A 57,671-nucleotide genomic window follows, 5' to 3' on the forward strand; every position below is an offset into this window, starting at 1 on the left:
GGTGGTTGAAATTAATAAAAGTCTTCTAAAAAATCCTGAACTTGTTAACTCTGACCCGTTTAGGACGGGCTGGATGATAAAAATTGAATTGAATGATATTGCAAAACTTCCAACTCTTCTTGTTTCCAAGGATTATGAAAAACTCTTAAAAGGAGATGTATAGATTCACTGTTTTTTGAAACCGTATTTCAAACAAAACAACACGCGCCCGCACGGCAAATGCAGCAGGGGTTTCCCCGATGCTGTTACCGTGCGGGCGCATCCGCTTTCAAACCGCAAAAAGGTGTTCCCGACCACAGGGAGGGATTGCCTTTTGCGCCGCCATCCGGGCTAATCAGCCAACCGCTAACGGTTGGCTGCGAAAATTCCCCAGGTTCAGAAAGAAACCCCTCTCAAGGGTCAGACCCTGCCTGAGCAGCTGCCATAACAGGCTGCATCCCATCTGCGATAAAACGGAGTTGATGAACAGATCCTGCTTTTCGAGTGCTTCGGCAAGGGAGCAGCTTGGTAGGTTTTCGGCATCGCCCTGCGTGAGCAATTCCGCAAATTCCTGCGTAACCTGTGGCAGGCTGCCCACAGGTATAAACTTCTCGGATGCAGGCTGTTTGATACTGCCGATGGTGGACAGCATAACCTGCCCTGTGTCCCTGCTGTTGCCAAAATCCATCCAATAGCGGGGCGTATCGGTACGGTGCGTACTCAAATCCAAATCATTTAATATTTCAGCTATCCCGAAACGTGCTGCTGCGGTGTCCACGCAGGAGATATAAATCGCATTCCTGCCTGTTGCTGTAGCAACGGTAAATGATTTTTCTATGGCTTTCCAAGCAGTGCCGAAAAATCGGTTGGTACGGGTAATGAGGGCGGTAGCTTTGGATAAGCGGACTTCACATTCCGCAAACAACTGCCTGCCACGGTTGGCATCGGTAATAATATCGTTATCCCACAGGCTGACCTGAAAGCCTGCGTGTCCTAACTGTTGCAGGCTGTGCGACATCCGTGCCAAGCCCGTCAGCACCTGCGAGCCTGTGCCCCTGCGCCAATAAGGCATACGCTTATAGGGTTGGTAGGGTTCAACAGTTCGGGTGCGGTAAAGTGTGCTTTTTTCGTTTCCATTATAGTAAATTTTTAAGGGTAAGCGGTGTGGCTCTCAGGGTATCGGTAGGGAATGGCTTTTTAGGGGCTGCCATCAGTTCTTTATAGAGGTTAAACAGGTTAACGCCAACGGGGTTGTGTTCGTTGATATGATGGGAAAAATAACTCCCGAAAAAATACCCCTGCCATGCAGTAATAAATTCCTCCAAGGTCGCAGCGGATTTAATGGCAACATTGACGTTACCCATACACACGTTGCCCTTTTGGTATAGGTTAAAAAAGGGGCGTGGAATAACGGGGTTTCTGCTTTCGGTTTGCTTTTGCCATTGAGCGCAAATAGTTGCAGTTCCTTTTTGTTGGCTTTCCATACGAGCGCAGGCAGCGCAACCGTGCCGTTTTGCAATCCTAGGCTTTCGGCAAAGTGTAACTTTTGGCGTTGGGGTTTGGTGTACCATACCACGCTGCCGTTGTCGGACGGGTCAAGGTGCAGCACGTTTGCAGGCAGTATGCCCTCGGGGCGCAGGAATGCCTTTCCTGCCTGCTCTCGGGTATCGAGTGCTTTGGCAAGGCTTTGCGCTTCCCGTACCGTTAACGGGTGCGGGTTTACGGGGCTTCCGCTTTCGTCCATATCGTAAAACTCAATATAGGGGGCGGTAAAACCACTTGCAGTAAATACCACAAGGGCTGCGTTAGGTTGGTATAGTGGGGCGTTTGGTGTCATAATCGTAATTGTTTAAGAGGTAACACAGTTCATTCAGTAGTGGGAACAATCGGCATTCAAAATCAAGGGTATCGCTGTCCTGCGGTTGCCCGTCAAAGAAGCGTTTTAACACAGGCTCCTGTTTTGAAAGGCTTTCGCTGAAAGAGCCGTTAACGGATTGTTGTACATTTTCATACAGCCACCCATCGGTGGAAGCCACAAAACCTACATATTTTTCCATTGTAATACATTCATCATCATCAAAATCGTCGTTCTCATAGTCGGGCAGGCAGCTTGTATCAGCGTGTTTGTAAATACTGTTTTCGGGGTAGTCCTGCCACAGACTGTAAAACTTTTGGGCTATGGCGTGGCATTGTCTGTCCAAATCATCACAGGGCGTAAAGGCTTTGAGCCATTCCTCAAAATGGTCAAAGTGTATTGTATTCCAAATCCTGCGTAACATTGTTTCTCCGTAATGCTGTGCAGCCCGTAACTGGCTTACATAATCGTAATAGTCTTTTTGTTCCCAATCATCAGGGTCATTGGTTACCCACTCGGTAACCATTTCATATTGCCAATACAAAAAACTGTCCTCGGTGTAGTACGGAATATTAACGGTATGGAAGAGGTAGCTGAAAACACAAAGCAAGAGCCGTGCGCCTTTGCGGTGCTTTTTGTCCTGCATCATATAATGTAGGGGTAGCACAGGGATATAAAATAGCGTGTTCCCTGTATAGCAGGTTTCTGTTGCTTCCACAGCAAAACTGCCGTTATCCCCCAATACTTCCAAACCAATGTGTTGGGAATACTTGTCGTTAAGTAGCCGTGCTGCTTCGTGCAGTGCAACCTCCCTGCCATAGGGATAGGCAAACGCTGTGGTATCTACAGGGATTATATTATAGTGTTCACACAGCAGTCGAAAACTGCGGTAAAAGTCCTCCTTTTCATTACCGACTGCCAATGCCTGCCCCGTGTGGTGTGGCAGGAAACGGGTTTTCAGAAAACCATAGGCAGCAGCCCCACAGGGGTTGAGGTCGGGCGGTCGGCAAGCACCTCGGCGGTGTCTTTCCTGCGTTGCAAGACCATCAGGAACTCGGCTGCGTTTTTGTGCAGCAGCTTTTGCCTTTTGTTTTGGGGCAGCCGTAACTGCCCCGATAGTATCTTTTGCATAGTCCATAACGTTAGGTTTTATACTTATCCTTTTGTTCCCATAGTCGTCTCAAAACGGTACTGCACGGTATCGCTCTTAATTTCAGGGCCGACGGTCTTGGCAGTCGTTAGTGTCGGGTAGGTGTTCGCATAGAAATTCATCACGGCTTCCACGCTCCATTTCGGGTCGGGGTCGGTCAGGGTAAACTCATTCCCCTTGTCTTTCATCAGGAACACCCTCGGCAGTAGTGTGGTCTGTAGCATCTTGTTCGGTTTTAGGTTCAACATTCGTTATATCGGTAGCAGGCTGTCCTGCGTCAAACAGGTCGGGGCTGAATTGAGCCGACAGGCTCGCCCTGCGGTTGCGCAGTTCCTCGGATTTGTCGGGGAACTCGGAAGTTTTGGGAACTTTTAACCACGCTTCCCTGAATTTGCCTGCGGCTTCAAGTTTGTCCACCTCCGCCATAATGCCTTTGTATTTCATTTCCTTGATTTCCTCGGGCGTGGTAGGCTTGTCTGATTTATCGGCTTTATCAACCTTTTCGGTTTTCTTCTTTTCCATCGCAGCATTTTTCTTAGCAGCTTCCTGCCCTTTAAGAAACTGCTCCATATTAACGAGCAGTTTAGAGGTTTCGGCAACAGGCGTGGTAATGGCATCTAAAAAGCCCTCACACAGTTCCTTTGCGCTACCCCTTAAAATTAAGGGCGGTATATGGTTTTTGGCAGCATCCCCACAGCCGTCGTTTTGCAGCAGTACGGAGGTGGTCAGTTGCTCCCCGTCTTTTTTGACGGTAATGTTCAGGCAGCCCTCGAACGGGATGGCTGCGATATGGGCGAAAAAATTTGTAACAGGCATGGCGTTTATTTTTTGGGTTTGCGTTTCGGTTCAGGGTTGCTTTCTATTATATGCCTGATAAGGTTCAGGGCGGTTGTGGTGTCAAAGGCATCGGCTGCGCTCATTGCCACGTGGTCAAGCCTTTCAAAAATGGGCAATACTTTTTTTAGTGTGGTTACTGCCTTGCGTTCTGTGGTGGGTGCTAATATGCTCATAACATTGTATTTTATGCTGCACCGCTTAGCGGTGCAGCGGTTAACTATCAGTTGAATTGCAGGGCAACCGCCCCGTTTTTAGAGAAATCTCCGCACAGGTCAAAGGCTTTCTGCACCCTTGCCTGTGCCGTACCGCCAAGGCAGATACTTTTAAGTTTATCCTCGCCCGTTTTAAAGCTGCGTACATTTTGGTAGTAGCCCGTAACAGCATTGTAAGCACCGAAAAGTGTGCCTTTGGTGGTTACAAGGCTTTGGGTATCGTCTGCCATAGCGTACTCGAATGCGGCATCACAGGCATTTTTATACATCGTTGAAAGTTCCTCGGTAGCCCCTTTCTTTAAAAGGTTGTAGGTTTCTTTGTTCGGGCAAAGTGCCAACTGTATCAACTGTTTTACTTGCTTATCGGCAATGCGCACGTTAGCCCACTCGTTAAAAATGCCCTCTAACTGTATTGACAGGTTATCGGCAACGCCCATAACTTTGTGCGCCTGCTCCAAACGTTCTTTAGCCCCTGCGGTGTGGCGTATGCGTACCACGTTGGTTGCGGTTTTCAAGGCTGCATTCAGGGTATTTTGGCAGACGATACGCACGGGTGTAAAGGCTGCGGTTATTGAACCACTGCCATCGTGGGAGGTGGTCAGGAAAATGTACTTTTCGGTTACATCGTCCCCATTGCCCACTCGGATGTAGCCGGGCAGTTTTGCGGTTATAAATATGCGTTCCCCGTTTCCGAGTGCGCCTGCGGTTTCATACAGTATGCCCTCGCCACCGCCTACAATGGCATCGAAAAAGGCGAACGCATCGGCATTCTGTACAATTTGGTAGTCTTTGCCGACCACGCCAAACACGGCTTTGGTATCGGTGCGCATGGTGGCATACTGGTCGGGTACGGGATAGGTATCGAATAGCCCTGCGCCCCTTGCGAAAATTGGGGCTTTGGCTACCTCATAGTCCAAGCCTGCAAACGCTATGGCTTCACGGCTTGTCGGGTAGTTCTCTACTACCTGCCCAAGCCCGTGCCATACGGTTTGTTTTACACTCATAAAGGCGTGTTGTCCTGTCTGCTCATTAAAACTTATATTATGTGCCATGATTTCAGAATTTAAGGTTAAGTATTAAAATGGCAGGTCATCGTTGGGTACTTCGCCATTGGGCAGCGTTTCGGCTTCGTACACGGTTGCTGCTGCTGCATTGGCAGGCTGTAGCGGTTCAGCATTTTGCAGAGGGGCTGTGTTCGCTGTTTGGTTTACAGGCTGCTGCGGTTGCTGTGCCTGTTGTTGGGATTGCTGCTGTCCTGCCTGCGGTTCGGTTTCGTTTTTACCGCCCCCGTGCAGTTTAATGTCGGTGGTTGTGAAGTTCAGCCCTGCTTTAGGCTCTCCATCGTTGCCCATCCACGCACGGGCAGACACACGCCCTGAGAGTTCTACAAGGCTGCCCTTGGTCAGGTACTGCGCCACCCCTGTAGAAAACCAATAGGCACAGTCAAAAAATTCTGTTTGGGTCACACGTTCCCCGTTTTTCGCTTTATAGTCGTGGTTTACGGCTACTGAAAAACTCACTACACTTTTGTTGTTTGACAGGTTGCGCACCTCGGCATCCCTTGTCACTCTTCCGATAATTGTCATAATCGTCCTTATTAAATGATACATTCGTTTTGTATCTTTCTCCAATCCTCATTCGTGGCAGTCCTGCCTCGCTTGCGCTCCGCATAACTTTTTCCCAAAAGAAAACCGGAAAAAGAAAGCAGGTAAACAGTGCGGGTAAAGCGGGAAAACAAAAGGAAACGGAATAAGTCCCAACGGGTGGGTTTGTGAGTGTGCGAGCAAAGCCATTATGCCGTAGTCTTTTGCTTTTTCCAACGTGCTTTACCCGCAATACATTAGCTGCCTTTTACCGGTTTATCTTGGGAAAAGTTTTCAAACTTGTTACTCGAAAATGAAGTTGAGTATTAAGACGTTGAATAGTACACTTCAGCTTAGGGTTAATATTAATTAGATAAAAATGATGTTACTGCTAAAGTTATCATAGGTTGCAGCCCTGGTATAAGCGTACGGGCTGCTCTTCATATTATTTTCGTTATGCGAACCCTTGTAAGGGGACTAAAGTATAAACCAATAATAATATAGGACGCTTGCAGATAATCGTCCAGTTACATTCGAATACGACTATATGGATCAGCAGGGGATTTAGTTAAGGGCATGCGGAGATTAGATTGTAAATTTGATGAAAGGTCCAACGCCGGATAACGCGCATGTGTCAATGATTTGCCCTTTAGAGAATACCGAGCGTATATTGAACTGATGTATTTTTTAAGTTAGTATATTGATTACCCTTTTGAGTTCTCAGCTTTCATGATCATAAAAAAAGTCACGAGTATTTGGGACTTTCATTTAAAAATACAAACGGCTGTACTGACGGGATGCGATTTTTAATTACAGCTTTTATAAAAGTATATACGTGTCCCCTCGATGGTAAACCATTTGCTGCTCAAAAAAATTACTAACTTTTTCACAATTGTTATCGTTGCAACACTTTATATGAAAGCTAAACAGTAATTTTAGTCAACACCACGCAAACGGGGAGATGCACATTTTGATCACAGTTGGCGTCACAGCAACACCGTTTGTAGTTAGTAGGATGGAGTCTTAAGCAAACAATTTTCTTGTCCCTCAGCAGATTACAATTTCCAGATTCATGGGGAGACCGTTACTCGTGAAGTTGATTATGTAATGGCAGTGCTCCGAATACGTGCTATAAACCTGATCGCTCCGAGCCGGATTGCACATGACCTTCCTAAAATTTCTGGTTGTATACCTATTAAAGATAAAATAAAACGAGAAACTCATCAACTTCATGAATACTTCATCTTGTCGGGAAAATCCCTTAAATTGCAATTAACTTATACCTGTCGTATTATGAAAATACTTCTTACCGGTGCAACAGGGTACATTGCCCAAAGGCTGCTTCCCGTACTTTTGGAGCAGGGCCATGAGGTGATATGTTCCGTACGCGATGCGTCGCGATTCAATACAAGGAAATACGGAAAAAAGAGCAACCTCAGGGTTATTGAAACTGATTTCCTGGATAAGGCTAGCCTGGATTCCTTTCCAAAGGATATTGATGCTGCATATTACCTGGTACACTCGATGAGCTCGGTCGGCGAGTTTAGCAGCAAGGAAGAAATGTCCGCACGTAACTTTATTGAAGCGATCGATGCGACAGCGGCAAGGCAGGTAATATACCTAAGCGGTATTGTGAATGACAGACAGCTATCCAAACACCTGGCTTCCCGCAAAAAGGTTGAAGAGGTGCTTAATTCGGGTAAAGTGCCTGTAACAACATTGCGGGCAGGTATCATAGTGGGTTCCGGTAGTGCATCTTTTGAAATTATCAGGGACCTGGTAGAAAAATTACCTGTAATGGTTGCACCCAAATGGATTAAAACCAAGTGCCAGCCGATATCCATACGTAATGTAATCGAATTTTTATATGGCGTGCTGGCTAAAGAGTTTGCATTCGGGAATCACTATGACATATATGGCCCGGACATTTTAACCTATAAGGAAATGCTTTTGGAATTTGCAGCAGAACGCAGGTTGAAAAGGCGTATTATCACCGTGCCCGTCATGACGCCAAAACTTTCTTCATACTGGTTGTATTTCGTGACCTCTACATCCTATGCATTGGCTAAAAACCTTGTAGACAGTATGAGTGTTGATGTGGTAGCTAAGCCAAACGATTTAAAAGATAAACTAGGTATACAACCCATATCCTACAGGGAAGCCATACGTATCGCTTTCGATAAGATAGAGCAAAACCTCGTACTTTCAAGCTGGAAGGATGCACTGGGTGGCACCTACTCAAAGCAGATGGTGAAGAAGCAGTTAAAAGTCCCCGAATTTGGGGTATTTACGGATAAGAAAGTGCGTAGAGCCGAGGATACTGAAAAGGCACTCAACCGTATATTCGCTATTGGTGGATCCTCCGGCTGGTATTACGGCAACTGGCTATGGGAGTTCCGTGGTTTTCTTGATAAGCTTTTCGGAGGGGTCGGGCTTAATCGCGGGCGCACTAATGCATCCTCTATCGTCACAGGAAACACTATTGACTTCTGGCGGGTAATTTATGCCAGCCGTGACGATAAAAGGCTTTTGCTGTATGCTGAAATGAAAATGCCTGGCGAAGCATGGCTCGAATTCCGGGTAAAAGGAGATAAAGTGTATCAAACGGCAACATTCCGTCCCTTAGGAATAGGCGGCAGATTGTACTGGTACGCAGTGCTGCCGTTCCATTATTTTATTTTCAACGGTATGATCAATAAAATTGCAGCAAACGACTGATGAAAGGTATAAAGAAGCAACACCTGCCCCAGAAGATATGCCCAGTTTGCAACAAGCCGTTTGCTTGGCGTAAGAAGTGGGAACGTAACTGGGAGCAGGTAGTGTATTGCAGTAAAAAATGCAGCGCAGCAAAAAGATGAAGAAAAAATATAAAACGTTACGGCTGATTTTAGGCGATCAGCTCAACAGTAAGCACTCCTGGTATGCATCTAAAGATGATGCAGTACTGTATGTACTTATGGAGGTACGTAGTGAAACAGATTATGTTTGGCACCACATACAAAAAGCCTGTGCCTTTTTTGTTGCCATGGAAGTTTTTGCGGAATACTTAAAATCAGAAGGGCATGAGGTACACTATATTAAGCTGGATGATGCTCATAATAAGCAAAGTTTTGAGAAGAACTGCGATGCACTTATACAATCCCACGGAATTGAGTGTTTTCAATACCAGCTGCCTGATGAATACCGGCTGGATAAAGCCTTGGCATCCTATTGCAAAAAGGTTTTTATAGATACAAAGGCGTTTGATACTGAGCATTTTTTTACACAAAGGGGAGAAGTAACAGCATTTTTTGAAGGTAAGAAGCTCCTTTTAATGGAGAATTTTTACAGGCACATGCGTAAAGAGCATAATATTTTAATGCAAGGTACTGAACCCGAAGGAGGACAGTGGAATTACGACCAGGATAACCGTAGGAAACTACCTAAAGATCATAAGCCTTTGCCTCCATTATTACTTCAAAATGATGTAACATCGCAGTATAAGAGAATCACAGAGGCTAAAATAAGGACAATAGGTTCTATAACTCCCAGTGATTTCCCGTGGCCTGTTGACCGCAAACAGTCACTTGAACTGTTGTATCACTTTATAAATAATTGCCTTCCGCTTTTTGGGACATTTCAGGACGCCATACATACTGAGGAGTGGTACCTGTACCATTCCCGTTTGTCGTTTTCCCTGAATACCAAGATGCTATCGCCACATGAGGTTATAGCGGCAGCAATTACTGCCTGGGAGAGTAATAAGAAGCATATCTATTTAAATCAGGTTGAGGGTTTTGTAAGGCAGATTTTAGGGTGGCGGGAGTACATGCGAGGTATTTACTGGATGAAAATGCCTGAGTTTGCTTCACTGAATTTCTTTAAACATACACGTAAACTGCCAAATTGGTATTGGACAGGCAAAACCAAAATGAACTGCCTGAGGCATGCGATTGAACAGTCACTTAAGGGTGCATATGCCCATCATATCCAAAGGCTTATGGTTACCGGTAATTTTGCGTTATTGGCAGGTATTGCACCTGATGAAGTCGATTTTTGGTACCTTGGCATCTACATTGATGCAATCCAATGGGTTGAAATAACCAACACGCGCGGTATGAGCCAGTACGCCGATAGTGGTATTACAGGCTCTAAACCTTACGCGGCAAGCGCCAACTACATTCATAAAATGAGTAACTATTGCGAGGGTTGCCATTACGACCGCAAGGAGCGCACAAGCGAAAATGCCTGTCCGTTTAACAGCCTGTACTGGGATTTCCATGACCGCAACATAAAAAAACTGGAAAATCACCCCAGGCTTCGCATGGTGTATAATTTATGGAATAAAATGCAGGCCGGCCAAAAGGAAGAGATACTAAATAGGGCAGCGTATTGCCTGGAAAATATTGAAATTCTGTAATGTAATATTAGTCACACTTCAAATGTACAAAGTTACGTTAATGTAATTTTTTCTGCTGTTGGGAAATCGTAGCTTTACTAAAAACCCGCACCTTATGGAGACGGCTAAACCGCATAAAACAGGTTGGTATAGACATTATTTTGCGCTGTTAATGATAATAGCGGAGCTAATCTTATTTATATCTCTGGTGGTGCCATTATCCATTGTAGCGCTGTCGCTACTGTTACGTAATAAAATAAGCACTCCCTCACCTCACTATGAACACTAAAGGACCGATTGTATTAATAGAGGACGATGCTGAAGAGGCCGAATTGCTTTGCGAGCTTTTCAACAGTATTAGTCCTGACAATGAACTTATTGTCATCGATGACAGCCGTAACGCTTTGACGGTACTTACAGGCTGCGAAAAGCCGTTTATTGTATTCAGCAGTATAAACCTAAATGCTCTTAACGGCCTACAGCTTCGCGAACGGATACTTGCAGACACCACACTCGCACGTAAATGTTTCCCTTACATCTTATACGCGGCGAGCAGTAATGATGAAATGCTCAAGCGTGTTTACGATGTGCAAGCCAGTGGTTACTTCCACGGTATTGCCGATTACAATGCATTAGGGGAACGGCTATTAAATATCGTAGAATACTGGGCCAGGTGCGCCGTATAGTCCCCGCGCTGCTATCATGAGGGTAAAAATGATAGTCCGTCCTGATTATTATTTCTAAAGTGATTCATTACTTGTCGCCTTACTGAGGCAACAACTGATATCAGCCCATAGCAATTCTTAACTTTAATGATTGTTGTATAAATTGGCTATTATCCTTAAAGGGTATCGGTTAGCGCACTACTCGTAGCATTAACCATGAACTTATATTTGCAAGGCAATAGCATACGTTGCAATTACAGCATTTTATTGAAGGCCAGCAGCAATTTTCCAAGGCCTTCTTCCAGTAACGGGCGTGGGCACGCAATATTTATTCGTAAAAAATTTTGGCCTTCATCCCCGTACATCGTCCCCGGATTAACCCAAAGCTTATGGTCCTGTAATAATTCTGAGGCAAGTGCTGAAACGGGCTTTGACACTGAGGAACAATCCAACCATACAAGATAGGTTGCCTGCAAGGGCGTGACATTTAATTGTGGTATATGCTTTTCTACAAATGTTTTCAGATATAAATAATTATCATAGAGGTAAAGCTTTAGTGCGTCCAGCCACTGTTGTCCACTATGGTATGCGGCAATGAGTGCTTCGATGGCAAATGGCTCAGTGGAACGATAGCATTGACATCGGAATACCTTTCCAAAGCCTTAAAGCATTTCGCCAACCCTCTCAATAGATTTACCAACCAACTTTTTTGACATATCTTCCGGGAAGCGGTCCCAATTTTTCCGGACATACGAACAAAGTTCATCTTTGGACCTGTAATTCTGAGGTGCTTTTTGAAGCAGCCATTCTATCCGCTCCACATTATGCAGGCTCATCAGCCCATGCTCTTTAAAGAACCAATTTATAAATGTAAGGACATCATGTCCATTTGATACATTTGTATTGTCATCGTTTCCCGGAATTGCTGTTGGCCTCCAATTATAATTATATTTAAGGGACTCTTTTTTTATCATAATCCAAAAAGCTAATTAAATTATTCAGTCGCAAATTAGCCTATTTCTAAACTGTAAAGACGTATTTATATTTTAATTAACAAAGACCACATGTCAGATATACTTTAAACGGCGCTTTGGAAAAAGTCATTCTTCAGCGGGGCACCCCGTCACTTTTGACAAGAGTTAAAAGGTAATTGATTTGAAAATCATCAGCAGACCGGCTGCGTTGCGTGGGTATGCCCTGCCATTAAAGAAATGAATGTATTTTTATTTAATTTTTAAAATGTTTTTTAAGATTTGTGGACAGCTATTGTAAGGGTATTTTTTCCGCGTATAGCATTGAACACCATTATATTCAAAAGCACCAGTACATACCCGTAGGCAAAGTCTTCCAATGGTATGGTGAGTATTCGGTATCCGGTAATTGCAGACGGGGTATAGTTTACCACAGGGCTGTCGAGACCGGTACCGGTCAATACCCCGTTTACTGTAATAAATCCCGGCATCAGCAGCAGGTAAGCCAGGGTCAGCTGCCCCAGGCCGTTGCACTTCACTATCCTGTTCATTATAATTAATGTAAGAAACAGCACTATTGCTGTAAATGCGGTATATAGTTCGTTGCTATACTTCAAAAGTGAGAGGATTGCCAGAAGGCATCCCGCCACTGTTATTCCGTTGTTATATCTTGCCGCCCAACCCCAATTGAAGAATTTGTTGAGGCAATAATGCGTGAACACACATGAGAATGGGATACAGACGAAAAATAAAATTTCCTCAATGGGCAGTCCCGCTATACGCAAGCCCATGATGTACTTATCATCAAACCACCAAACGCCTCTCGCCGTAAACCAAATATCCCATATTATGAACGGTACGCCCACAGTGACCGACGCTAACAGGAACGCCCCGAAATACCTGTAGAACCGTATTTTCGGGTGGAAGGAAAAGGAAAAGCAGATTATAATTGTAAGTATGTTGACAATCAGGTACGTGTATTGGGCCATTACTTTTGTTTTTTGAAGTACATTTTAAAATATTTTATAGGTACCCACAGAAAACCAAAACACTCGCCGTGCTGTTTACCGGTATGCTTGTGATGCTGCTTATGGGCCCTGCGAATGGCTAAAAGATATGGGTTTTTAGTGTTTCGCAGGAATTGCAAACGCTGGTGTATAAAAATATCGTGTACAAAAAAATACGCCATGCCATAGAGGCTCACACCCGCGCCAACATAAAATACCGGGCTGAACCCGTTACGTACACCAGTGTACATCATCAAAATGGCGGGCGTGGCGAATATCAGGAAGAAATAATCGTTTTTCTCAAGGTTGCCCTTGTTACTGTGGTCGTGATGGTCGCGGTGTAGCGCCCAAAGCAGTCCATGCATCACGTACTTGTGTATCACCCAGGTCAGGCCTTCCATTATAAAAAATGTTACCGCCACTATTATAAAATCAACTATGTCCATATCGGTTATTCGTATATTAGTTTATCAGCCATCCGTTGCAGCGCAGGAGAAGTAATCTTTGCCCTGTTAGCATTTATAAAATCGCGGTCTTCCTTTATGTTGCCGGTATATCCAAGTATCGAAGGTGCATTATTCTGCACCGAGAGCCGTATGCAGCGTACTTCTACATCGAATGGCTCCTTTTGAACAGCAGCCTCTATAGCTTGCCTGCCGTTGTTGAATGACTCAAGCTTTTTCAACGGGTTGAACGCATGCTTTGCCCATATGGCCTGAAATCCTCCCAGGTATGCCTGCTCAATGGCATTTTTAGTTTTTTTTTCGAAACGCTCGATCATTTCCCTGCATAACTCCTTATTTTCAACAGCCCTGGCATAATTCAGGCGTACTTCCTCCAGGCCATCGGTGGTATGGTCGGTCGTAAAAGTAAACCACGCTATCAACACGTACACCGCTTTCATACTGCAGCTATTTTGTATTGCACGTAACTGGACATCATTAACGAAAGCTTCCTGCTGTTAGGAATCCGTATCCTGGATTGCAGTATGTGGTCTGCCGGAGTTTTCTCAATTTTAAGGAAGAGTGATATGTAGTAGCGGTAGGCGAGATAGACGCCAAACCGTGAGGTGGGGGGCAACATCCGGATGCCTATCAGTGCCCGCTCAAAATCTTTACGGATATCGCGCTCAATTTCCTTTTTTATAGCGTTATCAAAATTACGGATGTCGACATTTGGAAAGTAAGTCCGTCCCAGTTCGAAGTGGTCGTCGCGCAGGTCTCTCAGGAAATTTACCTTTTGGAAGGCTGCGCCAAGGCTCATCGCATAAGGCTTAAGCCGTTCATAGGATTGCAGGTCGCCGTGAACGAAAACGTGCAGGCACATCAGCCCTACTACTTCAGCAGAGCCGAGTATGTATTCCTTATAAAGCCCTTCATCGTAATGTTGTGGTTCCAGGTCCATCTCCATACTCCTGAGAAATTGGTCTATAAGCGGTCTGCCAATGCTATAGGTGCTGACAGCTTGCTGGAATGCGTTTAGTATAGGGTTCAGCGATATTCCTTCTTCAAGGGCCTCATCGGTCTGTATGCGTAAACGCCGTAATAATTGCACCTTGTCGTACCCATGAAAGCTGTCCACAATTTCGTCGGCGAGACGTACGTACCCGTATATGGCATATATGGCGGGGCGTATGGAGGGGCTGAGCGCCAGGATTCCGAGTGAAAAACTGGTACTGTATTTTTGGGTGGTAAGCTTGCTTACCTGTTGCGATAATTCGTCAAACAGTTTTTTCATGGAATGTTTTTTTTGCTTTTAAAATTTCATTGGATACTATTTTTCCGGACAGGATGGACGGGGGGACACCGGGTCCCGGAACTGTCAGCTGTCCTGCGTAGAACAGGTTTTTAAGTTTTTTGTTTCGTAATGAAGGCTTTAGCACCGCGGTTTGCCTGAGCGTGTTGGCCAATCCGTATGCGTTCCCACCGAAGGCATTGTAGTCGCTTACAAAGTCGCTGACGCAGTAGCTTTGGCAAAAGTCCATCTTTTCTTTCAGCCCGGGAACGCCAATACGGGATTCAAGCCGCTCCAGCATTATATCCAGGTATTTTTCACGTTGTGTTGTGCTGTCTTCGATACCGGTTGCAAGGGGCATGAGCAAAAACACATTCTCATGTCCGGGTGGCGCTACCCCCTGATCGGTCTTTGATGGGCAACATACATAAAATAACGGCGCTGCGGGCCAGCCGGGGGTTTTGTATATAGCATCGATATGGGCATCCATATCCTTGTCGAAAAACAGGGTATGGTGCCCCAGCCCTGGCAACGTGGTGGTAAAGCCCAGGTAAAAGATAAGGCATGACGGGGCGAAAGTCCGGCTTTCCCAATATTTTGGCGAGTAATTACGATGGCCGGTTTGCAGCAGGCTTTCCGCATGGTGGTAATCGCAGGCCGCAATGACCGCATCGAAGGATAGTTCATGTCCTTTCAAAACAAGCGAACTAACCCTGGAACCTGATGCGTTAATCTTATCGACAGGGCTATTAAAATGAAACTGCACACCCTGTTCCAATGCAATTTTCACCATGGCATCCACCAGTTTGTAAAACCCGCCTATAGGGTAGTGGGTGCCCAAAGCATACCCGCCGTAATTCATGAGGCTGTATAGAGCCGGGATATCTTTTGGTGCTGCACCCAGGAATATCACGGGGAATTCCATAAGGGCGATTAGCCTGGGGTTACTAAAGTATTTGCGTACGTAGCTGCTGTAATTGGTAAGCAGGTCCATGCGCAGTGCGCTCATCGCAATATCCGGTGTGGCAAATTCCAGCCAGGAATGACAGGGTTTTTCGACGAACTTTCCCATCCCGATTTTGTATTTATACGCTGCGTCCTCCATAAAGCGTATAAATTTCGTACCGGCACCCGGCTCTATTGATTCAAATAGTATTTCCATTTCGTCCATACCTTCAGGCAAAGAAATGCTACTCTCGTCAAAGACCATTTCAAATTGTGGGTCCAGGCTGACGAGCCTGTAGAAATCAGAAGCAGTATGCCCGAAGTCATTAAAAAAGCGTTCAATGATGTCGGGCATCCAATACCAGCTTGGGCCCATATCAAAGGTATAGCCTTCGGGGGTTGTAAACTGTCGTGCCCTTCCGCCGGGGCTGCCGTTTTTTTCAAACACGTGCACTTCATGGCCCTGCCTGGCGCTGTAAGCAGCTGCCGACAAACCGGAAATACCGGAACCGATTATGGCTATCTTCATATTATTTTATCTAAATTTGATTGTCTGCTTTTGTATTTACCTTTTGGATATTCTATTACCTGTAATCTGTCGCTGCATGCTGCTTTTAAACCGGTTTGTGGTAACCGATATTTTAGCTGCGTGTTTTGTTCGCCGGCCCGCTACACGTTCGCGCCAACGGGTGTAACTGCCCGATTTTAATTCCTTTCGCATCAGTTGCCTTACCTGTGATTCATTCAGTCCAAACTGTAGGCGAATGGCTTCAAAAGGCGTCCGGTCTTCCCATGCCATTTCAATGATCCTGTCGGTTTGCGCCGGTGTGAAGTCTTTGCTCATAATGTATACTCTTGCTAATATATGGGTAAAAATGATAGGTTTTCGCACGTCCGGGCGACTTCCGCTTTACTTATCTCATTATGGAACCCAATCCGCCATTGATCCCTAATACCTGTCCTGACACCCACGACCCGTCCAATAGCAAGTAGCAGGCGAGCTTTGCTATATTTCGGGCATTTCCAATGGATTGCAAGGGGTGCCGCAGTGCCCCCGAAGTAACTTTTGCCTCGGTATTGAGCAGGTGGGCAGCAAGTGGGGTATCTGTCAGTGAGGGGGCTATAGCATTCACCCTTATTTTTGGTGCAAATTCTGCAGCAAGCGCCTTAGTGAGTCCCTCTATTGCACCTTTTGCCATGGCAATGCTCACATGGAATGGGAGTCCGTTCTGGGCGGCCACGCTACTGAATAATACTATTGAGGGTTCGCTTTCCAATAGCGGCTTGTATTTCTTCACAAATCCAAAGGCCGAGCGTGCGTTGAGGTGCCAGTCGCGGTCAAGGTCGGTTTCGGATAGCCGTTCTACAGATTTAAGTGTGATACTGCCCGGGCAGTAGACCAAGCCGTTTATTGCGGTGTTGACTTGCGGCAAGGCCTCTGTGGAAGTAAAGTCGTATGCCAGATGTTTATAATGCGGTGTACCTTGAAGCGGCCCCGGTGTACGGCTGATACCATAAACAAAGTAGTTTTCCTGCACCAGCAACTTGGCGATCTCAAGGCCGATGCCACTGCTTGCTCCAGCAATTATAAATGTTTTAAGCGGCTGCATATTCGGGATATTTTTTTGTTATTGCTTTAAAATACTGTGAAAAGGAGGGATAATCACCGGTTACATCGGGCGCGAGCCAATCCCGGGGTTCAACCATTGCTCCAGGATAGTAAAAAAGAGGGTGTTCCTTTGCCAGGAACCGGGCATCAGGATATTCAAGAACCAGTTCTGTAAAGCCGCCAGCGTAAATTTGGATGCCTGTAATATTTTTTGCAAGTTCCAATGTGAAATTCAAAACGTTGCTGCTAACGGGGTACCGTTGATAATGCGAAGGATCCAGTAGTAACACCCTATGGTAATCGCTCTTATCATGCCATATAGGATCTAAGTTATAGTTGTTATAGAGCAATACCGGCTGCTTAGCCTTCAGCACAGGCATGGCGGTTTGAGGCAATACTGTCCTAAATTCGACTTCAGCCTGTTTTGAAAGTGTCTTAACGTGGGTTAATTCCGTGAGTTGTTCGTAGCTTTTGTCCAGGAAGCTGCCTTCCTGATGTGTTCCGGTAAAAAAATTAATGTTTTCCTGATTGGCAATATAGCGTTTTCCGGTAAGCGCACCGCCGACCCATCGCCATGAAAAATAATTGCTGGCCCAATCGCCGTCCAGCAAGTGGTAATACATCCATTGTGCCGGAAGTAACTGACTGAAACCGGCCATGAAACAAATTGAAGCGGTATAGAGGCGCAGGTGGTTGTGCATATAGCCCGTTTTGTATAAAGTCCTGATGCCATTATCTATTGCTTCAATACTTGTAGATGCCGTGAGCAGGGCTTCCGGAATGTCTGCATTTTTAATGTAATGTAACGGGTAGAAAGCTGTGTCCGGGTCAAACTGCAGTTTCCTTTGGAAATATTCCCTCCAAAGGAGCTGTTTCAAAAAAGGCATGCATTGGCTTCTGCCATAATTATTTAGAAGCGTTGTATACGCTTCTTTCGATGTAATTACGCCCCGTGAGAGATAGGGCGAGAGTCCGGAGACACTGCCGTATGTAAAATTGCGTGTACCGGCATATCCTTCCGGGTTGAATTCTGACAACCGGTTCCGTATTTGGTGATATGCGGTAGGAAATAACATGAGAAATATAAATTTTATATTGTTTTATGTTTTAACAAAAGTAATTAAACAAATTTAATTTTTATATCTGTGCCCTTTTTTTAACAGCGTTGGATGATATTTCTTTTATTCAAATTATTTTAATCTGTGTTTTAAAACAATTTTGATGCTCTAAATGTGTATTTTTGTTCTATAATGTTTAATAATCATACGAATAGGGGTGAACAATATAAAAACTACATTTTCAATCAGCGACCTTGAAAACCTGTCAGGGGTTAAAGCGCACACGATACGTGTATGGGAACGTCGGTATGGCATCCTTACACCTGAGCGGGGTGAGACCAACCTGCGTAGTTACACGCTTGATGATTTAAGAAAACTGCTGAATATTGCTGTGCTGACCGAGTATGGCATAAAGATATCGAAGGTTGCCCGGATGGGCGGGGCGGAAATTGAAAAAATGGTGGTGGAGTTACGCAGTACCCGTCAGGATATTGCACACATCCTGCATCAGTATAAGCTTTCCATGATGACATTTGACCAGGCATTATTCGGCGACACAACCGATCATTTGCTGACCAAAATGCCATTTCGCGAAGTGTTTATGGGATACTTTCTCCCTTTTCTCGAAGAGGTAGGCCTGATGTGGCAAACAGCTACCATACAACCGGCGCACGAGCACTTTATAAGCAACCTGATTCGTATGTATGTGGTGCAACAGACGGCATTGGCGGGAAGGAAATTAAAAAGAGGGGCCTCTCCTGACTATGTACTCTTCCTGCCTTTTGGCGAAATACATGAGTTAGGGCTCCTTTATTTGCAATACGAAATCGTAGCCTCGGGTAAGGCCTGTATTTATCTGGGCAGCAATATGCCGTTGGACAGTCTTTACGAAATAAATAAGCTGTTTACGGGGATTACCTACATTACCTACATTACCGTTCTTCCGGAAGAGCGCCCGCTTGGTGAATACATCGTCACACTCGAGCGAAAGTGCCGTCAAAGTGAATCGGCGCTTTGGGTAGTGGGGCGGAGGGTTTCCGAAGTTGACCTGGTTAACAACCCTTACCTTGAACTTTTTACCACCTTGCATGCTGCCGTAGCAAAGTTCGGATAAACATTATATCTCGTGCCACTTTGTTACCCAAATATCCAGCGGGCATATCGCGGTGTGGCTTTGTAGAAAAGGTGCACAACGATCCAGCTTATGGCGAAAACAACAAGGGCTGTAAACGGGATCCTTACTGATACGGGTATGGAAAGCTTTTGCGAAATGGCATAGCCAAGCCCTACTACAAAATAATGACAGAGGTAGATGCCTAATCCGTATTGCGTCGTCCTTGCAAGGTATTTTCTGACGGTTTTGGAACGTATTTTTACGTGCTTGATAAACAGTATTACGGCCAGGGTCATCAGCGCGACCTGTGGTGAGCAATACAGGAAGAAAAGTTCCACATCGTTTTCCGTACTCCCCGGGTTTGCAGTCATGTACCGGAAGCCAAGATACGTTATAAGATAACCCGTGGAAAATAGTGCTGCGCACAAAATGTATTTTGTTGCCGTATTTAGTTCTAATGGATATTTCTTTACACAATATCCCAGGAAGAGATAGCCATTAAACCCAGCAAAATAATAAAAGGTGTCGAAACTGTTCCACGCACTGCGACCCAGAATGTCGGGTGCTGTAAAACGGAACGCGTAAGGCAGAAAAAGGGTTGCTGCCCAAAATGCGCCGTATATTTTATACTGAAAAAGATCCTCTTTTTCTATCCATGCTGTCAAAAAAGGCATATAGAGGTAAAGCCCTGCCAGCATGAAAATGTACCATAAATGTATGGTATACGCATTGAATGAAACAGGTATCGCAATCAGCCGGGCAATAGTATCTTCCACGGATTGGGAAGGATGCGGGCCGGCATAGGCAAATGTCTCACTTACAACAGCAGGGTCCAGGCCCAGCATCCCGGTGAGCAGGGGATAGCAATTGTACAGGATGGACCAGATAAGGAAAGGAATAAGAATCCTGGAAAGCCTTTTTTTGTAAAAAGCTCCCGTATTTTCTTTAATCGGTAACAATAGCGCACCGGTAATCATTACAAAAAGAGGTACACAGGGCCTGAGAAATGCGCCGTACAGACTGCCCCAAAAATTATATTCCGGATTCGCCCGGGCTTCCGGTGAGATATTGAAGGGATCGGCACAATGTATACATATTACCATGAATATTGCAATGAACCGGAGGAGGTCAAGCCAATATTCGCGTTCTTTTTCCTTTGGTCGTGTTGTGTCCATTTGGTCCCGGTTTAAAATGATGTGTTGCGTTTCTTTCTTGTCGGTCGATAGAAGTGGCTCCCGAAGATAAACATTTTTTCAAAACTTTTTTGTTTAAAATTTTCACAAAAAACATTGGACAAAAAATAAACGTATGTATTTTTGGGTTACAAATCTTACAACTTTAATCTATGAACAGAAAAACTTTTTTCAGGCCTCTTGCCATCCTGTTGCTTGCAGTAGCACCGATGGTAACTTCTTGCAGCGATGACGACAACAATACCGCTCAGAACGGTAACTCCATTGCTGACCTTGCCGCATCGACCCCAGAACTTTCTACGCTTTCCACAGCATTGAACCGCGCAGGCCTCACCGGTACCCTTGACGGTGAAGGCAGCTTTACGGTATTTGCCCCGACCAACCAGGCGTTCGAGAACTATTTGCAGCAAAATGAATATACATCAATTGAACAGGTTCCTGTAGCTGCCCTAAAAGAGTTGTTGCTTAACCACGTTGTTTCCGGTACAATGGCTTCTTCGTCGCTGCAGACGGGATATGTGAAGACAATGGGAAAGGGAAGTGCATCCTCTACTAATACGTTAAGTATGTTTATAAATACATCCAACGGGGTTGTTTTAAATGGTGGAACTGCCAATGGTGGTGCTACGGTAACAGGGGCTGATGTAATGGCAAGCAATGGCGTTGTACATGTTGTCAACAGTGTAATAGGTTTACCGACAGTTGTAAACCATGCAATTGCTAACCCTGATTTCTCGATACTGGTACAAGCGCTGACACGTGAGGATCAGCCTGATTTTGTAGGGATACTTTCCGGTTCACAGAATGCACCGTTTACGGTTTTCGCACCCACCAATAATGCTTTTTCATCGTTATTACAGGAGCTGGGTCTTTCGGGTTTGGCTGATGTCCCGCAGGCAACCCTGGAAAACACCTTAAAATACCATGTGGTAACCGGGCAAAATGTGCTTGCTGCTTCGCTGACCGATAATATGAGCGTTCCGACGTTCGAGGGAGGAAGTTTTACTGTTAATCTCGAAGGCGGTGCTTCTATTACAGACGCTAACGGCAGGGTTGCTTCAATAGTTGCTACTGACGTGCAGGCTTCCAATGGTGTAGTGCACGCCATTAATAAAGTGATATTACCTGCTATGTAATCAATTTATTTTTTTACCTTTAACAATTACATGTCGTAAATATCGTGGGGGTATTTATTCAGAAAGCGGGCTTTAGCCCGCTTTACTTGTTTTGTCCGACGTTCATTTCTTGGTGGTATATGTCAGGTATGCATTGTCTGCGTTGTTTCATCAACCCAGTCGCTTATCCAGCCTGCGACAGCATCCGTCCAGTCTTCCCGATCATTCAGGCAAGGGATGGTGATGAAATTTTTACCTCCGTTACCTAAAAAGTCGTCTTTAGCACGCATAGCGATTTCCTCAAGTGTCTCGATACAGTCCGATACAAAAGCGGGCGTTACCACAGCCAGATTTTTTATGCCCTCTGCCGGCATCGCCGCAATCCGTTTATCCGTATAGGGCTCAAGCCACTTATCGCGGCCCAGGCGGCTTTGGAAGGTTACGGAATAGCGCTCGGCAGGCAGTTTGAGTATTTCGGCAACAGCCCTTGTTGTTTCATAACATTGGTGCCTGTAGCAGAATTGATGTGCTGTGGATTTCAAGGAACAGCACTCGCTATCGATATGGCAATGGGAGCCCGTCGGGTCCGTTTTCCGTATATGGCGCTCCGGCACGCCGTGGTAGCTGAAAAGGATATGGTCATATTGAAACCCGTTCAGCGCGTCTTTTATTGACTGGGACAATACGCGTGCATATTCCGGCTTATTGTAAAAAGGGGCAAAGTGTTCCATAAGCATGAAAGGAAATTTGCGGCTTCTGATTTCTTCTGTCTTCTCTACAATTGTGCGGGTAGTGGCCATTGCGTATTGGGGGTACAGCGGTACTACCAGTACGTGGTCTACTCCCTTGGCGGCAAGTTCATCAAGTCCTTCTTCCAGGGAAGGCTTTCCGTAGCGCATAGCCAATGCAACGGGGGTGGATAATTTAGCTGTAACAGCTTCCTTTAGCCTCGTGCTCAAAACAATCAGTGGTGAACCCTCTTCCCACCATATTTTTTCATAAGCCTCTGCAGAAGCTTTCGGACGCGAACGGAGTATTATTCCCTTTACAAGAAGCGCCCTTAGGATATAGGGGTAGTCAATTACGTATTTATCCATCAGGAATTCGTCCAGATAGGGTTTTACGTCCTTTGCGGTGGGGCTCTCCGGTGAGCCGAGATTGACCATTAAAATGCCTTTCATGTTTTTGTATTTGTTTATTTATTTAACAAATATAAGTAAACAAATTATTATTTTTATTTATAGTAAATATAAAATAAACCTCAACATATTTTCTCCCTGGTTTGTATATGGATTCAAGAAACTTGGTTAAATTTTATAGAAAGTAACAATACATTACTACATTTGCACTTTAATATGATATATGGTAAGGAAAGACGGTCCTATCATTATAATAGATGATGACGCTGATGACAGGGAAATATTAAAGGAAATCCTTGAGGGTTTGCATTATCCCAATGAGATAATTTGTTTTACAGACGGGTATTCTGCCCTCGATTATCTGGCGGGGGAGTCCGTAAATCCATTTATCATTTTTTCGGATGTGAATATGCCCAAAATGAGCGGATACCAGTTCAGGGACAGTATATTGGCAGATGAAAATTTACGCCGTAAATGTGTGCCCTTTATTTTCATCACCACTTCAGCAACAGATGCAACTATTGCGAGGGCCTATGAGCAGTCGGCACATGGTTTTTTCCACAAGCTGAACGATTACCTTCAATTCCAGCAGGCCATGGAGCACATTGTAAAGTATTGGCTTACAGCGGATGCCCCGGTTTTTCCAAACCCACTGGCATCATTTTAAAGCCCTATTTGTATTTGGGTTACCGGAAGGATAATTTCAAATGTAGTACCGAGGCCTATTTCGGACCACACGGATACTGTACCGTTATGGCGTTGCACTATTTTATGGCAAAGGGAAAGCCCCAGCCCGGTTCCATCATAGGTATCTTTTGAATGTAGCCGTTTAAAAGGCTCAAAGATCTTATCAACGAATTCTTTCTCGATGCCAATGCCATTATCGGCTATTTCAATCTTGATGCAGTCACCCGAAGGTTTACTCAACAAATGGCTGGTTATGTTTATGTGCGGCCGTACTGCCTCACGGGAAAACTTCAGGCTATTTCCAATTATGTTGTAGAACAATTGGCTAAGGAGTACATGTGCGCCCTGTATATCAGGAAGCAGCGACTGGTTAATAACAGCGTCCTTCTGCGTTATCACCAGCTCCAAGTCACCCAGGACTTCGGAAAGCAGTACATTAAGGTCGATTTTCTGTACACTGAATGCGGCGGCATCCATAACGGAGTAGGCCAGTATATCTTCAATCATGCTGTGCATCCTTGCTGCCGATTTTTCGATTTTTGCGGCGTAGAGCGTACGTGCCTTACTATCGGGTTCCAGCATATCATTAAGCGCACCGGTGAAAAAACGTATTTTACGCAGGGGTTCCTTAAGGTCATGGCTGACGGCGTGTGCAAACTGGGAAAGGCTTTCGTTTGAACGCAGCAATTGCCGGGTACGCTCGTCTACCTTTAACTTCAGTTCTTCTTCAAATGATTTTTGTTCTGTAATATCCTGTACTGTTCCAAACAGGCTTTTGGTATCCGGCGAATCAATATAAAAACCGTTAATGCGCAGCCACCTCACTTCTGAATTGTTGTGGATAATCCGTAACTCATAGGACATTTTCCCGGTTAGTTCCGCTTCCCGGTGAGATTGCTCCCTTATGTGCAGGTCATCGGGGTGAAGTTTGCCAATCAGATCATAATTTGTGATGGGGTCTGTTATCCTCCATATTTCCTTAAATATCCCGGAGGTTTTTATCCTACCGTTCTCCAGGTTGATTTCGTAGGTGCCCAGCTTAGCATTTTCAATTGCGAGCGTAAGCTTTTCTTCTGCTTCAGCTGCATGGTTTTTGGCCATGACCAGTTCGGTTATGTCTGCTGCCGTATTCATCACACCGTAAACCGTTCCGTCAGGTGCCTTTAGGGGAGTGAACGTATAATTAAAATAATGGACTTCTTTTATTCCTTTCTTAATAAGGTCAACACGCCTGTTTGTAGCTATATAGGGCTCACCGGTGTCTAAAACCTGCCACAGCTGTTCATAAATGCCCAGGCCCTCCAATTCAGGAAGTATTTCGAGATAGGACCTGCCTATAATGTCAGCGCCCTTTCCCCAGGCATCAACGAGGGCCTGGTTGGCCAAGACAACGGTAAGTTCACGCCCTGTGTAAACACCAATGGGAAAAGGCGCGCTTAGCACGACATCTTCAAGTTGCTGGTAATAGTGGTGATCTTTTTCCATTGATACTATACGTCCTGTAAATTTAACTTATAAAATAGTTATCGCCCATGACAAACGGGTTTATGCGGTAATTTTAACTATTGTTCAAGTACAGCTTTTACATGATTATAATTTACATGGCGACGTCGCTCAAATAATTAGTAAAAAAGCTAAGGCAGTATATTTGCAATAGAATAAGAGGCAACCTGTAATAAGCACCCTATAAATAAGCGGTATGTTTACAGGTTCAATAGATGGTAACGGTAAGGATTCCTTTTGCACCAAATAATAAATTACTTATAATGTTTAGAAGAAATTTCATGCGTAATTAGCGATTATCTAAAATATTTTCATTCATTCATTCGGAGTGGGAATGTATAATCCATAACTTTTACAACTTCTCTGGATAACTGCTTCCTGTCCCGGGCCTTTATTTTTTCCAATAGAGGGGCATTTTCGCGTATTTTTATTTTCAGGTAATACTCCCAGTAGATAGTACCCAATAATAAATTGACAAAGCCGTTACCGTGCTTTGTCTTGATAATTGAAATGCTTTCAATATCGCGAACCCCGAATGCTACGTCCAGGTTACGGTACCTGACTTTAACGGTATTATCCTGCGCCAGGATATATTTATTTCGTTGCATGGTAATGGAGGAATTATTCAGGCTAAATATAGAAATGAATATAGAATCTTGCAAGTACCTTTACAATACAAAATCCGTATTTATTTATACTTAATATGAATTGCTGTATCATTCCCATCTGCTTATATATAAAAGTTATTTTTGGAGTATAAGATACCATTATGATCCAATTTAAAGACCAGAGGCTGGTGCAATTTGGCCAGCGTGTCCGTACATATCGTGAAGAAAAAGGCTGGACTGTAAACGATGTTGCTGCCAGGGGCTATCTTAGCAAAACTGACCTTATGGCTATAGAGTCCGGCAGCAGGAACTTTGGCTTTACCACGCTGCTTGAACTCTCAAAATCACTTTCTATCACGCCCTCTCAGCTGCTTGATTTTGAATTTGATATTTAAGTAGTATGCGTGAGCGTCACTTTTGTACCTACGGTAAGCTCGCTTTCAATGGTAATCTCTATATCCAGTAGTTCACAGATCCGTTTCACGATGGACAGGCCCAGGCCGTTGCCTTTTGTCTGGATATGCTCATCGGGCCGTGAACGGTAAAACGATGCAAATACCTTGTGCTGTTCCTCTTTTGCAATGCCTATGCCATTGTCTGCCACTTGCAGCAGGATACTGCCTTTACCTGAACTTGCCGATAACGTTACTACACCGTCAGGTTTAGAATATTTTACCGCGTTTGAAACAAGGTTTTCCAGTACCATGGATAACAGGTATCCGTCGGTTTCCATGTACAGGTTCTCGGCAATATGTGTTTCAATCTTAATATTTTTCTCTTTGATTGCCTTTGCGTTGCGGGAAAGGGTATCTAAAACAAGCACACTGATATTGGTGTTTTCTACTTTAAGTGCTTCTTTCTGGCTTTCAAATCTTGCAAGTAGCAAGAGCTGGTCTACCAATAGGTTGATACGGTCTGTTTCGGCGATGCAATATTTAATTGTTTCTACAAATTCTTCCTGGCTGCGTGGCTTGCGTATCAGGACTTCAAGGGTGCCTCTTACAACGGCGAGTGGGGTCCTTAGTTCGTGAGAGGCATCAGAGGTAAATTGTTTTTCCCTGAGTACAGCGCTTTCAATACGGTCGAGCAGGTTATTGATGGTTTTGGATAGTGTGTACAATTCATCTTTATTTCCAGCATAGGCAATCCGCTCATAAAGGTTGTTACGGGAAATCCTGCCAGCAGTCTCAATAATATTGTTTACCGGCTTTATACTCCTGCCTGCTACAAGGCGGGTAACGGCAAACAGTATAATGAGCAGCAAGGGGTAGGTAATAAACAATACCCTTTTGAGGTTATAAAGCAGGTTTCCGGCATCCTGCAACGGGACGGCTACCAGTATATACCCTACAACTGTATCTTTGAAGCGGACCGGTACCTGAGCCTGCCGTACGGGTATGTCATCCAGCAGGCTGTCGTAAAATATGTCTTCAGTGAGGGTTCTGTATTTGAGTTTTGACTCTTTAAGGTTGGGTGACCGGTCGGATAGCTTTCCATGCCGGTCCGTAAACTGTATGAAAATGGGGTTAATGTCAAGGGTATTGTGTTCTTTCTCATACCATTCTTCCTTTTCGACTGAAAATCCGGCAGGCGTAACCGTTATTTCGGTATAAAGGTCGTCCACCTCTTTTTGCAGGTCATTATCAAGGCTGCTGTATACACCACTGCTTACGATCAGGTAAATTAACGCAAAAACAAGCAACACCAGTATGGCAGCAGTGATGCTGTAGAAAAGCGCGATCCTGTTCCTGAATGCTATTGCCATGGTTTTAAAATTCTGCAATGTAGCCGATTCCCCGAATGGTCCTTATAAAGTCAACTTCCTTGTCGAGTTCGAGCTTTTTACGGATACCGTTGATAAAGACATCGATCACGCCCGTATCGTATTCAAAGTGGATATCCCACACGTCATTAATGATCTGGGCACGGGTACACACCTCATTTTTATGCTGTACAAGATAAGACAATAATTCAAATTCACGCTGGGTAAGGTTTACTGCCAATCCGTTTTTAAGGACTTTATGTGCCGTCAGGGCGACGGTCACGCTACCTATAACAATATCTTTTTGCCTTTCTGTTTTTGCCCGCAGCTGTACCCTTATTCTTTCCAGTAACTCCTCAAAACTAAACGGCTTTTTGATGTAGTCGTTAGCACCGGCCCTCAGCCCGTCGATAGTGTCCTGAATGGTGTCCTTTGCAGTAAGAAAAATTACCGGCGTATCCACCTGCCGCTCCCTTAGGGCCTTGCACACTTCAAGCCCGCTAAGCACCGGTAGCATCCAGTCCAGCAAAATAACATGCGGTTGTTGTTCCAGGGCCAGGGCCAGCCCGCTTTTCCCGTCGTTTGCTGCCAAAACCTCGTACCCTTCTTCGCGCAGTCCCTTACCCAGGAAGTTAATTATACCTGTTTCGTCTTCAACTATAAGTATTTTCATAGGTTTAAAATCTCCTTAAAGGTACGTAAGTTACTTATACCTGATATTAATACTGATAATATCCGAGTTCAGGTTGGTAGAACGGGTATAATGGCCGTAGCGTATTTCGAGCAGGTTGAGGCGTTCAATACCAAAGAGCCCGTGCACCGGTGTCATGCGCAACCCGATGCCCACGAAGTTGCTGTTGAACTTTGAAAGATCGTAATTACTGGTGTAAAAGTCACGCTGCGGGCCGTGCATCTGGTAACCGTCAAAATATTTGGCAGCAGTCTGGGTATAGTACCTGTAGAACGGCGATACCGAAAGGAACGGGGTAATCTTTACCGGAACTTCAAGCTCTGCCGTATGGGATTGTATGCCCCAGTCATCGGTGTAGAATCGGTAATACCCCCTCAGGATAATATTGTCGCCCAAAAAGTAACTGGCGCGTGCCGCCAAAGGTATTTTAAGGCGGCTGTCGGGCAGCTTTTCCTGATGCACAGAGCCATCGGTAAAATATACCCTGTGAAAAGGCAGGCTGAGGTAGCCCTGCTGCTGCACTATGTCGGCCTGGAAGAGTACCTGGAAATCGCGGTTGATAATCTGCGAATAGCTTAACGACCCCACAAAGGTATTGCGCGAGGCGTTACCCGAATCATCAGTACCGGGCAGCCCCCGCAGTTCTACGGGCGCAAGCAGCTTTACCTGGTCGAGGTAGGCCTGTAACTTTGCGGTAAACTCACCGTTACGGTCTTTTGTTTTTTGGGAAAAACTGATGTTCCCGCCAAAAGACTGGTAGTCGTATTCGGTGGAGGACGAAACCCCTATGCCAAAGGCACGGCCCTTTGCCTCGTTTTCGCGGATGTAGTTCAGCGACGGATATACCCTCATATCCGAAGAGGAGGCCGAAGAATTTGCCTGTAGGTCTATTTTATCCGATGATGCCGAAGAATAATGGTCGACACCTACCTCAAAATCCCAATTGTGCTTAATGCCGTTTTCACCGAACTTAACCAGGCGTACATCTATTGCATTGGAGATATCGTTAAGTTTCTCGGTGCCTGTTCCACCGGTTACCGCTGAGTTATTACCATCCTGCCTGTAGTAGCTTGACACCAGGTTTATTTCTTCCAGCTTTAATTTCTTGGGTTTGTATGCTGTTGAATCTGTGGGCTGTTCCTGGGCGTAGATTTTCATGAGCCCTAAAAGCGCAAGCCCTGTTATAAATATCCTTTTCATGTTGTTGCTGTGCTGTTAAGGGTTAATTGCATCCACACCCGCCGCCGCTTTTCCCGGCATTGGCGCCCGATGAGCCTTCCCTGTAGGACTGGAAGCTCAATTCGGTTTTTTCTACTTTGCGGTTCGAGAGGGACATCTCCCCATCGTTGATTTTGTTTTTTTGGTACTCTTTTACGGGAGAGCAGGCGCTGGCAAGGAGAGCAGCGATAGCGGTAAGGCTAAGAAGGAAGCGTTTCATGTGGGATAAGGTTTATGTTTTTTGAGGTATACAGTTTATTGTTGTCGTCAATGATAATACAGTGCAGGTCCGGTATCTGGTCGATAAGGTACAACCCTGCTTTGATGCCCATTACCGCAATCGGGGTGGCCATGGCGTCGGCAAATTCTGCATTGCTGCTGATTACCGTTACACTCTTAATGCCGGATATCGGCAACCCTGTTTTAGGGTCAATGGTATGCGAATACTTTTTGCCGCCTATCATCACGTATTTTTCATAGTTGCCTGAGGTTGCAACTGCTTTGCCCGACACATCCAGGTAGGAAAAGATATCTTCCGGATGGTCCGGATTGGATATCCCAATCCGCCACGGGTTGCCGGATGGCTGCGCCCCCCAGGCGGTAAGGTCGCCGCTGGCATTGATGATGCCGCTTTGCACCCCGTTCTGCATTAGCAGCCGCCTGGCCATCTCGGCCGCATAGCCTTTGCCAATACCTCCAAAGCCGATGCGCATTCCTTTATTTTTTAGGAACACCGAATTGTACTGTTCATCGAGTATAATATTGCGGTAATCGATGAGGTGTACCATCTTCAGCGCCTGCTCTTTTGGCGGTAGCGCTGTCATGGTTTTATCAAAATTCCATAAGGTTTTGTCGATGCTTCCGTAGCTGATATCGAAAGCACCCTGCGTGATTTGGGAAATGCCGATGCTGCGCTTGATCAGGTCAAAAACTTCAGCAGCCACCGGTACAGGGGCTATCCCGGCATTCTCATTGATCAGGGCAGTTTGGCTGTTGTTACTGAACGTCGTAAGCAACTTTTCGATACGGCGTATTTCTTCAATAGCGGCCTGTATATGCACCTCCGCATCTTGTATACCAGGGCTCACTACCGTAATGGTAAAAGTATTGCCCATCAGTTTTAATGACTGTGAGAACTCCTGCATAAAATATCTATTTATGGGAATTGCAGGCTGCCTTGATTTCCGTTGCCCACCCGTCAACAGTAGCTTCCGGTTTCCCTTTCCAGGATTTTATAACTTTGCCGTCAGTATCTAGCAATAGCGTGAGTGGAAAGCTACCTTCCTTATTATATTTTTCGGCCAGCGCCTCATTCTTTTTGGTCTGTTCTTCTGAAAGCTGTTTTTTCTTTTTCCTAGGAAAATCAGCGTTTAATAGTACCAGGTTGTCTTTGGCCATGTTGGCAAAGGCTTCGCTGTCAAAGTAGTCCTTACGGGTAGCTACGCAGGGCGCGCACCAGTCGGAACCTGAAAAATTAAGCAGGATGAATTTATGTTCCTCTTTAGCGATTTTCTGGGCAGTGGAAAAGTCGGTTTCCCATGTAATGGGAAGGAACGCTACAAATAGCAGGCAGGCTAAAAATTTCATTGTGAGTAGTGTTAATTGTTATAACAAAATAACGCACTACCTACCTTTTAGCTTGTGTGGATTCGCTTAAGGTTTGCTTAAGATTGATTATAAAAAAAGAGCCCCGAATTACACTGGGCTCTAAGATTAAAACCAGAGGGTTCGAAGCTCCTGTTTGATGCAAAATTACTAATTATCGCCTAAATTTGAAATATACAAGTAATTAAAATTGTCGTTTTAAAAATATCCTAGCATGTAACGACTATCGGTGCGTCATAGATTACACTACTGGCTACGATACCTGCACATCAAAAACATAGCCGACAAGCGCAGAAGCAGTCATGGCAACTGTTCCCCATATACAGATACGCATGACCGCTTTCATTTTATTTGACCCCCCTGCACCGGCAGCCATTATACCGGAGATGGCAAGGAATACTATCGAAAAACCGTATTGTAACGGTATCATATAACGGAGCGGTGCGAATACTGCTACAAGCAGCGGTAATATCCCCCCGCAGATGAATGCCAGTGCAGATGCCATTGCAGCCTGGAACGGTTTAGCCTGTGTAACGTCATTTATACCCAATTCATCGCGGGCATGCGCCTCAAGTGCATTGTGTGCAGTCAATTCTACGGCGACCTGTTGTGCAAGTTCCTGCGATAAACCGCGCGTTACATAAATTTGGGTTAGTTCCTTAAGTTCCGCTTCCGGTATTTCTGCCAGTTCCCTGGCTTCCCTTTCCAAGTCTGATTTTTCGATATCGCTCTGCGAACTTACCGATACGTATTCACCGGCTGCCATAGACAACGCCCCTGCAACAACCCCTGCTAGTGCAGCCAATACTATAGGATCCCGGGTTTGGCTTGCAGCTGCAATGCCTATAACGAGGCTGGTAGTGGAAAGTATTCCATCATTGGCGCCAAGCACGGCAGCCCTGAGCCACCCACTACGGTTTATGAAGTGCTGTTCGTTTTGCATAATACTCAATTTGACATAAAAATAGTGGAAAATTTAATTCATGACCGAATTCTAAGTTTGTAAATGGGCGCGATTGAGGCTTGTTTAATCTAATTTACATAAGATATCTAATATTACAGTCATATTCTGGACTGGAATTCAATAAGTGAAATAAATTAAGTGTTTCTTTTACATTTTTCATATTTTTGGAATCTATTATAACGATATAGTATCCATGAGAAGACTCAGTACCAAATCAAATATCATGAAAGAGTTATTTTTATCGCTGTGTTTTTGCAGTGTAAGCACATTTGCGCAATCCTTTCAAAAAACCAAAACGGGTATTAAAACTACCGCAAATGGCAATAGTATAGAAATACAGTTTTACGACCCCTCAATAGTGCGGGTTATTAAAGTTCCTGATAGTAATACCTATGTGAAAGAGAGCCTGTCGGTTGTATTATCACCTGCAAAAACTGCCTTTAAGGCGTCCGGATCCGCCAACATTGTTACTGTATTGTCAGAAAAAGTTAAGGTAACCCTGGATCTTACAACAGGTAAGGTGGGTTTTGCATCTGTTTCTGACACAGGATTACTTGAAGAAAAAACGAACGGAACCGCATTTACACCATTTAACGATAACGGTACAGCAACTTATACTGTTTCCCAATCCTTTGTATTAGAAAAAGAGGAGCCTATTTATGGGCTGGGCCAGCACCAAAGCGGAACGCTCAACCAGCGAAACCAAAAGTACCACCTTGAGCAGGGTAATGTGGAAGATGCCATCACGTTTTTCCAATCGGTTAAGGGATATGGTATATTTTGGGATAATTATGCACCAACTGAATTTACCGATGACCCTGACTGTACCACATTTACATCGCAGGTGGGCGATGCTGTAGATTACTATTTTATGTATGGCGGCAATGCTGACGGGGTTATAGCAAACATGAGGAAACTTACAGGTGAGGTGCCCTTATTCCCATTATGGACCTACGGCTACTGGCAGAGCAGGGAGCGCTACAAAAGCCAGGCAGAACTGGTTGAGGTAGTAAAAAAATACAGGGAACTGGGTGTGCCACTGGATGGTATTATCCAAGACTGGCAATACTGGGGCAATAACTATTTGTGGAATGCCATGGATTTCCTTAACCCCGAGTTTCCTGATGGGAAAAAAATGGTGCAGGATGTACATAACCTTAATGCCCATATGATAATTTCCATATGGTCTTCCTTTGGTCCCAATACCAAACAATACGGCGACATGGATGCTAAGGGGATGCTATTTAACATCAGGACCTGGCCGGAATCGGGTTCGGAGATATGGCCGCCAAAGATGGATTATCCTTCCGGGGTAAGGGTTTATGATGCTTATAACCCCGAAGCCCGTGATATCTACTGGGAACATGCAAACAATGGCTTATTTGCTACGGGTATAGACGGCTGGTGGATGGATTCCACAGAACCCGACCATTTCCATCCCAATGATGCCGATTACAATACAAAAACCTTCCTGGGATCTTTCCGTAAAGTGCGTAATGCTTACCCATTGATGACAGTAGGGGGGATGTACGACCATCAGCGTAAGACAACGTCAGACAAACGGGTGTTTATCCTGACGCGTTCTGCTTTTGCTGGCCAGCAACGCTATGGTGCCAATACGTGGTCGGGCGATACAGGTTCAAGCTGGGATGCATTACGGAAACAAATACCGGCAGGGTTAAATTTTTCACTTTCTGGCATACCGCATTGGAATGCCGATATAGGGGGCTTCTTTGCAGGCGAATATAAAAAAGGGAAGTATGCCGATAAGGGCGCCCAAAACCCGTTGTATCAGGAATTATACGTCCGCTGGCTGCAATTCGGCACCTTTACCCCAATGATGCGTTCGCATGGTACCGATATTCCAAGGGAGATTTACCAGTTTGGAAAAAAGGGAGAACCCATATTTGATGCAATAGAGAAGTTTATAAACCTGCGCTACACACTCCTGCCGTATATTTATGCTACCTCGTGGCAGGTTAGCGCACACCAGTCTACCTTTATGCGTGCCTTGTCTATGGACTTCGCGCAAGATAAAAAAGGGTGGGATATAAACAATGAATACATGTTTGGCAAATCCATCCTTGTAGCGCCTATAGTCAACGCCCGGTATACACCTGAGGCTGTGGTTAACGTAAATGAAGAAAGCGGCTGGAACAAACAAACAGCTATCGAAAATAATGCCCAGGCAGGTGTTGACTTCACAGCCGAAAAAACTGCTAACGTATACCTTCCGGCAGGTCCCTCATGGTATGACTTTTGGACGGGCGAAAAAATAAACGGAGGACAGGAAATCAATGTGAAGACAAAAATTGACATGATACCGCTGTATATTAAGGCAGGCAGCATACTACCCATTGCCCCACTGATGCAATATGCAACAGAAAAAAAATGGGATGACCTGGAGATAAGGCTATACCCTGGTGCAGATGGCACATTTGTACTGTATGAAGATGAGTTTGACAACTATAATTATGAAAAGGGCGCTTATACAGAGATAGCTTTTTCATGGAATGACAAGACAAAGAAACTTACCATCGGCAACCGAAAGGGCGCTTATAATGGGATGCTTCAAAACAGGAAATTCAGGGTGCTGCTGCCTTCCGGAGAAGAGAAAACTGTAAATTACAACGGCAAAAAAATTACCCTTTCATTTTAGCTTCAAACAAAATGTGAAAGTGTTATCTGAATCTACTGACCTGATTCGGTTAAGCTTCATATTATTAAAATATATATTATGCATAGACGGGATTTACTTAAAGGCGGTACAGCACTATTGTCTGCCCTGGTTTTAGAAAAAATTGTGGCAGGGCCACTAATTGATACAGGCCTTTTTGATATGCCTTTTGAACCTCTGGCTAAAGGGCCTTTTAAACCCACATGGGAGTCCTTACAGGGATATACAGTCCCAGATTGGTACAAGAATGCAAAGTTCGGCATATGGGCGCATTGGGGGCCACAGTGCCAGCCCGAGGCAGGTGACTGGTACGCCCGGAATATGTACATGGAGGGCAGTTGGCAGTATGAATATCATATTAAAAAATACGGGCATCCATCGGTTTTTGGTTTTAAGGATGTCATCAACGAATGGAAGGCCGAAAACTGGAATCCTGATGAATTGGTATCGTTATATAAAAGTGCCGGTGCACAGTACTTTATGGCACTGGCAAACCATCATGATAACCTTGACCTTTATGACAGTAAATACCAGAAAAACTGGAATTCAACCAAAGTGGGGCCTAAGAAGGACATTATAGGGGCCTGGGCAAAGGCAGCCAAAGAAAACGGGTTGCCGTTTGGCGTAAGCGTACATGCTGCGCATACCTGGAGCTGGCTTGAAACGGCACAGCGGTCAGACAAAAAAGGGTCTTATGCAGGCGTAACTTATGATGGGAAACTGACGAAAAAAGACGGTAAAGGCGAATGGTGGGATGGCCTGGATCCTCAGGAATTATATGAGCAAAATCACCCGCTGAGTGAAAACAGCTTTGATGACGGTATGATACACAGGCAATGGAACTGGGGCAATGGCGTCACACCACCCAGCAAAGAGTACTGCGAAAAATTTTACAACCGTACCATTGACCTGATCAACAAATACAATCCTGACCTCATTTACTTTGATGATACTGCATTGCCGCTGTGGCCGGTAAGTGATGCTGGACTGCGCATTGCTGCACATATGTACAACAAGAGTATTAAAGATAACGGGACGCTTAAAGCCGTAATCACAGGCAAAATACTGGACGAAGGCCAGCGTAAAGCCATGGTGTGGGATATTGAGCGCGGGCAGAGTAATGCCATTGAGCCCCTTACCTGGCAAACCGATACCTGCATAGGGCAGTGGCATTATGACAGGGGTGTTTATGAGCGTAAAGAATATAAAACCGCACAAACAGTAATACATACACTTATAGACGTTGTGAGTAAAAACGGCAATCTTATGCTTAATATTCCCATGAGAGGTGATGGCACTATCGATGAGCTGGAGCGCAAAATAGTGGAAGAAATTGGTGTGTGGATGCGTGCAAACAGCGAAAGTATCTACGGTACCCATCCATGGAAAATATTTGGAGAAGGTCCTGCGCAGGAGGGGGCTGCAGCCTTAACCGCCCAGGGCTTTAACGAAGGAAAGGGCGAGCCGTTTACCGATAAAGACGTTCGCTTTGTTGTAAAAGGGAACGACCTCTTTGCCACAGTAATGGGGTGGCCGTCCTCTGGTGAAGTGCTGATAAAAAGTTTACACTTGGGCAATCCCTACCGCGAATCAAAAATTAGCAGCGTCCGGTTGGTTGCCACTAATGATTCGCTGAAATTTGAGCAGACAGGGGAAGGGTTGAAGGTGTACTTTCCGAAAAGTAAACCTGTGGCGCCGTATGCGAATCCTTTAATATTAAATTAAAAAATACTATTTAATGGCAGCATTGTAAATAGTTCGGCTTTACCTATGTTACAGTCTCTAATTTTTACAATTGTCTTGGATTTTATTTCATATCGCTTAATACGGGAAATGAAAAAGCTGCTCTTTTTAGGGAGCAGCTTTTAGAGAAAACCCAAACTTTCCCTATATAACCCAAATTAACTTACACTTATAGTCAACTCTTCAATTTGTTCAGTACTAATGTCTGGATTTGCCCCGGTCGCGGCGGCTACCAAAGCTCCCATAGCACAAGCATAATCCAATGCTTTCTGGGGCGTTTCCTTAACAAGAAGTTTCATTATCAGCGTCGCCAGGAATGAGTCACCGGCACCAACAGTGTCAACCACTTTTACTACGTAGCCATTATTGCTATACAATTTGCCTTCCCACAATAGTATCGCACCATGCTTACCCTTAGTAACACAAATCGCTTTGGAGCCTGTTTTTTTTGCAATAAACTCCATATTATCTTCCAAAAGCTTAGCGTGAGAACCTAGTTTGCCTGCAATTTCAATTAGCTCTTCGTCGTTGAACTTAATGAAATCAGCTTTTTTCATCAATTCCAAAAGGGTATCAATTTCGTAGTGTGGGGGCCTGAGATTCACATCAAAAACTTTATAGCCGTCTATTTCCAATAGCTTCAATAAACTTTCTTTCGACACTGCGTCACGGCAGGCAAGGCTTCCGTAAATCATCACATCAGCTTCCCGTACCAAATTAAAGACATTCGGTGTAAGTACGATTTTATCCCAAGCTGATGGATAGCTGATTTCATAACTGGCACTGCCACGCTCGTTCACGTAGACCTGTACCAGCCCGGTAGGATAACCTTCAACTGTTATAATGCCTGTAGTATCCAAGCCCTTTTCTTGTACATAACTGATAATCTCTTCACCATCAGTATCTTTTCCAATTGCACTTACCATTGCGGCTTCACAGCCCAGGCTTTGCATCCTTAAGGCCAGGTTAAGGGGAGCCCCGCCAATTTTTTTCCCGTCAGCAAATACGTCCCAAAGTACCTCTCCAAAAGATACTGCTTTTATTTTTCTATTATTGCTCATCAATCTTAATTTAAGTTATGGTTTTTTAATTTCCAATCCACTAAAAGTGGCAGCTGCACCATCAGTAGCTATAAGTCCCCAGATCTGTTGGTCGCGGCCGTAAATACGGTTACTTAATACCGTTTTTCCGTCTACATAAACTTCGCAAATACTACCATCCGCTATAACCGTAAGGTTGTAAGCCGTGCCAGCCTGAATGTTAAAAGGTACGTGTGTAACTTCATCTCCGTTGCTGTTATAAGCTGCTATACGGTTTTGCTGCGGCTCGAATACAATTCTATAATATGCATTGCTGCTCACATTAAAGAAAAAACCTGCCGAACCTGAAGTATTATTCAGGGTAATTTGTGCCGAAGCTTTTATTTTTTTACCTACCGGGGCAAACGTTGCTAAGGCGTCATCGCTTGCAGCATTTAAGTTAAATGTATTATTACCCTGTGTTACGTTACCGGATGTATTTTGCAGGGCAATAGCTGATGATTGCGTAAAGTGCTCGCTTACGGCATCCGGAGCTTTCAGGCCAAGTGTACCGTCAGCATTCTGGATGATTTCATGTACTACAAGGTTGCCTGCCCATTCTTTACCTCCCGTATCATTTTCAGGCGCTTTACGGGCTGTCCATCCAAAAGCATAGCGCTTGTTCCCATCTGAAGCAGTTTTTGCAGCATAAAAATATTCGCCGTCAAGCATATCGTTTGCCGGTTTTATCCAGGGGCCGTTTATAGAAGTAGCCATACGGTAGTGGGTTCCTTTACTAATGCTCCAGTTTTCGCTGAAAGTCAGGTACCAATAGCTACCCATTTTAAATATGTCGGCACATTCCATCATGAGGTAATTGTCTTCCGGTGCAGTAGTATAGAAAGATCCTGCGGGTGTCCAGCTGCCGCTTGCCGGGTTATCCGATGTAAATTTAAGCAGTACGGCCTTCCGTGCAGGGTCGGTTTGTGTACTTACCAGCATCCAGTATTTGCCATCATCAGGGTTCTGGAAAACATGGGGGTCACGGAAGTCATAATCATAATAACCTGCCGGGGCCGTTATCTTGAATGATGTTTGCTTCGTCCAGTGTATCCGATCGGTACTGGTGGCTAACAGCACACTTTCGCGTGGGTTAGTGGCACGGAAAGCTGCTATATCATTATGCCCTGTATAGTAAAAATAATACGTGCCGCCTACTTTTATAACAGATCCTGTACCCACGCCAAAGTCGGGTTCGTCCTGGCTGCCATAGGGCACCATCTGGCCTTTATAGTCAAAATGCGCCAGGTCTGTAGTAGAATATTCGTGTATATCGTGAAAGCCCTTACCCGCCGGTTTGTTTATAGCATCATGCAGAAAATACACATGGAACGTACCATCTTCATAAAACGGCATTGGGTCTCCGGTGTAGCCTGCGCTAAAGTAAGGATCACCACCCCCCATCCATTGTGAGGGTGGTGTGGGGTATATGCTGCTGATGGCTGTTTCCCCGCCCATTACAGAACCCCCGATGTAGGTATCGTCATCATTGCACGAGGTTAGCGCCATAACAAATGCAGGCAAGAAGTATATATATTTAAATTTCATAGCCGTGTTAATTATTAATGAGGTAATTAATGCTGTTTAGTGTAAGGGTTTGGATATTATTTATATACCCATTCGCCTGGCTTGGATTACCATTAGCATCAGGTTCGTTATACCAGTCATAGGCACCCAATGAGATTACTACTACATTTTTGTCGGTGTCGCCCCATTCAGCAATGACCACACGACCATTGAGTCCGGTATCCCAAGGCTCGCTGGCGAGGTTTATACCGCCCGTTTGGTTCCTCCAGCCGGCACCATCGCCATAACCTCCCCATTCTGGTAAAAACCACCAGGCGGTATGGTTAAGCCTGAAAGTGCCATTTTGTAACAAATTTGCCTTATTCCCTTCAAAGGTTTCCAGGTTCTGGAAGATAGGGTGGCCTTCGTGTCCCGCAAAGGTGATACCCCAAGAGTTGGTATCTACGCCTCCATTCGGAGGGAAGTCACCAAACACATTGTTTGGCCCTTTACCCGGTGGTACGATACCCAGGGCATCTACATATTGGCTGGCAAAAGTGGTAAGCAGCAGGTTGCCTCCATTAGCCTTGTACGTTTGCAGGGCTGTGGTTACAGCAGGGTTTAAAGCAATAGAAGGCAGGTTTTGTGCGCTGTCATAGTGCCACCATATAACATCAATTCCACTGATATCAGCACCTGAGTTAATCTGGGCGAAGGACAAGTACTGTGCACCCTGGTAATTGTCAAAGAGCCAATCACACGCGGTTTTCTCATCCATATTGCTTATCGCTTCGCGCGTTGCTGCAGTACCCAAGAATGCAACGGTAAGGCCTTCCACAGGTACGCTTACCGTAGCAGTATAGTCTACAGAGCTTGTGGCCGTATTTACTGTAAATATTACAGGGTTTGTAAAATCGATGGTGCTGCCTGAAGCTGGCGATATGCTTACACCTTCACTCAGTTCTATTACGGGTTGTAGTGCCGTGAGGTCTGTACCTAAAGGCAGGGTGAGCAATATGGTATGGGAGGTATTATTTATGCTTGCCGCAATATCGTTAATCTTGAAGCTGATAATAGGCGAAGCCACTGATACGTTTACAGTATAATCTTTGTAGAGATTCCCGTTTACCACCCTAAAGCTGATCGCTTGTGTAAAATTCATGGCCTGGCTGAAATCTATATTAATATCGGCTCCGTCAGGCAGGCCTATAATAGCTACCTGGCTTGTAATATCAGTCCCATAAGGTACTATCACATTTACAACCCCTGTGCCCTGGTTAATGTCACCTTCAGTACCCGCAATGCTAAAAGATGTAATGCTCACGGCTGCGTTGGTATTAAACCCTGTATTATCAAAACTGTCTTCGCAGGAAAACAGTGTCACAAAAAGCAGCAGGATTCCTGCTACCAAACTGGTTTTATATATTGTTTTCATAATATTAACAGTTAAGAATTAATAACCCGGGTTTTGGTGGTACACACCCTGGCTAAAGTTAATCTGTGCCAAAGGTATGGGGCAATACTCTTCCCTATTACGGTCAAAGAATGCATCGTTGTAATAAGCGCGTTTGGTCTTCTCTTCAGCATAATAGGCATTCATTACTTCGTCTGCCACGCCCCAGCGCACCAGGTCAAAGAAGCGGCTGCCTTCCATGGCAAACTCCAGGCGGCGTTCCCAGCGTAAAGCTTTGCGGGCAAAGTCCTGTGTCCAGGTACAGTTCTGGCCATTAATGTAAGGGCTTATGTTGGTATTTGTAGCATAACCAGATATTAGCCCAGTGCTGTTTGCAGCGCGGTTGCGCACTTCATTTATAAGCACCAATGCTTCATCCTGCTGGCCGGTTTCAATAAGTGCCTCTGCCCTCATAAGCAGCACATCGGCATAACGGATTTGTATCCTGTTCTTGGCATTGCCATAAAAAGGGTCTATATTTACCGTACAACCACAACCTACAGGGACATTTTCTTTTAATGAAGCGGTATAGCCATAGGTACCCGGACTGCGTACCCACGCCTCCACATACGTAGTTTCAGGGTCATACTTCCACGGCAATCCCGGCAGGGCAACAGTGTGGTACAGTCGTGGGTCTACCGTGTAATCGTTCAGGGCATGGTAGTCAAGGTCAGCATCGTTATAGGTATCAAACATAGGGATGCCGTTGGCTGCCGTTTTATAGGCATTTACAAGGTTTTGGCTGGGCTTGTGGAAGTCACAGCAGCCCAATCCCTGAGGCAGGCTCAGTACGTCACCATAATTCAGCCTGCCATATAGTGTACCGTCGTTTTCACTAAACTGTATGGAAAAAACACTTTCCGGGCCGTTTTCATATTGGCCTGGCAGGAAGTTGTTGGCAAAATCAGGCTCCAGGCTTGCCATACCGATTACATGGCTTGTAGCTTCCAGTACCTGTTGCATGTGTTCCTGGTTAACTCCGGTTACGTTGTAGTTGTCGTCCTGTGTATAAGCCTGATAAAGGCGTACCTTGGCAAGGTAGGCATATGCGGCAGCTTTATCGGCCCTGCCCACCTGGGTTTGGCTATCGGGCAGCAAATCCGCAGCATCTTCAAAGTTTTGCGCTATTGCTTCCCAGAGTTCCTCATTGTTTAATGCGGTATTACTGATCTGCCCATAGTTTTCTACCGGAATATCTTCTGTGATATAAGGCACATTGCGGTATAGTATCTTCAGCATGAAATAGAAATGACCACGGATAAATTTCATTTCACCAATGCGCTGCTGTTTTAGCGGATATTCGGCTTCATTAAGCTGTTCCAAAGCCCTAAGTGCTTTATTACACCTTGAAACCCCAACATAGTGCTGGTACCAAAGCGCATCCAGTTCGCCAAAATCAGGGCGGATGTTATTTGATATTTCAAAAAAGTGGAAATCCTGTATGTCATTTGTACCGCTGCCGCCTTTGTAGGCATCATCGCTTCGCACATTTCCATAAGGCCAAAGGCTGAAAGGGGTATCGTAGTGGTCATTACCCAGTGCCGAATAGGCCGCTGTAATAAAGCCATCTACATTTTCAGGGGTTACAAGCTGCTCTTCGTCCAATACCCCACGTGGGTCATTGTCGAGAAAATCACTACACGAAGCAGTAAGCATCAGGCCGAGCAGGCCTGCAATATATATTGTCTTTTTCATGGTCTTTTTTTTAAAGTGAAACGTTAAGCCCTACAGTAAAAGTCATAGGCAGCGGGTAGCCGAAAGCCGGGCTTTCGGGGTCTACACCGGTAAACTTTTTGCTGTCAATAATCAATAAGTTTTGGCCGCTTACATAGATCCTGAAATTCTCAAGGCTGTATTTTTCCGAAAGTGATTTCGGCAGTGTATATCCCAGTTGCAGTACGCGCAGTTTCAGGTAGCTTCCATTTTCCACATAATACGTGCTGAAGCGGCTTTCTGCATTGCGGTCTACTGTTGTAAGCGCCGGTATAGAGGAGTTCGGGTTGTCTACGCTCCAGGCGTTAAGCAGGCGTGTACCTTTATTAGAGCCCACATCGTCTACACTCCAGAAATCCGTTTGGTATTTTTTGCTGTTGATTACATCTACATTGCCTATACCATCCCAAAAAGTAGTAAAGTCAAAGTTCTTGTAGCTTAGTGCGACATTTATACCGTACTGGAATCCGGGGTTCGGGTTTCCTATCCAGGTGCGGTCATTAGTATCTACTACGCCATCACCGTTCAGGTCTTTATAACGGATGCGTCCCAATCCTTTACCAGGCTGGTCGGCATGTACGTCCACTTCATCCTGTGTGCGGAACAGGCCGTCTCCCACGTAACCATACATCGAATTTATTGGCCTGCCCAATATGTTGTCATCTAAACCATCACCACCGTAGCTGTTGCGTACTTCGGCAGGCAACTTTGTAATTTTGTTTTTGTTGGCAGAAAAGTTACCAGTAATTTCATACTTAAACCCTCCGGAAGTCTCGTTGCGGTAGGTAAGTATTGCCTCCCAGCCCCGGTTTTCCATACTGGCCCCGTTTACCCAACGGTTTCCGCCTTCGCCAATTGCACCGAGATAAGGAGGCAGTACAAGGATGTCGTCGGTTTTCTTAACGTAATAATCTACCGAACCGCTTAATTTTTGTTCGAAAAAGCCAAAGTCAAGGCCTATGTCGGTTTGTGTCGTCGTTTCCCATTTCAGGTCATCATTACCAGTCTGTGTGGCAATATAGCCTGACGGCAAAAGTCCGTTGTTATTCCCGTTAATATCATAGGCTGTACCGTAAGAAGTAGCCCATGTAGGGCTTCCGCCGGCATAGTTGGCAAGGAACAGGGAGTATACTGCCGTATTGCTTATTTCCTGGTTACCCGTCTGCCCCCAGCTGGCACGCAGTTTCAGGTCGGATACAGGCGTGTTTTCAATATTTTTCAGGAAACTCTCCTCACTAATGCGCCATCCGGCAGAAACAGCAGGGAATGTACCAAAACGGTTGTTCTTCCCGAACCTCGATGAACCGTCGCGTCGTACGGTAGCAGAGGCCAGGTAGCGCCCGTCGTAATCATAGTCTATTTTGCCAAAATACGAAAGGAGCTTGTAGCGCGTAGAAGTACCGCTTGTAAACGATTCGCCTGTACCGGCATCAGGATACATGTAATCAGGCGTTTCTATTATAAAGTCGTTTTTCCTTAAGGTGGTGTTGTCATAGGTATCGCTATACATTTCATTACCGGCAAGCAGGTTGACGTGGTTCTTACCAATTTCAAAATTGTAGGTAGCGGTATTACTCCACGTCCATTTATCGCTTACCGTTTGGTCTATGGTTACCGAGGTCTGGTCGTTTTGAAGGTAACCCGAACGGTAGCTGCGCTGCAGTGTCCGTTTGTTGTAATAGCCATAGTCAATACCAAAGCTGGTTTTAACATGCAGGTTTTTGATTACCTCAAGGTCAGCATACGCGTTACCAAACAGGCGCAGGTATTTGTAAGGGTTGTCTTTATTGTATTCTAAAAGGCGTACCGGGTTTTGGCGGTCGTTCATGCCACCTACCGGGCCGCCCCAGCCCTCACCGTCAACAGTATGCACCGGAATCAGGGGTAGTGCCCTGAGTGCAGGGTCTAATACCCCTGGGTCAGTCACTTCTTTTGTACGGTTCATGGTAAAATTTTCACCAATGGTAAGCCTGCCGTCAAAGTATTTATACGAACTGTTCATACGGGCTGACAACCTGGTAAACTCCGTAGTCCTTACAATGCCTTCATTATTATAATAATTCAATGAAAAAAGGTAACTTCCTTTATCCGAGCCGTTTGATACCGAAAGGTCATAGCTTTGCGCAATGCCCGTGCGTGAAATGGCATCGTACCAATCAGTGTTTGATGACTTTATGGTCTGCGCGGCATCAAGATATTCCGGTACCAATACATTATTTAATGTAGGGCGTCCATCTACTACGCCCCAATCAAACTGGTAGCTGAGGTTGTTGTTGTTAGGGTTGATACCGTCGTTTACATTAGCCTGCCATAATGCCTGGCCGTATTGCTCAGCATTCAGTACTTTGGTTCTGCGTGCATACGAAGAGAAAGAGGTGTAATGGTCAAAATTGATACGCATACGGCCGTTTTTGCCTTTTTTGGTAGTGATGATGATCACACCGTTACTGGCGCGCGAGCCATATATACTGGCCGAAGCAGCATCTTTCAGTACCTGTATGGTTTCGATGTCGTTAGGGTTTAGTTCATGCATGCCCGATTTTGTGGGTACGCCGTCAATAACTAAGAGTGGGGCAGTGTTGTTTAATGTACCCACACCCCGGATAACAATACCGGTATTCCCACCGCTTGGAGAACCATCAGTACTTACGCGTACACCTGGCACACGACCCTGTAGCGATTGCACTACATTGGGTTGTTTTTGCTTAGAGGCTTCTTCCATATCTACCACAGCCACGGCTCCGGTAATATCAGCTTTTTTCTGGCTGGAGTAGCCCGTAACTACTACAGTTTCCAGTTCCGTTTGGTCCGGTTTAAGGGTAATGTTGATTTGCGGGGCGGCTGCAATCGTTTGCGATTGAAAGCCCATAAAACTGATAATAAGCTGGCCTGAAGCCGGAACGTTGGTAAGGGTAAAATTACCGTCGATATCGGTAACTGTTGAAATAGTGGTGCCGGTTATGAGCACCGAGGCACCCGGCAGCGGAAGGTTATCTTCCCCTGAAAGTACCGTTCCTTTTACTTCTATGTCCTGTGCTGAGGCCAGCAAAGGGAAAAGGAGGCACAAAAAAAAGATAATTTTACATTTCATACTTCAGTTTGGTTATTAAGGTTAGTATTTAGTTAAAATTAAGCTGGTTGACCGTAAGGTTTTCAATATCAAATTTTTGCCCACCCTCAATGCTAAGGGATGTGAAAGGACTTTTGGTATAAAATATTTCGGTAAAGGCAATTTCACCGTCATTGTAGAATAGCTCTATGGACGTTTTGTCAAGGAGGAACCTAAACTTTACCTGTTTTTGCGTACCGGACAATTTCGCTTTCGATACCGAAGCCGTAAACTTGTGGAAACTTGTCGCATTACTTGATTTGGAACGGTCAATAAAAAGCTCTCCAGTAGTGTTGTCAAGACCAAAGTGGAGCTCGTCGCCATTGGCATTAGAAAGTACCAATGTGTACGTTTCTTTTTTCAGCCCCTTCAGGCTTAGGCTGATGTCAGCTTGTGTAAGGTCGATTTTACCTTCGGGTACTAATACTGCATTTTGTTTTACCGAAATCTTTTTCTGTACATCGGTTTTGGCAATATAATTCTGGAGGTTCTTTACAGGTACCGTATTCAGCCGGTAGCCATTGGCATCTTTCACTAATTCAAGTTCCCTTACTACGGTGTTTGCACCACGCCAGGTTTGAGTGGGTACTACATTGGCATAATCCCAGTTTGTCATCCATCCTATAAGGTAGCGTTTGTATTGCTCACCCGGAGTGCCAGCCCAGGTTACCCCGGCATAGTTGTCGCGCCCAAAGTCCAGCCACACCGCTTTGTCTTTTTCAAGTTTTTGGCTGAAAACCTTGTCAAGGGTAAAGTTTGTACCGTCAAAATCGCCGATGAAATATTGTGTTCCGCTGCCACCATTGGCACCGCCAGGGTTAAGGCTCTGTACCAATACCCATTTTATTTCTTCGCTGCCTTTTACTTTTAACGGAAAAAAGTCGGGGCATTCCCACACACCGCCATGCGCACCAATACCTACCCCAAAATCCGAAAGGTATTTCCAGTCCTTAAGGTTATCAGAGGCATAAAACTGGGCCCTGTCCTGTGCTGCCAGCACCAGTATCCAGCGGTTGTTTATCCAGTCGCGGTTTACCTTGGGGTCGCGAAAATCACGTATGCCCGGATTTTTAATTACAGGGTTCCCCTGATCGTATTTTACCCAGGTTTGCCCACTGTCAAGCGAGTAGGCAAGCCCCTGGGATTCCACATCAATCTGGCCTGCTTTTTCCTTTACCGGGTCGTGGTAGGTAAAAATGGCTATTGCAGGTGCTTTGCCGTCCTCTCCAAACCCGCTGGTATTTTGGGCATCATAAGCGGCACTACCAGAAAAGATATAGCCAAAACGGTCCGGATAGAGTGCTATGGGCTGCTCTTCCCATTTTACAAGGTCTTTACTGGTAGCATGCCCCCAGTGCATAGGCCCCCAGGTATTGCCATAGGGCCAGTACTGAAAATACAGGTGGTAAACGCCATCGGCATAAAAAAGGCCGTTAGGGTCGTTCATCCAGTTGTTCTTTGGCGTAAAATGAAAGTTAGGCCTGTAACTGGTTTTTTCATTATTGGCCTGTTGTGCGGTTATGTTGCCCGTAAGGCACAGGCTAGTCAGCCCGCAGAGCAGAAGTTTTTTCGTATTCATTTTTTTGAATTTGTCGTTTTTTATCATTGGTTAGTTCCCCGCTAAGCTCTTCAAGTGATTTTCCCTTTGTTTCCGGCATAAGGAACATTACAAACAGCAGCTGGAATACCATCATTACAGTAAATATCAGGAATACTATCGCAGGCCCTATAGTCGTAAAAAGTACCGGTACCAAAGAGGGAATTATTGCCGCAAGCACCCAATGCACCGAACTGCCGAATGCCTGCCCGGAGGCGCGTATATGGTTAGGGAAAATTTCAGAAATAAATACCCATATCACGGCACCCTGTCCAATAGCGTGCGCGGCTATAAAGAGAAACAGGAAACCCGGTACTGCCATGCCGCCCCAGCCAAAATAAAAGGCGGCTGCTACTAATCCCAGTGAGATAATATATCCCACTGAGCCGATGTACATAAGCAGCCTGCGTCCGAATTTGTCTATGAGGGCTACACCGATTAAGGTAAACACAAGGTTAATAATACCAATGCCTATGCTGCTTAAAAGCGCGGTGCTGTCGCCCAGGCCGGCTTCTTTAAAAATACGGGGGGCATAGTATAAAAATGCATTGATGCCCGAGAATTGGTTGAAGAATGCGATAAGGAATGCAAGTACTACCGGAAAACGGTATTTTTTAGAAAACAGCGTTTCATTTGCCGCATCTCTTTCTTGGTTTTGTTCCAGCATCAGGGCTTCTATGTTTGCCTTAGGATCTATTAATACCAATACCTTACGTGCTTCTTCATACCTGAACTTAGAGAGTAACCAACGTGGGCTTTTAGGAACGGTAAGCATGAGCCCTGTATAGATAGCGGCCGGTATCGCCTGTATCCCCAGCATCCAGCGCCATGCATTCTCACCGATATCTTTCAGGAAATAATTCGATACAAATGCAATAAGGATACCCAGTACAATGTTAAACTGGTACAAAGCTACAAGGCGGCCCCTTTTTTCTGCCGGGGCAATTTCAGACACATAAGCAGGCGCGGCAATGGTAGAAGCACCTACACCGAGGCCACCAATGAAACGGAATAGTGCAAATACATAAGGGTCGTTTGCCATAGCTGAGCCTATAGCAGATATAAAATATAATACACCAATCCACAGCAGCGTGTTTTTACGCCCGATGGCATTGGTGGGGATGCCACCAAAAATCGCTCCCACTACGGTTCCCCATAAAGCCATGCCCATAACAACAGATCCATGGAAGGCATCAGATGAATGCCATAACTTTTGTAATTGCTGATCGGCGCCGGAGATCACGACTGTATCGAAACCGAAAAGAAAACCTGCCAAAGCAGCAATAACCGACCAGATAATAATTTTGTTCATTGGTTGAAAATTTAATTAATCTGATGGCTAAAGTAGTAGGAAATCCTAATGTGTATTTTTGTTGATGTTACAATGATGTAACGCTGACTTGAAAATATTTTTAATTCGAGTGTAAAATACTGAAAAATAAGTTTTTAATTTAGCGAAAACCTTTTCTTCTATATCGTTTTAGGTATTAAATTGTTTCATAAAAATCAAAAATGTTACTTGCTTTTTGTTTTATATGGTGTCTGATTATCCTGTTATTTTGAAATCTTTAGGTGTTATGCCGTATTTGTTTTTGAATGCAGTCGAAAAGTAATTAGGTGACGAATATCCCAAGGCATAAGCAACTTCACTCACGTTCATATTCCCGCCTTTTAGCATTTCGGATGCGCGCTCCAATTTGATATTACTTATGTGGTCGCTGATATTAATACCTAAAATTGCTTTTACTTTACGGTACAGCTGTACCCGCGACACCAGCATTTTTTCTGCAAGTTCCTCTACCGAAAATTTCGGGTCTTCCAGGTTTTCAGCGATTATAGTGTTCATCTTCGCTATAAAATCCTGTTCCTGGTTTCCGAACCTGGTCTCTGGGTTTACTTTATAAATATTATTGGTGTAATAATAGCGTAACTTTTCACGATTGAATAAGAGGCTTTCAAGGCTGCGCTGCAATACTGAGAGGCTAAAAGGTTTGGTAAGGTAGGCATCGACACCGGCCTGCAACCCTTTCAGCATTGATTCTTTATTGCTCAAGGCGGTAAGCATCAACACAGGGATGTGGGAGGTGCGCAGGTCTTTCTTTAATATACGGCTTATTTCAAATCCATCCGTGCCTTTCAGGTTAATATCGCAGATAATAATATCGGGGATGTTTTGAAGCGCAGAGGAAACAGCATCGGTGCCATCGCTCGTTGTTACATTGTAATCCGCACCCAGTTTATTTCCGAGAAAATTAACCAGGTCAGGATGGTCTTCAATAATAAGAAGGCTGTATCTTTCGTCATTAGTGCGCTTTTGCATGGACGTGGTTAGTTCCGTTTCAGATATAAGAAAGTCCTGAATTTTAAGGAGTCCGGCTTTTACATCCTCATCCTGCCGGTTAATCTCTGTATCCACCAGATGGTTAGTGCCTTTTTGTAATGACAGGATGAACTCTGTACCATGTAGGGATTTTACATCGAGTTCTCCCTTATGCAGGGTAACAAATTCCCGGGCAATGTTTAGCCCTATCCCGGAACTGTTTTTCGTATTGTTAGAAGCTTTAAAGAATGGGTTAAATACCTGTGGCAATTCCGGTTCGGGTATCCCAATGCCGGAGTCCCGGAACACAATTTTTACATGGGATGCAGTTTCTTTGATAACAATTTTAATTTTACCGTTGTCAGGGGTGAACTTAAAAGCATTTGAAAGTAAATTAAAGTACACTTTGTCCATCAGGCCACGGTCAATGAAAACATCAGTTCCCCTGTTGTCGCAGGCTACAATAAATTCTATGTTGCGACGTACTGCTTCCGCTTTAAAATTCGCCATAAGCGCTAAAGTGAAATCATAGATATTTGTACGTGATGCGAGCAGGGTAAATTTACGTTCCTCAATTTTCCTGAAGTCAAGCAGCTGGTTAATAAGCCGCAACAGCCGGTTAGAGTTGGTATAAATGAGTTTCATTTCTTCCATAAGTTTGGTGCCTCTAACCTTTTCATTTTCAATGAGTGATTCAGCATAGCTGATAATAAGTGTTAAAGGTGTTTTAAACTCATGACTTAGCCCGGTAAAAAAGCTGAATTTTGCCTCATTATTCCTACGGGCTTCTTCTGCCATTGTTTCAAGCTCATTTTTCTGACGTGTCACGGTTTGGTTAAAACCTTCAAGCTGTCGTTTCTTCTTCTTTAGTGAAATAGTGCTGTAAACACTATATAAGGCCAACGCCAATATGGTTATCAGGAAAAAAGACAGTAAACGGACCAAGTGCTTCTGGGAGCTGAATTCTTCCTCTTGGACCTTTATGGCATGGAGCTGGCCTTCTATAACTTTTTGCTGTTGGTCTACCTTATCCATTTGGTTTTCGATAATTTCCGCATTGTTGCGGTCTACCACAATCGTATTGAGGATGTTATTTTTTGCAAAAGGCTCGCGGTTGTATATGGTAATGGCCAATCTTATGGCTTCGTTACCGCCGTTAGGATATAAGATGGTAGCAGCCAAGGCACCATTTTTTACCAGTCCGATGCCGCCGTTTGGCGTATTAAGGGCATCAACCCCAATAATTTGAATCTTTTTTTCCATGCCCATTTCCTTGGCAGCCTCCCAGGCGCCGAGCGCCATACGGTCGTTGTGCGAGAAAATGTAATCAATCTCTTTCTGTTTTTTTAACAGTTGTTTTAGCTGGCTCTTTGCAGAGGGCAACTCCCAATCACCACTAATCTTTTGGATTATTTTCAACCTAGGGTTCAGATCTGTCATTTGCGTGAAACCAAGGCTGCGCTCATAAGCGGGTGAAGAAGCATGTGCACCGGTTACCTCTACAATATTTACATCACCGGTAGTATTCGCCAATATGTATTTAGCAGCATTACGCCCAACCTCTATATTGTCAGCACCAATAAAAGCTGTAAAGTCTTCATTATCAGTTTTACGGTCTATTGCTATTACAGGTATGCCACTATTAAGCGCTTTTTTTATAACCGCGTCCAGGGGTTGTGCTTCAATAGGTGATACAAGTAATATGTCCACTTTGTCGGATATCAGTTTTTCAATATCCGAAATTTGTTGCGCTACACTGTTTTGGGCATCTTTTATCGTCAGTTCGGTTTCAGGATGAAGGGAAGCCTCCACAATCATCGACTGGTTCATTTGCCTGCGCCATTCATCTGTGGTCATTGCCTGTGAAAAACCTATCCGTATTTTTTTATCCTCAGCCTTTTTGGTACAGGCGGCAGTAAGCATTAAAAGCCCGGAGAAGAGCACAAGAATTATTGCTTTAAAGCATTGCCGGAATGTTAGATATAAATTGGGCATAAGAAATATAAAATTAGATAAAGGAAAAATAGCTAGTAATACAAAAATACACGTATTTTTTTCTCAAATTCTAAATTTAAAGTTGACTTGTTGTATTTAATAGATTTTATCTGAATTTATACTATAACGTTTTTCATCGGATGTAACATTCGTATATATTGTTGTTACATAATAGTAACTATTTCGATTTCGTAAATTATAGATTATACATAAATAACTGATAGTTAGTTTTTTAAAATTAGCCACTGACCTTGGTCTTAAAAACGAAGTTTTTGTAAAAAAAACAAATCATACTACCAGGATTCTCATCCTACATTGCATTTAGTTTTTAACTGGACAAGGAAAACAGCTAATATTCTTTATTATGGCTGTTCATCACTTTTACTTACTGACTAGCCTTGGTGTCGAAGTACGCACCACCAATGTATGATATTGACTTCTTGCTCAATACTCTTTTAACCTAACATCCATTTGGGCATATATATTAATCTTTAAATTCAAATCACTTTAATGATGAAAAAATTACTTTTATTTTTTGCAATAATGTTGGCATCTATTGCCAAGGCACAGTTTCCTTCAGTGGGTATATTGGGTACAGCCACTACATTAGGATGGAGCGGTACGCAGCCCGATATTGCCATGAGCACTACCGATGGGATCCATTATACTTTAGGCAACATGCCTTTGTACACCGGTGGGCTTAAATTCCGCCAGGATAACAGCTGGCCACTAAACTGGGGAAGTACCGACTGGCCCAGTGGGATTGGGGTTCAGGATCAGGGAGGGATGGACATTCCTGTACAGGTAGGGGTTTATGACATCAGTTTTAACCTGGAAACCAAAGCATATGATTTTGTATATAAATTTCCGGTAATCGGCGTGCGTGGCGCTGCAACTTCTGTAGACTGGGGCAGTGTCGATGGCGATATATTATTCGATACCACGGATGGTGTTACCTACTCTTACCATAACCTCTCCCTTACCACAGCAGGACTTAAATTCCGCCAGGATAATGACTGGCCTAATAACTGGGGAGGTGACGGCTGGCCTTCTGGCACTGGTATTTTTAACCAGGATGGGGTAGATATACAGGCAATTGAGGGAAGCTATGATGTAACCTTTAACCGGACTACACTTGAATATGACTTTGTGCAGATTTTTCCTTCGGTAGGTATACTTGGGAATGCCACCACGGCAGGTTGGGATGGACCGGACATCGACATGCAGACTACGGACGGGGTGGTTTATACTTTAGAAAATATAACCCTTACTGACGGGGGATTAAAATTCAGGCTTGATGACCAGTGGCCTGATAACTGGGGCGGTACAGGCTGGCCCTCGGGAACCGGTATCTTTAATCAAAATGGCGTTGACATCCCCTGCCAGGCTGGTGTCTACAACATTACCTTCAACCTAACCACATTGGCCTACAGTTTTGAAGAAGTGGTGGCAGGAACCGAGAACGTTCACGCTTTAGCTATTTCGCTTTATCCCAATCCTGCATCAGATGCTATAAACTTTTCTTTTAACTCAACCAATACATTTTCGGTCGCTTTCTACGACATAGATGGCAGAAATATCTTGAGCTTTGAGGCAGTAAATCCAGATATGGCGATGGATATTTCCGGTTTTGCCCCAGGGGTATACTTTGCAAAGGTAGCCACACCGGCTGCGTTGTATAACCTTCAATTCATCAAAAAGTAATGAAGCCGCTTTTTTGATAGTTTTTTACAGGCCTGTACCATAAAGGGTGCAGGTCTTTTTTGTGCTTATAACCAAACCCTTATTTATATGAAACGTAATTATACACGCTGTAAGGCCTTTATGATAGGCATTACCACATTGTCCATGCTACTTGGCTGTAGCGAAGGAGCTGTTATGGAAGAGGTTATCCCTGTGCCCCGTGCCCTTAAAACCGCTGCGTTGAATTGTACGCCACAGGTAGAACAAACTGACTACAGTATTTACCGGATGGTATCGGACGGTACACGGATTGGTGATGTAATGCCTTACTATAATGCAGCCGACGGCAATTTTTATATTTACTACCTTAAAGACATTTGGAATGATGCTACCCATAAACGGCATCCCTGGTATGGTTTTAAAACAACAGATTTTTATACGTACTCCCAGCTTTCGGCAGGGGAGATTTTGAGCTGTAGTAGCGATGCCTGCAAACAAAATTATGCTTTGGGCACTGGTAACATTATTAAAAATGGAAGTAACTATTATGCTTTCTATACGGGGCATAACCCTAATTATCCATCTGCCTGTGTTACAAAAAAAGAGGGGATCATGCTGTCAACGTCGAGTAGCCCGAATGCTAATTTTACCCCAAATGCTTCATTTGTTACAATATATCCACCTACAGGACAGGGATTTGATGAAAACGATAATTTCCGGGATCCGTATGTTTTTTACGATACTGGTTCTGCTTCTTATATCATGTTGGTATCCGCCCGCAAAAACGTTGGCGGAACCTGGAAAGGCGTAATTGTAAAATATACTTCTTCTAACCTTACTGCCTGGAGCTATTCAGGTGTGCTATATGATGGGGGAAATGACAATTTCTTTATGATGGAAACTCCGGAAATTTTTAAGTTGGGTAGCACATATTACCTGCTTTTTTCCGATATTAACAGTAAGTATGTCTACTACCGTAAAAGCAGCTCTACTAATGGTCCGTGGAGCCTACCGGCCGGCCCGGACCGCTTTGAGGGTAAGGGGCTTTATGCTGCTAAAACTGCATCTGATGGTACTGACCGGTATATTTTTGGATGGACGAATATACTTTCCGGCCACACAGATTCCGGTTCGTGGAGCTGGGGTGGTAACCTGGCTGTGCATAAGATTTATCAAAAGGCGAATGGCGATCTGGCTGTTGCTATACCGCATACCCTGAAGAACAAAATGGACACCAATAGCCATATCCCGATACAAAGTAGCCAGTGGGGCAACGTAACTGCGTTGGGTGGCGGACTCTCATATCAATTGTCGAGCCCGGCAGCACTTGATGTAACAAACATTATTTATGACCCAATTGACCTTGCACGTTACAAAATAAGTGCGACGGTGTCGTACAGCAGTTGTAATAAGGACTTTGGTTTTATGATAGGGGCCTGGGACGGTTATGAAGATTTTTATAGCCTTCGTTTTGTACCTTCACAAAACCGTTTTAGCCTTGATAAAACGAATCGCTCATCGCTGACCGCAACCACAGTTGCGTATAATGATGTTCCCATATCGTTGCAACCCAATACAGCGTATGAGGTGCAGGTTGTTATTGAAAACTCCATGCTGGTTGCCTACATTAACAATGAAGTAGCTTTAAGCAGCAGGCTTTATAAAGCAAGTAATACCAATTGGGGTATCTTTGCAGACAACAGCACAGTGTCCTTTATAAATATTAAAGTAACCAAGCCTTAATATCCGTGGGAACTTTCTTTATTCATAATACGGCGCCTAATTTGCGCTAGGATTAATATTATGATAAAACAACTATGAGTTACAGGCAGTATTAGAAAGACTGCCTGTAACAAAATGAATGATGATTACCAGGTCTAATTGGTACTTGCTATACGCGCAAAATTAATCGGTATCAAGATTAAGGTTTTTAAATATTTCCCGGGTGATAATTTTGGTGTTGTAAATAATATCCTGAAACGTGCACTCTATCATTTTGAGCGGAAACGGGATACCATCCCTCATTTCAGTAAGATCCATTGTCAAAATGGTTTTATGAGACAGTTCAGAAGAGCCTTTCAACTGGTTAAATATTGTGGCCGCTTGTTTTTTGTCACTGCCAAGGCTATACGTGGCGTAAGAATCGAACCCTGAAAGCGTTTTTATATTGAGTGAGATATAGAAGAAATTATCCATACTTTAATTAATTGTAAATTTTAATTGATCTTGCTTAGGTCAATCGGTAAATCAATTTTTGTATAATGTTCAGCCATATTGAGGTAAAAAGCATCGTACAGGTAATAACCGACAGCGTAACCTGGTAGGTAGAGTTTCCAACGAGGCCTAATGATGAGGCCATTGTCACGAGTACAAAACTAAACTCGCCAATTTGCGATAATAATGCACCGCCATACAAGCTGTCCCGCCAGCTGTTTCCTGTTGCCCTGAATAATACTGTATTGATCAGGCTATTGATTATAAGCACAGAAATTGTAATAAAAAGAATTGTCGCGGCATTCTCCTTGAAGAACGTAATGTCGAGTTGTAACCCAACCGCTAAGAAGAAGAAAGCCATAAAGAAAACGCGGAATGGTAGTATCGATTTTTCTAGCCACCGAGTAGCCTTATCCTGGCTGATTAGTATACCTGCCGAAAAAGCGCCGAATGCCGGTGAAAGCCCAAACCAGGCACTGAACCAAGCCATCCCGAAACAGATACAAAAACCGACAAATACCTGAAGGTCGTGATCCGATATGATTTCCCTGCCCATAGGAATCTGGAAAAGTTTGTGTTTAATAGCCGCGCTCAAAAAAAGGAAAATTAATGTCCCGCCTATGCACACTTTAATGACCTCAAATACCGAGGCATTGCTTCCTGACATCATATTCAGGGTCAGGATCATCGGTACCACCAAAATATCCTGTATCAGGAGCACTCCGCAGGTGATGACACCCAGTTGACTTTTGATTTCGCCCGTCCTTGAAAGATATTGAAATATGATTGCCGAGCTGCTCAGGCTAATGATGAAAGAAGTGAGGATAATTATCTCGCGAGTCCAGCCAACCTTTATTCCAATAAGATACATAAAGACAAAACTCAATGCGAGTTGCACTATGGCTATCAAAAGTGGTTTGTAAAAGTTTTTACGGAGTGTATGCAGATCGATATCGCTGCCAATGGTAAACATTAGCATGACTATTCCTATTTCACCCAGTTCCGAAATTACCTTTGGTTCATGGATGATGTTAAGGAGCTCGGGCCCAAGGATTAACCCCGATAAAATGTAAGCGATGAAATAAGGCTGCTTTAACTTGCGCAAAAGAAGTATTAGTAATAAAACCAAAAAGGACAGCACTGCCATCCCTGAAAATAATTGTGATGACATAATTGTATTTTTTAAATCGAAAAGCTGCCCATACGGGCAGCTCCTCATTGATGTAAAATAAAACGGATTACGAAATTTTTATCATCCTGAAAGGCTTTTGTTTTGCCTCTTCTTTTTTGGGAACGGTCAGCAACAGCACCCCGTTTTCATATCGGGCAGTGATGTGCTGTTCATCCACTACATTCTTAGGCAATTCAAAGCTTCGTTGAAAAGACTGATAGCTGAATTCCCTGTGGGTGAATGTCTCCTGTTGTGTAGTTTCCTTAAGTTCCCTGGCAGACGAAATTATCAGTAGGTTACCATCTAAAGTAACGTTGAAATCACTTTTTTCCATCCCGGGGGCAGCTACCTCCACTTGGTAGCTTTCTGAAGTTTCCTTGATGTTGACCGATGGCAATGTTGTGCTTGTAGATGAGAAGTTATTGTTTTCCCAATTGAAAAGCTCACGGCCAAAGATGTCATCAAAAAACAAACGTGGAAAGCCCTGTAATTGGCTTCCGTTTCTTTTCAAAAGATTCATAACGGTTAACTTTAAAATTGTTAGACATTAAATTTCCGAACGTCCACCGTTTTGAGGTGGTATCAACGAAAAAACCAAAAGTATGCCACTCAAAGAAAATGACATTTTTTCAGATTTGAACTGAAAAAATGTCAAGTTTTGTGGACAGGAAGGTTTATTTATAATTTCGTATATACTCTTACAATAAGAGCATATTTTAATTTATATGGTTGGTGTAAGCGTTAACCACTTCGAAGAGCGAATTATTAGCCTGTCGAATGATAATTTTAGAAAGGAAACGATTATTTTTTGGACTATGTAACATACCCATTCATTATTACTAAAATCTGCGAACAATGTATTTTCCATAAGCTTACCGGGATTTTTGTCTGCAAGGGTCTTAATACTTTCATATCCTTCACCAAATAATGTAGGGAATACAAAAATTAACATCCCTAAAAGTATAGATCCAATGAACGCTTTTTTATAAGCGCCCAATTGCAGGCCTGCAAAGAAATGCTCTGTCTTTAAAAACTTCCTGGAATAATATACCGATATCAGCGACGTAAATAAGCCTAACAGTAAGTAGAACGGAATGTTATGGTAATCGAATGTTTCCTTTTGCCGAAACGATAGAAGGATATCTTCATTAAGTACGATTGACTATACCAATGTGCCTGTTGCAGCAGCAATCATAATAGGCGTAAAAGCCGAAATCGTTACGTCCACCAGCAGCACTTCTACTGCAAACAATACCCCTGCAATCGGGGCATTAAAAGCCGCGGCTATTCCTGCTGCAACACCACAGCCTAACAGCAGGGTACGTTCTTTATAGCTGAGCCTGAATTGCCGCGCAAAATTTGACCCGAAAGCCGCCCCTGTAACCACTATCGGGCTTTCAAGGCCAGCCGAGCCTCCTAAACCAACGGTAAGCGAGCTGGTAAGGATTTGGGCATACATTTGCTTTTTAGGTACTAAACTGGCTTTCCTGGCTACTACATAAAGTATTTGTGAAGTCCCTTTCTCAATAGTACCACCCAACAGCCTTTTTACAACCAGTACCGTAAGCAGTATGCCTATTATAGGCAAAATACTATTGATAAAACTCAGTTTCAGTATGCCGTTTATATATGTTGCAAAGGAATATACCAAATGCGCAAAAGACTTGAGTAGTATTACTGCTAAAGCAGCGGTAATGCCCACAAGCACGCTCGATAAAAATATAAACTGTTTTGGAGACAGTTGTTTTTTGCCTATAATCATTAAGGCTTCAAGTTACAGTAGTTTCTTCTTAAACATTTTAATTATAAGTATCTGTGATTTTATTGTA

The 57,671-nt window shown here is 44.3% G+C and carries 53 protein-coding genes and 4 pseudogenes (2 of these 57 only partly in view); 13 read left to right on the forward strand and 44 right to left on the reverse strand.

The window, feature by feature from the left end; all coding sequences use genetic code 11:
- Nucleotides 1-163, forward strand: partial view of a glycine cleavage system protein GcvH gene (gene gcvH, locus DYH63_RS05515; protein ID WP_369692843.1) — the 3' portion only. Its footprint begins 161 nt before the window's first position; the window shows 163 of its 324 coding nt (coding positions 162-324); its start codon lies off the left edge, out of view; the stop codon is at nt 161-163.
- Between the two features lie 171 nt (nt 164-334).
- Here the strand turns inward: gcvH and DYH63_RS05520 are convergent.
- The 9 genes and pseudogenes from DYH63_RS05520 to DYH63_RS05550 all read right to left on the reverse strand — a co-directional run bounded on the left by DYH63_RS05520 (nt 335) and on the right by DYH63_RS05550 (nt 5,619).
- Nucleotides 335-1,116: pseudogene (locus DYH63_RS05520) on the reverse strand (PRTRC system ThiF family protein).
- Nucleotides 1,116-1,463, reverse strand: coding sequence for a prokaryotic E2 ligase family D protein (locus tag DYH63_RS21570; protein ID WP_240409101.1), 348 nt, complete (start codon nt 1,461-1,463; stop codon nt 1,116-1,118). Before DYH63_RS21570 ends, DYH63_RS05520 begins: the two are co-directional and overlap by 1 nt.
- Nucleotides 1,415-1,816: pseudogene (locus DYH63_RS21575) on the reverse strand (PRTRC system protein B); the annotation flags it as partial. The gene DYH63_RS21570 and the pseudogene DYH63_RS21575, both read right to left, overlap by 49 nt.
- Entirely contained in the window at nt 1,785-2,972 is a 1,188-nt protein-coding gene (locus DYH63_RS05530; protein WP_116787867.1) for a hypothetical protein, read from the reverse strand. The pseudogene DYH63_RS21575 and the gene DYH63_RS05530, both read right to left, overlap by 32 nt.
- Nucleotides 2,973-2,989: 17 nt before the next feature.
- Entirely contained in the window at nt 2,990-3,208 is a 219-nt protein-coding gene (locus DYH63_RS05535) for a PRTRC system protein C (protein ID WP_116787868.1), read from the reverse strand.
- On the reverse strand, nt 3,153-3,800 hold the full coding sequence (locus DYH63_RS05540) for a prtrc system protein e (RefSeq protein WP_205528284.1): 648 nt from the start codon (nt 3,798-3,800) through the stop codon (nt 3,153-3,155). Before DYH63_RS05540 ends, DYH63_RS05535 begins: the two co-directional genes overlap by 56 nt.
- A 5-nt stretch (nt 3,801-3,805) precedes the next feature.
- The gene (locus tag DYH63_RS21230; RefSeq protein ID WP_162926937.1) at nt 3,806-3,994 is read right to left on the reverse strand and encodes a hypothetical protein; all 189 of its coding nucleotides are present in this window, start codon (nt 3,992-3,994) and stop codon (nt 3,806-3,808) included.
- A 47-nt stretch (nt 3,995-4,041) separates the two neighbouring features.
- Nucleotides 4,042-5,085: a DUF932 domain-containing protein gene (locus tag DYH63_RS05545; protein ID WP_116787869.1), complete on the reverse strand. Its 1,044-nt coding sequence runs from the start codon at nt 5,083-5,085 to the stop codon at nt 4,042-4,044.
- Between the two features lie 24 nt (nt 5,086-5,109).
- A complete protein-coding gene (locus DYH63_RS05550) occupies nt 5,110-5,619 on the reverse strand; it encodes a single-stranded DNA-binding protein (protein WP_116787870.1) in 510 nt (169 codons plus the stop codon).
- A 1,290-nt stretch (nt 5,620-6,909) separates the two neighbouring features.
- Between DYH63_RS05550 and DYH63_RS05555 the strand changes: the two genes are divergently transcribed.
- The 4 genes from DYH63_RS05555 (at nt 6,910) to DYH63_RS05570 (ending at nt 10,680) form a co-directional block, all read left to right on the forward strand.
- Nucleotides 6,910-8,334, forward strand: coding sequence for an SDR family oxidoreductase (locus DYH63_RS05555; RefSeq protein ID WP_116787871.1), 1,425 nt, complete (start codon nt 6,910-6,912; stop codon nt 8,332-8,334).
- A complete protein-coding gene (locus DYH63_RS05560) occupies nt 8,334-8,474 on the forward strand; it encodes a DUF2256 domain-containing protein (protein ID WP_116787872.1) in 141 nt (46 codons plus the stop codon). Before DYH63_RS05555 ends, DYH63_RS05560 begins: the two co-directional genes overlap by 1 nt.
- Nucleotides 8,471-10,015: a cryptochrome/photolyase family protein gene (locus DYH63_RS05565; RefSeq protein WP_116787873.1), complete on the forward strand. Its 1,545-nt coding sequence runs from the start codon at nt 8,471-8,473 to the stop codon at nt 10,013-10,015. Before DYH63_RS05560 ends, DYH63_RS05565 begins: the two co-directional genes overlap by 4 nt.
- A gap of 257 nt (nt 10,016-10,272) precedes the next feature.
- Nucleotides 10,273-10,680 (forward strand): response regulator, encoded by a 408-nt coding sequence (locus DYH63_RS05570; RefSeq protein ID WP_116787874.1) that lies wholly within the window; start codon nt 10,273-10,275, stop codon nt 10,678-10,680.
- A gap of 233 nt (nt 10,681-10,913) precedes the next feature.
- Here the strand turns inward: DYH63_RS05570 and DYH63_RS21750 are convergent, their stop codons facing one another.
- The 11 genes and pseudogenes from DYH63_RS21750 to DYH63_RS05615 all read right to left on the reverse strand — a co-directional run bounded on the left by DYH63_RS21750 (nt 10,914) and on the right by DYH63_RS05615 (nt 17,962).
- Nucleotides 10,914-11,267, reverse strand: a complete 354-nt coding sequence (locus DYH63_RS21750) for an aminotransferase class I/II-fold pyridoxal phosphate-dependent enzyme (RefSeq protein WP_369692844.1) — start codon at nt 11,265-11,267, stop codon at nt 10,914-10,916.
- Nucleotides 11,268-11,321: 54 nt separating this feature from the next.
- Complete coding sequence (locus DYH63_RS05575) at nt 11,322-11,633, reverse strand: hypothetical protein (RefSeq protein WP_116787875.1); 312 nt, start codon at nt 11,631-11,633, stop codon at nt 11,322-11,324.
- A 272-nt stretch (nt 11,634-11,905) separates the two neighbouring features.
- Entirely contained in the window at nt 11,906-12,247 is a 342-nt protein-coding gene (locus DYH63_RS21580) for a lycopene cyclase domain-containing protein (RefSeq protein WP_240409103.1), read from the reverse strand.
- 147 nt (nt 12,248-12,394) lie between these two features.
- Nucleotides 12,395-12,619, reverse strand: a pseudogene (locus DYH63_RS21585) (lycopene cyclase domain-containing protein); the annotation flags it as partial.
- Nucleotides 12,619-13,083, reverse strand: coding sequence for a sterol desaturase family protein (locus DYH63_RS05585; protein ID WP_116787877.1), 465 nt, complete (start codon nt 13,081-13,083; stop codon nt 12,619-12,621). The gene DYH63_RS05585 and the pseudogene DYH63_RS21585, both read right to left, overlap by 1 nt.
- Before the next feature lie 5 nt (nt 13,084-13,088).
- The gene (locus tag DYH63_RS05590) at nt 13,089-13,541 is read right to left on the reverse strand and encodes a hypothetical protein (protein WP_240409064.1); all 453 of its coding nucleotides are present in this window, start codon (nt 13,539-13,541) and stop codon (nt 13,089-13,091) included.
- Nucleotides 13,538-14,374, reverse strand: a complete 837-nt coding sequence (locus DYH63_RS05595) for a phytoene/squalene synthase family protein (protein WP_116787878.1) — start codon at nt 14,372-14,374, stop codon at nt 13,538-13,540. Before DYH63_RS05595 ends, DYH63_RS05590 begins: the two co-directional genes overlap by 4 nt.
- On the reverse strand, nt 14,358-15,809 hold the full coding sequence (locus DYH63_RS05600) for a phytoene desaturase family protein (protein ID WP_369692821.1): 1,452 nt from the start codon (nt 15,807-15,809) through the stop codon (nt 14,358-14,360). Before DYH63_RS05600 ends, DYH63_RS05595 begins: the two co-directional genes overlap by 17 nt.
- A gap of 72 nt (nt 15,810-15,881) precedes the next feature.
- Nucleotides 15,882-16,160 carry a TIGR03643 family protein gene (locus DYH63_RS05605; RefSeq protein WP_116787880.1) on the reverse strand — a complete coding sequence of 93 codons (279 nt, stop codon included), beginning with the start codon at nt 16,158-16,160 and terminating at the stop codon, nt 15,882-15,884.
- A 70-nt stretch (nt 16,161-16,230) separates the two neighbouring features.
- A complete protein-coding gene (locus tag DYH63_RS05610) occupies nt 16,231-16,926 on the reverse strand; it encodes an SDR family NAD(P)-dependent oxidoreductase (protein ID WP_116787881.1) in 696 nt (231 codons plus the stop codon).
- Nucleotides 16,913-17,962, reverse strand: coding sequence for an FAD-binding domain-containing protein (locus DYH63_RS05615; protein ID WP_162926938.1), 1,050 nt, complete (start codon nt 17,960-17,962; stop codon nt 16,913-16,915). Before DYH63_RS05615 ends, DYH63_RS05610 begins: the two co-directional genes overlap by 14 nt.
- A gap of 238 nt (nt 17,963-18,200) precedes the next feature.
- Here DYH63_RS05615 and DYH63_RS05620 point away from each other — a divergent pair, with 238 nt between their 5' ends.
- Nucleotides 18,201-19,097 (forward strand): MerR family transcriptional regulator, encoded by an 897-nt coding sequence (locus DYH63_RS05620; protein WP_116787883.1) that lies wholly within the window; start codon nt 18,201-18,203, stop codon nt 19,095-19,097.
- Between the two features lie 23 nt (nt 19,098-19,120).
- On the opposite strand, the gene DYH63_RS05625 is transcribed toward DYH63_RS05620, so the two are convergent.
- On the reverse strand, nt 19,121-20,272 hold the full coding sequence (locus DYH63_RS05625; protein WP_116787884.1) for an acyltransferase: 1,152 nt from the start codon (nt 20,270-20,272) through the stop codon (nt 19,121-19,123).
- A gap of 170 nt (nt 20,273-20,442) precedes the next feature.
- Here DYH63_RS05625 and DYH63_RS05630 point away from each other — a divergent pair, with 170 nt between their 5' ends.
- The gene (locus DYH63_RS05630) at nt 20,443-21,426 is read left to right on the forward strand and encodes a fasciclin domain-containing protein (RefSeq protein WP_116787885.1); all 984 of its coding nucleotides are present in this window, start codon (nt 20,443-20,445) and stop codon (nt 21,424-21,426) included.
- 122 nt (nt 21,427-21,548) lie between these two features.
- Here the strand turns inward: DYH63_RS05630 and hemH are convergent, their stop codons facing one another.
- On the reverse strand, nt 21,549-22,586 hold the full coding sequence (gene hemH, locus DYH63_RS05635; RefSeq protein WP_116787886.1) for a ferrochelatase: 1,038 nt from the start codon (nt 22,584-22,586) through the stop codon (nt 21,549-21,551).
- 181 nt (nt 22,587-22,767) lie between these two features.
- Here hemH and DYH63_RS05640 point away from each other — a divergent pair, with 181 nt between their 5' ends.
- Nucleotides 22,768-23,211 carry a response regulator gene (locus DYH63_RS05640; RefSeq protein WP_116787887.1) on the forward strand — a complete coding sequence of 148 codons (444 nt, stop codon included), beginning with the start codon at nt 22,768-22,770 and terminating at the stop codon, nt 23,209-23,211.
- On the opposite strand, the gene DYH63_RS05645 is transcribed toward DYH63_RS05640, so the two are convergent.
- Complete coding sequence (locus DYH63_RS05645; protein ID WP_116787888.1) at nt 23,208-24,716, reverse strand: sensor histidine kinase; 1,509 nt, start codon at nt 24,714-24,716, stop codon at nt 23,208-23,210. The genes DYH63_RS05640 and DYH63_RS05645 overlap by 4 nt on opposite strands.
- 329 nt (nt 24,717-25,045) lie before the next feature.
- On the reverse strand, nt 25,046-25,342 hold the full coding sequence (locus tag DYH63_RS05650; protein WP_116787889.1) for a hypothetical protein: 297 nt from the start codon (nt 25,340-25,342) through the stop codon (nt 25,046-25,048).
- 161 nt (nt 25,343-25,503) lie between these two features.
- On the opposite strand from DYH63_RS05650, the gene DYH63_RS05655 reads away from it, so the two are divergent.
- Nucleotides 25,504-25,737, forward strand: coding sequence for a helix-turn-helix domain-containing protein (locus tag DYH63_RS05655; RefSeq protein WP_116787890.1), 234 nt, complete (start codon nt 25,504-25,506; stop codon nt 25,735-25,737).
- On the opposite strand, the gene DYH63_RS05660 is transcribed toward DYH63_RS05655, so the two are convergent.
- The 7 genes from DYH63_RS05660 to DYH63_RS05690 all read right to left on the reverse strand — a co-directional run bounded on the left by DYH63_RS05660 (nt 25,734) and on the right by DYH63_RS05690 (nt 31,561).
- Complete coding sequence (locus DYH63_RS05660; protein ID WP_116790744.1) at nt 25,734-27,107, reverse strand: sensor histidine kinase; 1,374 nt, start codon at nt 27,105-27,107, stop codon at nt 25,734-25,736. The genes DYH63_RS05655 and DYH63_RS05660 overlap by 4 nt on opposite strands.
- Nucleotides 27,108-27,111: 4 nt before the next feature.
- Nucleotides 27,112-27,777, reverse strand: coding sequence for a response regulator transcription factor (locus DYH63_RS05665; RefSeq protein ID WP_116787891.1), 666 nt, complete (start codon nt 27,775-27,777; stop codon nt 27,112-27,114).
- Between the two features lie 30 nt (nt 27,778-27,807).
- Entirely contained in the window at nt 27,808-28,995 is a 1,188-nt protein-coding gene (locus tag DYH63_RS05670) for a DUF3570 domain-containing protein (RefSeq protein ID WP_116787892.1), read from the reverse strand.
- Nucleotides 28,996-29,017: 22 nt separating this feature from the next.
- A complete protein-coding gene (locus tag DYH63_RS05675; protein ID WP_116787893.1) occupies nt 29,018-29,233 on the reverse strand; it encodes a DUF4266 domain-containing protein in 216 nt (71 codons plus the stop codon).
- Complete coding sequence (locus DYH63_RS05680) at nt 29,214-30,158, reverse strand: FAD:protein FMN transferase (RefSeq protein WP_116787894.1); 945 nt, start codon at nt 30,156-30,158, stop codon at nt 29,214-29,216. The genes DYH63_RS05675 and DYH63_RS05680 overlap by 20 nt, the downstream gene beginning before the upstream one ends.
- Before the next feature lie 7 nt (nt 30,159-30,165).
- Nucleotides 30,166-30,600: a thioredoxin family protein gene (locus DYH63_RS05685; protein ID WP_116787895.1), complete on the reverse strand. Its 435-nt coding sequence runs from the start codon at nt 30,598-30,600 to the stop codon at nt 30,166-30,168.
- A 271-nt stretch (nt 30,601-30,871) separates the two neighbouring features.
- Complete coding sequence (locus DYH63_RS05690) at nt 30,872-31,561, reverse strand: VIT1/CCC1 transporter family protein (protein ID WP_116787896.1); 690 nt, start codon at nt 31,559-31,561, stop codon at nt 30,872-30,874.
- A 244-nt stretch (nt 31,562-31,805) separates the two neighbouring features.
- Between DYH63_RS05690 and DYH63_RS05695 the strand changes: the two genes are divergently transcribed.
- Both DYH63_RS05695 and DYH63_RS05700 read left to right on the forward strand, forming a co-directional pair.
- The gene (locus DYH63_RS05695) at nt 31,806-34,241 is read left to right on the forward strand and encodes a glycoside hydrolase family 31 protein (RefSeq protein WP_116787897.1); all 2,436 of its coding nucleotides are present in this window, start codon (nt 31,806-31,808) and stop codon (nt 34,239-34,241) included.
- A gap of 78 nt (nt 34,242-34,319) precedes the next feature.
- Nucleotides 34,320-35,984 carry an alpha-L-fucosidase gene (locus DYH63_RS05700; protein WP_116787898.1) on the forward strand — a complete coding sequence of 555 codons (1,665 nt, stop codon included), beginning with the start codon at nt 34,320-34,322 and terminating at the stop codon, nt 35,982-35,984.
- Between the two features lie 176 nt (nt 35,985-36,160).
- Here the strand turns inward: DYH63_RS05700 and DYH63_RS05705 are convergent, their stop codons facing one another.
- The 8 genes from DYH63_RS05705 to DYH63_RS05740 all read right to left on the reverse strand — a co-directional run bounded on the left by DYH63_RS05705 (nt 36,161) and on the right by DYH63_RS05740 (nt 50,774).
- Nucleotides 36,161-37,063 carry a carbohydrate kinase family protein gene (locus DYH63_RS05705; RefSeq protein WP_116787899.1) on the reverse strand — a complete coding sequence of 301 codons (903 nt, stop codon included), beginning with the start codon at nt 37,061-37,063 and terminating at the stop codon, nt 36,161-36,163.
- A gap of 15 nt (nt 37,064-37,078) precedes the next feature.
- The gene (locus DYH63_RS05710; protein ID WP_116787900.1) at nt 37,079-38,629 is read right to left on the reverse strand and encodes a glycoside hydrolase family 32 protein; all 1,551 of its coding nucleotides are present in this window, start codon (nt 38,627-38,629) and stop codon (nt 37,079-37,081) included.
- 7 nt (nt 38,630-38,636) lie between these two features.
- Nucleotides 38,637-40,022: a DUF4960 domain-containing protein gene (locus DYH63_RS05715; protein WP_116787901.1), complete on the reverse strand. Its 1,386-nt coding sequence runs from the start codon at nt 40,020-40,022 to the stop codon at nt 38,637-38,639.
- Between the two features lie 18 nt (nt 40,023-40,040).
- Nucleotides 40,041-41,735, reverse strand: a complete 1,695-nt coding sequence (locus DYH63_RS05720; protein ID WP_116787902.1) for a RagB/SusD family nutrient uptake outer membrane protein — start codon at nt 41,733-41,735, stop codon at nt 40,041-40,043.
- A gap of 10 nt (nt 41,736-41,745) precedes the next feature.
- Entirely contained in the window at nt 41,746-44,844 is a 3,099-nt protein-coding gene (locus tag DYH63_RS05725; protein ID WP_116787903.1) for a SusC/RagA family TonB-linked outer membrane protein, read from the reverse strand.
- 28 nt (nt 44,845-44,872) lie between these two features.
- Nucleotides 44,873-46,441: a glycoside hydrolase family 32 protein gene (locus DYH63_RS05730; protein WP_116790745.1), complete on the reverse strand. Its 1,569-nt coding sequence runs from the start codon at nt 46,439-46,441 to the stop codon at nt 44,873-44,875.
- Complete coding sequence (locus DYH63_RS05735) at nt 46,404-47,771, reverse strand: sugar porter family MFS transporter (RefSeq protein WP_116787904.1); 1,368 nt, start codon at nt 47,769-47,771, stop codon at nt 46,404-46,406. The genes DYH63_RS05730 and DYH63_RS05735 overlap by 38 nt, the downstream gene beginning before the upstream one ends.
- A 234-nt stretch (nt 47,772-48,005) precedes the next feature.
- The gene (locus DYH63_RS05740) at nt 48,006-50,774 is read right to left on the reverse strand and encodes a substrate-binding domain-containing protein (RefSeq protein WP_116787905.1); all 2,769 of its coding nucleotides are present in this window, start codon (nt 50,772-50,774) and stop codon (nt 48,006-48,008) included.
- 510 nt (nt 50,775-51,284) lie between these two features.
- On the opposite strand from DYH63_RS05740, the gene DYH63_RS05745 reads away from it, so the two are divergent.
- Both DYH63_RS05745 and DYH63_RS05750 read left to right on the forward strand, forming a co-directional pair.
- Nucleotides 51,285-52,478, forward strand: a complete 1,194-nt coding sequence (locus tag DYH63_RS05745; RefSeq protein ID WP_116787906.1) for a T9SS type A sorting domain-containing protein — start codon at nt 51,285-51,287, stop codon at nt 52,476-52,478.
- Between the two features lie 87 nt (nt 52,479-52,565).
- Entirely contained in the window at nt 52,566-54,200 is a 1,635-nt protein-coding gene (locus DYH63_RS05750; RefSeq protein WP_116787907.1) for a glycoside hydrolase family 32 protein, read from the forward strand.
- Nucleotides 54,201-54,362: 162 nt separating this feature from the next.
- Here DYH63_RS05750 and DYH63_RS05755 read toward each other — a convergent pair whose 3' ends face one another.
- The 5 genes and pseudogenes from DYH63_RS05755 to DYH63_RS05775 form a co-directional block, all read right to left on the reverse strand.
- Nucleotides 54,363-54,653, reverse strand: a complete 291-nt coding sequence (locus tag DYH63_RS05755) for a hypothetical protein (protein WP_116787908.1) — start codon at nt 54,651-54,653, stop codon at nt 54,363-54,365.
- A 34-nt stretch (nt 54,654-54,687) separates the two neighbouring features.
- The gene (locus tag DYH63_RS05760; protein ID WP_116790746.1) at nt 54,688-55,842 is read right to left on the reverse strand and encodes a cation:proton antiporter domain-containing protein; all 1,155 of its coding nucleotides are present in this window, start codon (nt 55,840-55,842) and stop codon (nt 54,688-54,690) included.
- A 67-nt stretch (nt 55,843-55,909) separates the two neighbouring features.
- Entirely contained in the window at nt 55,910-56,362 is a 453-nt protein-coding gene (locus DYH63_RS05765) for an Hsp20/alpha crystallin family protein (protein WP_116787909.1), read from the reverse strand.
- A gap of 294 nt (nt 56,363-56,656) precedes the next feature.
- Nucleotides 56,657-57,604: pseudogene (locus tag DYH63_RS05770) on the reverse strand (chloride channel protein); the annotation flags it as partial.
- Between the two features lie 59 nt (nt 57,605-57,663).
- On the reverse strand, nt 57,664-57,671 hold the 3' end of the coding sequence (locus tag DYH63_RS05775) for a TolC family protein (RefSeq protein ID WP_116787910.1). 1,462 nt of this gene lie beyond the right edge of the window; only the last 8 of its 1,470 coding nucleotides appear in the window; its start codon lies off the right edge, out of view; the stop codon is at nt 57,664-57,666.

This window comes from Flavobacterium psychrotrophum (assembly GCF_003403075.1).
Classification (GTDB): domain Bacteria; phylum Bacteroidota; class Bacteroidia; order Flavobacteriales; family Flavobacteriaceae; genus Flavobacterium; species Flavobacterium psychrotrophum.

Bases quoted from the DNA above. Each gene is read 5' to 3' on its own strand.
- DYH63_RS21570 (WP_240409101.1), bottom strand. From the start codon at position 1,463: ATGGAAAGCCAACAAAAAGGAACTGCAACTATTTGCGCTCAATGGCAA.
- DYH63_RS05530 (WP_116787867.1), bottom strand. From the start codon at position 2,972: ATGGACTATGCAAAAGATACTATCGGGGCAGTTACGGCTGCCCCAAAA.
- DYH63_RS05535 (WP_116787868.1), bottom strand. From the start codon at position 3,208: ATGCTACAGACCACACTACTGCCGAGGGTGTTCCTGATGAAAGACAAG.
- DYH63_RS05540 (WP_205528284.1), bottom strand. From the start codon at position 3,800: ATGCCTGTTACAAATTTTTTCGCCCATATCGCAGCCATCCCGTTCGAG.
- DYH63_RS21230 (WP_162926937.1), bottom strand. From the start codon at position 3,994: ATGAGCATATTAGCACCCACCACAGAACGCAAGGCAGTAACCACACTA.
- DYH63_RS05545 (WP_116787869.1), bottom strand. From the start codon at position 5,085: ATGGCACATAATATAAGTTTTAATGAGCAGACAGGACAACACGCCTTT.
- DYH63_RS05550 (WP_116787870.1), bottom strand. From the start codon at position 5,619: ATGACAATTATCGGAAGAGTGACAAGGGATGCCGAGGTGCGCAACCTG.
- DYH63_RS05555 (WP_116787871.1), top strand. From the start codon at position 6,910: ATGAAAATACTTCTTACCGGTGCAACAGGGTACATTGCCCAAAGGCTG.
- DYH63_RS05560 (WP_116787872.1), top strand. From the start codon at position 8,334: ATGAAAGGTATAAAGAAGCAACACCTGCCCCAGAAGATATGCCCAGTT.
- DYH63_RS05565 (WP_116787873.1), top strand. From the start codon at position 8,471: ATGAAGAAAAAATATAAAACGTTACGGCTGATTTTAGGCGATCAGCTC.
- DYH63_RS05570 (WP_116787874.1), top strand. From the start codon at position 10,273: ATGAACACTAAAGGACCGATTGTATTAATAGAGGACGATGCTGAAGAG.
- DYH63_RS05575 (WP_116787875.1), bottom strand. From the start codon at position 11,633: ATGATAAAAAAAGAGTCCCTTAAATATAATTATAATTGGAGGCCAACA.
- DYH63_RS05585 (WP_116787877.1), bottom strand. From the start codon at position 13,083: ATGGACATAGTTGATTTTATAATAGTGGCGGTAACATTTTTTATAATG.
- DYH63_RS05590 (WP_240409064.1), bottom strand. From the start codon at position 13,541: ATGAAAGCGGTGTACGTGTTGATAGCGTGGTTTACTTTTACGACCGAC.
- DYH63_RS05595 (WP_116787878.1), bottom strand. From the start codon at position 14,374: ATGAAAAAACTGTTTGACGAATTATCGCAACAGGTAAGCAAGCTTACC.
- DYH63_RS05605 (WP_116787880.1), bottom strand. From the start codon at position 16,160: ATGAGCAAAGACTTCACACCGGCGCAAACCGACAGGATCATTGAAATG.
- DYH63_RS05610 (WP_116787881.1), bottom strand. From the start codon at position 16,926: ATGCAGCCGCTTAAAACATTTATAATTGCTGGAGCAAGCAGTGGCATC.
- DYH63_RS05625 (WP_116787884.1), bottom strand. From the start codon at position 20,272: ATGGACACAACACGACCAAAGGAAAAAGAACGCGAATATTGGCTTGAC.
- DYH63_RS05630 (WP_116787885.1), top strand. From the start codon at position 20,443: ATGAACAGAAAAACTTTTTTCAGGCCTCTTGCCATCCTGTTGCTTGCA.
- hemH (WP_116787886.1), bottom strand. From the start codon at position 22,586: ATGAAAGGCATTTTAATGGTCAATCTCGGCTCACCGGAGAGCCCCACC.
- DYH63_RS05640 (WP_116787887.1), top strand. From the start codon at position 22,768: ATGGTAAGGAAAGACGGTCCTATCATTATAATAGATGATGACGCTGAT.
- DYH63_RS05645 (WP_116787888.1), bottom strand. From the start codon at position 24,716: ATGGAAAAAGATCACCACTATTACCAGCAACTTGAAGATGTCGTGCTA.
- DYH63_RS05650 (WP_116787889.1), bottom strand. From the start codon at position 25,342: ATGCAACGAAATAAATATATCCTGGCGCAGGATAATACCGTTAAAGTC.
- DYH63_RS05655 (WP_116787890.1), top strand. From the start codon at position 25,504: ATGATCCAATTTAAAGACCAGAGGCTGGTGCAATTTGGCCAGCGTGTC.
- DYH63_RS05660 (WP_116790744.1), bottom strand. From the start codon at position 27,107: ATGGCAATAGCATTCAGGAACAGGATCGCGCTTTTCTACAGCATCACT.
- DYH63_RS05665 (WP_116787891.1), bottom strand. From the start codon at position 27,777: ATGAAAATACTTATAGTTGAAGACGAAACAGGTATAATTAACTTCCTG.
- DYH63_RS05670 (WP_116787892.1), bottom strand. From the start codon at position 28,995: ATGAAAAGGATATTTATAACAGGGCTTGCGCTTTTAGGGCTCATGAAA.
- DYH63_RS05675 (WP_116787893.1), bottom strand. From the start codon at position 29,233: ATGAAACGCTTCCTTCTTAGCCTTACCGCTATCGCTGCTCTCCTTGCC.
- DYH63_RS05680 (WP_116787894.1), bottom strand. From the start codon at position 30,158: ATGCAGGAGTTCTCACAGTCATTAAAACTGATGGGCAATACTTTTACC.
- DYH63_RS05685 (WP_116787895.1), bottom strand. From the start codon at position 30,600: ATGAAATTTTTAGCCTGCCTGCTATTTGTAGCGTTCCTTCCCATTACA.
- DYH63_RS05690 (WP_116787896.1), bottom strand. From the start codon at position 31,561: ATGCAAAACGAACAGCACTTCATAAACCGTAGTGGGTGGCTCAGGGCT.
- DYH63_RS05695 (WP_116787897.1), top strand. From the start codon at position 31,806: ATGAAAGAGTTATTTTTATCGCTGTGTTTTTGCAGTGTAAGCACATTT.
- DYH63_RS05700 (WP_116787898.1), top strand. From the start codon at position 34,320: ATGCATAGACGGGATTTACTTAAAGGCGGTACAGCACTATTGTCTGCC.
- DYH63_RS05705 (WP_116787899.1), bottom strand. From the start codon at position 37,063: ATGAGCAATAATAGAAAAATAAAAGCAGTATCTTTTGGAGAGGTACTT.
- DYH63_RS05710 (WP_116787900.1), bottom strand. From the start codon at position 38,629: ATGAAATTTAAATATATATACTTCTTGCCTGCATTTGTTATGGCGCTA.
- DYH63_RS05715 (WP_116787901.1), bottom strand. From the start codon at position 40,022: ATGAAAACAATATATAAAACCAGTTTGGTAGCAGGAATCCTGCTGCTT.
- DYH63_RS05720 (WP_116787902.1), bottom strand. From the start codon at position 41,735: ATGAAAAAGACAATATATATTGCAGGCCTGCTCGGCCTGATGCTTACT.
- DYH63_RS05725 (WP_116787903.1), bottom strand. From the start codon at position 44,844: ATGAAATGTAAAATTATCTTTTTTTTGTGCCTCCTTTTCCCTTTGCTG.
- DYH63_RS05730 (WP_116790745.1), bottom strand. From the start codon at position 46,441: ATGAATACGAAAAAACTTCTGCTCTGCGGGCTGACTAGCCTGTGCCTT.
- DYH63_RS05735 (WP_116787904.1), bottom strand. From the start codon at position 47,771: ATGAACAAAATTATTATCTGGTCGGTTATTGCTGCTTTGGCAGGTTTT.
- DYH63_RS05740 (WP_116787905.1), bottom strand. From the start codon at position 50,774: ATGCCCAATTTATATCTAACATTCCGGCAATGCTTTAAAGCAATAATT.
- DYH63_RS05745 (WP_116787906.1), top strand. From the start codon at position 51,285: ATGATGAAAAAATTACTTTTATTTTTTGCAATAATGTTGGCATCTATT.
- DYH63_RS05750 (WP_116787907.1), top strand. From the start codon at position 52,566: ATGAAACGTAATTATACACGCTGTAAGGCCTTTATGATAGGCATTACC.
- DYH63_RS05755 (WP_116787908.1), bottom strand. From the start codon at position 54,653: ATGGATAATTTCTTCTATATCTCACTCAATATAAAAACGCTTTCAGGG.
- DYH63_RS05760 (WP_116790746.1), bottom strand. From the start codon at position 55,842: ATGTCATCACAATTATTTTCAGGGATGGCAGTGCTGTCCTTTTTGGTT.
- DYH63_RS05765 (WP_116787909.1), bottom strand. From the start codon at position 56,362: ATGAATCTTTTGAAAAGAAACGGAAGCCAATTACAGGGCTTTCCACGT.